Source organism: Terribacillus saccharophilus, from assembly GCF_002272745.1.
Lineage (GTDB): Bacteria > Bacillota > Bacilli > Bacillales > Amphibacillaceae > Terribacillus > Terribacillus saccharophilus_B.
In genome coordinates, this window is sequence record NZ_NPBD01000005.1 from 1 (window position 1) to 57,671 (window position 57,671).

At 40.5% G+C, this 57,671-nt stretch carries 55 protein-coding genes, 2 tRNA genes and 1 riboswitch (1 of these 58 running past the window's edge); of the genes, 4 read left to right on the forward strand and 53 right to left on the reverse strand.

Annotated elements, in window-relative coordinates:
• The 7 genes from CHH58_RS06290 to hemA all read right to left on the reverse strand — a co-directional run.
• Window positions 1–805, reverse strand: an 805-nt coding sequence (locus CHH58_RS06290; protein ID WP_141235090.1) for a hypothetical protein, incomplete at its 3' end; no start/stop codon positions are given.
• A 128-nt stretch (window positions 806–933) separates the two neighbouring features.
• Complete coding sequence (gene hemL, locus CHH58_RS06295) at window positions 934–2,226, reverse strand: glutamate-1-semialdehyde 2,1-aminomutase (protein ID WP_095226698.1); 1,293 nt, start codon at window positions 2,224–2,226, stop codon at window positions 934–936.
• Window positions 2,227–2,241: 15 nt separating this feature from the next.
• The gene (gene hemB, locus CHH58_RS06300) at window positions 2,242–3,225 is read right to left on the reverse strand and encodes a porphobilinogen synthase (RefSeq protein ID WP_095226697.1); all 984 of its coding nucleotides are present in this window, start codon (window positions 3,223–3,225) and stop codon (window positions 2,242–2,244) included.
• Window positions 3,222–4,007 carry a uroporphyrinogen-III synthase gene (locus CHH58_RS06305; protein ID WP_095232917.1) on the reverse strand — a complete coding sequence of 262 codons (786 nt, stop codon included), beginning with the start codon at window positions 4,005–4,007 and terminating at the stop codon, window positions 3,222–3,224. Before CHH58_RS06305 ends, hemB begins: the two co-directional genes overlap by 4 nt.
• Complete coding sequence (gene hemC / locus CHH58_RS06310) at window positions 4,004–4,936, reverse strand: hydroxymethylbilane synthase (protein ID WP_095226695.1); 933 nt, start codon at window positions 4,934–4,936, stop codon at window positions 4,004–4,006. The genes CHH58_RS06305 and hemC overlap by 4 nt, the downstream gene beginning before the upstream one ends.
• 27 nt (window positions 4,937–4,963) lie before the next feature.
• Entirely contained in the window at window positions 4,964–5,788 is an 825-nt protein-coding gene (locus CHH58_RS06315) for a cytochrome C assembly family protein (protein ID WP_095226694.1), read from the reverse strand.
• A 16-nt stretch (window positions 5,789–5,804) separates the two neighbouring features.
• Window positions 5,805–7,160 carry a glutamyl-tRNA reductase gene (hemA, locus tag CHH58_RS06320; protein ID WP_095226693.1) on the reverse strand — a complete coding sequence of 452 codons (1,356 nt, stop codon included), beginning with the start codon at window positions 7,158–7,160 and terminating at the stop codon, window positions 5,805–5,807.
• Window positions 7,161–7,392: 232 nt separating this feature from the next.
• Here hemA and CHH58_RS06325 point away from each other — a divergent pair, with 232 nt between their 5' ends.
• Window positions 7,393–7,875, forward strand: coding sequence for a LiaI-LiaF-like domain-containing protein (locus tag CHH58_RS06325; protein WP_095262203.1), 483 nt, complete (start codon window positions 7,393–7,395; stop codon window positions 7,873–7,875).
• A gap of 31 nt (window positions 7,876–7,906) precedes the next feature.
• Here CHH58_RS06325 and yihA read toward each other — a convergent pair whose 3' ends face one another.
• From yihA to CHH58_RS06440, 23 genes are all read right to left on the reverse strand, one after another.
• A complete protein-coding gene (yihA, locus tag CHH58_RS06330; protein WP_095232919.1) occupies window positions 7,907–8,488 on the reverse strand; it encodes a ribosome biogenesis GTP-binding protein YihA/YsxC in 582 nt (193 codons plus the stop codon).
• Window positions 8,475–10,808, reverse strand: a complete 2,334-nt coding sequence (gene lon / locus CHH58_RS06335; protein ID WP_095226690.1) for an endopeptidase La — start codon at window positions 10,806–10,808, stop codon at window positions 8,475–8,477. Before lon ends, yihA begins: the two co-directional genes overlap by 14 nt.
• A gap of 159 nt (window positions 10,809–10,967) precedes the next feature.
• Window positions 10,968–12,245, reverse strand: coding sequence for an ATP-dependent protease ATP-binding subunit ClpX (gene clpX, locus CHH58_RS06340; RefSeq protein ID WP_038561852.1), 1,278 nt, complete (start codon window positions 12,243–12,245; stop codon window positions 10,968–10,970).
• 401 nt (window positions 12,246–12,646) lie between these two features.
• On the reverse strand, window positions 12,647–13,936 hold the full coding sequence (gene tig, locus CHH58_RS06345; RefSeq protein ID WP_095262204.1) for a trigger factor: 1,290 nt from the start codon (window positions 13,934–13,936) through the stop codon (window positions 12,647–12,649).
• A 144-nt stretch (window positions 13,937–14,080) separates the two neighbouring features.
• Window positions 14,081–15,064 carry a tetratricopeptide repeat protein gene (locus CHH58_RS06350; protein WP_170937543.1) on the reverse strand — a complete coding sequence of 328 codons (984 nt, stop codon included), beginning with the start codon at window positions 15,062–15,064 and terminating at the stop codon, window positions 14,081–14,083.
• Between the two features lie 140 nt (window positions 15,065–15,204).
• Window positions 15,205–15,555: a hypothetical protein gene (locus CHH58_RS06355; protein WP_095226687.1), complete on the reverse strand. Its 351-nt coding sequence runs from the start codon at window positions 15,553–15,555 to the stop codon at window positions 15,205–15,207.
• Window positions 15,556–15,665: 110 nt separating this feature from the next.
• Window positions 15,666–16,847, reverse strand: coding sequence for a hypothetical protein (locus CHH58_RS06360; RefSeq protein ID WP_095262205.1), 1,182 nt, complete (start codon window positions 16,845–16,847; stop codon window positions 15,666–15,668).
• Window positions 16,848–16,919: 72 nt separating this feature from the next.
• Entirely contained in the window at window positions 16,920–17,657 is a 738-nt protein-coding gene (locus tag CHH58_RS06365; RefSeq protein ID WP_095226685.1) for a cyclase family protein, read from the reverse strand.
• Between the two features lie 84 nt (window positions 17,658–17,741).
• Window positions 17,742–17,827, reverse strand: a riboswitch (SAM riboswitch).
• Window positions 17,828–18,007: 180 nt separating this feature from the next.
• Window positions 18,008–18,448 (reverse strand): cell wall hydrolase, encoded by a 441-nt coding sequence (locus CHH58_RS06370; protein ID WP_095220290.1) that lies wholly within the window; start codon window positions 18,446–18,448, stop codon window positions 18,008–18,010.
• 136 nt (window positions 18,449–18,584) lie between these two features.
• Complete coding sequence (locus CHH58_RS06375; protein WP_095262206.1) at window positions 18,585–19,184, reverse strand: SGNH/GDSL hydrolase family protein; 600 nt, start codon at window positions 19,182–19,184, stop codon at window positions 18,585–18,587.
• Window positions 19,185–19,213: 29 nt separating this feature from the next.
• Window positions 19,214–19,966, reverse strand: a complete 753-nt coding sequence (locus tag CHH58_RS06380) for a response regulator transcription factor (protein WP_095226682.1) — start codon at window positions 19,964–19,966, stop codon at window positions 19,214–19,216.
• Window positions 19,941–21,719, reverse strand: a complete 1,779-nt coding sequence (locus CHH58_RS06385; RefSeq protein WP_095262207.1) for a cache domain-containing sensor histidine kinase — start codon at window positions 21,717–21,719, stop codon at window positions 19,941–19,943. Before CHH58_RS06385 ends, CHH58_RS06380 begins: the two co-directional genes overlap by 26 nt.
• A 79-nt stretch (window positions 21,720–21,798) precedes the next feature.
• Window positions 21,799–22,626 carry an amidohydrolase family protein gene (locus CHH58_RS06390; RefSeq protein ID WP_095235259.1) on the reverse strand — a complete coding sequence of 276 codons (828 nt, stop codon included), beginning with the start codon at window positions 22,624–22,626 and terminating at the stop codon, window positions 21,799–21,801.
• A gap of 108 nt (window positions 22,627–22,734) precedes the next feature.
• Window positions 22,735–23,514: an SDR family oxidoreductase gene (locus CHH58_RS06395; RefSeq protein ID WP_249275055.1), complete on the reverse strand. Its 780-nt coding sequence runs from the start codon at window positions 23,512–23,514 to the stop codon at window positions 22,735–22,737.
• A 23-nt stretch (window positions 23,515–23,537) separates the two neighbouring features.
• Entirely contained in the window at window positions 23,538–24,818 is a 1,281-nt protein-coding gene (locus CHH58_RS06400) for a Gfo/Idh/MocA family protein (RefSeq protein ID WP_095262208.1), read from the reverse strand.
• A gap of 25 nt (window positions 24,819–24,843) precedes the next feature.
• Window positions 24,844–25,482: a YesL family protein gene (locus CHH58_RS06405; RefSeq protein WP_095226677.1), complete on the reverse strand. Its 639-nt coding sequence runs from the start codon at window positions 25,480–25,482 to the stop codon at window positions 24,844–24,846.
• Between the two features lie 15 nt (window positions 25,483–25,497).
• Window positions 25,498–26,337 carry a carbohydrate ABC transporter permease gene (locus CHH58_RS06410; RefSeq protein WP_095226676.1) on the reverse strand — a complete coding sequence of 280 codons (840 nt, stop codon included), beginning with the start codon at window positions 26,335–26,337 and terminating at the stop codon, window positions 25,498–25,500.
• Between the two features lies 1 nt (window position 26,338).
• Entirely contained in the window at window positions 26,339–27,232 is an 894-nt protein-coding gene (locus CHH58_RS06415; RefSeq protein WP_095226675.1) for a carbohydrate ABC transporter permease, read from the reverse strand.
• A gap of 75 nt (window positions 27,233–27,307) precedes the next feature.
• Window positions 27,308–28,585, reverse strand: a complete 1,278-nt coding sequence (locus CHH58_RS06420; protein ID WP_095235258.1) for an ABC transporter substrate-binding protein — start codon at window positions 28,583–28,585, stop codon at window positions 27,308–27,310.
• Window positions 28,586–28,863: 278 nt separating this feature from the next.
• Window positions 28,864–30,069 carry an MFS transporter gene (locus tag CHH58_RS06425; RefSeq protein ID WP_095232926.1) on the reverse strand — a complete coding sequence of 402 codons (1,206 nt, stop codon included), beginning with the start codon at window positions 30,067–30,069 and terminating at the stop codon, window positions 28,864–28,866.
• 256 nt (window positions 30,070–30,325) lie between these two features.
• Complete coding sequence (locus CHH58_RS06430; RefSeq protein ID WP_095232927.1) at window positions 30,326–31,222, reverse strand: quinate/shikimate dehydrogenase; 897 nt, start codon at window positions 31,220–31,222, stop codon at window positions 30,326–30,328.
• A 101-nt stretch (window positions 31,223–31,323) separates the two neighbouring features.
• Window positions 31,324–32,076 carry a type I 3-dehydroquinate dehydratase gene (aroD, locus tag CHH58_RS06435; RefSeq protein WP_095226672.1) on the reverse strand — a complete coding sequence of 251 codons (753 nt, stop codon included), beginning with the start codon at window positions 32,074–32,076 and terminating at the stop codon, window positions 31,324–31,326.
• A gap of 80 nt (window positions 32,077–32,156) precedes the next feature.
• On the reverse strand, window positions 32,157–33,350 hold the full coding sequence (locus tag CHH58_RS06440; protein ID WP_095226671.1) for an MFS transporter: 1,194 nt from the start codon (window positions 33,348–33,350) through the stop codon (window positions 32,157–32,159).
• Between the two features lie 1,472 nt (window positions 33,351–34,822).
• Between CHH58_RS06440 and CHH58_RS06445 the strand changes: the two genes are divergently transcribed.
• Entirely contained in the window at window positions 34,823–35,836 is a 1,014-nt protein-coding gene (locus CHH58_RS06445; protein ID WP_095262209.1) for a LacI family DNA-binding transcriptional regulator, read from the forward strand.
• A 598-nt stretch (window positions 35,837–36,434) separates the two neighbouring features.
• Here the strand turns inward: CHH58_RS06445 and CHH58_RS06455 are convergent.
• The 6 genes from CHH58_RS06455 to CHH58_RS06480 all read right to left on the reverse strand — a co-directional run bounded on the left by CHH58_RS06455 (window position 36,435) and on the right by CHH58_RS06480 (window position 41,908).
• Window positions 36,435–37,415 (reverse strand): HNH endonuclease, encoded by a 981-nt coding sequence (locus tag CHH58_RS06455; RefSeq protein ID WP_249275056.1) that lies wholly within the window; start codon window positions 37,413–37,415, stop codon window positions 36,435–36,437.
• Window positions 37,416–37,426: 11 nt separating this feature from the next.
• The gene (locus CHH58_RS06460; protein ID WP_095262246.1) at window positions 37,427–37,744 is read right to left on the reverse strand and encodes a nucleotide pyrophosphohydrolase; all 318 of its coding nucleotides are present in this window, start codon (window positions 37,742–37,744) and stop codon (window positions 37,427–37,429) included.
• Window positions 37,745–37,950: 206 nt separating this feature from the next.
• On the reverse strand, window positions 37,951–38,676 hold the full coding sequence (locus tag CHH58_RS06465) for a hypothetical protein (RefSeq protein ID WP_095262210.1): 726 nt from the start codon (window positions 38,674–38,676) through the stop codon (window positions 37,951–37,953).
• Between the two features lie 117 nt (window positions 38,677–38,793).
• Complete coding sequence (locus tag CHH58_RS06470) at window positions 38,794–39,126, reverse strand: hypothetical protein (RefSeq protein ID WP_095262211.1); 333 nt, start codon at window positions 39,124–39,126, stop codon at window positions 38,794–38,796.
• Window positions 39,127–39,342: 216 nt separating this feature from the next.
• Window positions 39,343–41,073: an ATP-dependent nuclease gene (locus CHH58_RS06475; protein WP_095262212.1), complete on the reverse strand. Its 1,731-nt coding sequence runs from the start codon at window positions 41,071–41,073 to the stop codon at window positions 39,343–39,345.
• 262 nt (window positions 41,074–41,335) lie between these two features.
• Entirely contained in the window at window positions 41,336–41,908 is a 573-nt protein-coding gene (locus CHH58_RS06480; protein WP_095262213.1) for a recombinase family protein, read from the reverse strand.
• A gap of 189 nt (window positions 41,909–42,097) precedes the next feature.
• Between CHH58_RS06480 and CHH58_RS06485 the strand changes: the two genes are divergently transcribed.
• The gene (locus tag CHH58_RS06485) at window positions 42,098–43,282 is read left to right on the forward strand and encodes a hypothetical protein (protein WP_095262214.1); all 1,185 of its coding nucleotides are present in this window, start codon (window positions 42,098–42,100) and stop codon (window positions 43,280–43,282) included.
• An 82-nt stretch (window positions 43,283–43,364) separates the two neighbouring features.
• Here the strand turns inward: CHH58_RS06485 and CHH58_RS06490 are convergent, their stop codons facing one another.
• The 16 genes from CHH58_RS06490 to CHH58_RS06565 all read right to left on the reverse strand — a co-directional run bounded on the left by CHH58_RS06490 (window position 43,365) and on the right by CHH58_RS06565 (window position 56,537).
• Window positions 43,365–44,552 carry a hypothetical protein gene (locus CHH58_RS06490; protein WP_095262215.1) on the reverse strand — a complete coding sequence of 396 codons (1,188 nt, stop codon included), beginning with the start codon at window positions 44,550–44,552 and terminating at the stop codon, window positions 43,365–43,367.
• 738 nt (window positions 44,553–45,290) lie between these two features.
• The gene (locus CHH58_RS06495; RefSeq protein ID WP_095262216.1) at window positions 45,291–45,869 is read right to left on the reverse strand and encodes a hypothetical protein; all 579 of its coding nucleotides are present in this window, start codon (window positions 45,867–45,869) and stop codon (window positions 45,291–45,293) included.
• A gap of 61 nt (window positions 45,870–45,930) precedes the next feature.
• Window positions 45,931–46,479 carry an HNH endonuclease gene (locus CHH58_RS18905; RefSeq protein ID WP_170937545.1) on the reverse strand — a complete coding sequence of 183 codons (549 nt, stop codon included), beginning with the start codon at window positions 46,477–46,479 and terminating at the stop codon, window positions 45,931–45,933.
• Between the two features lie 424 nt (window positions 46,480–46,903).
• Window positions 46,904–47,920 (reverse strand): tyrosine-type recombinase/integrase, encoded by a 1,017-nt coding sequence (locus CHH58_RS06505; RefSeq protein ID WP_095262218.1) that lies wholly within the window; start codon window positions 47,918–47,920, stop codon window positions 46,904–46,906.
• A gap of 128 nt (window positions 47,921–48,048) precedes the next feature.
• Window positions 48,049–48,122: transfer RNA gene (locus CHH58_RS06510), tRNA-Arg, on the reverse strand.
• A gap of 1 nt (window position 48,123) precedes the next feature.
• A tRNA-Gly gene (locus CHH58_RS06515) sits at window positions 48,124–48,197 on the reverse strand.
• A 122-nt stretch (window positions 48,198–48,319) separates the two neighbouring features.
• Window positions 48,320–48,874, reverse strand: a complete 555-nt coding sequence (locus CHH58_RS06520; protein WP_095220273.1) for a DUF420 domain-containing protein — start codon at window positions 48,872–48,874, stop codon at window positions 48,320–48,322.
• A gap of 88 nt (window positions 48,875–48,962) precedes the next feature.
• Window positions 48,963–49,475 (reverse strand): YfcE family phosphodiesterase, encoded by a 513-nt coding sequence (locus CHH58_RS06525; protein ID WP_095262219.1) that lies wholly within the window; start codon window positions 49,473–49,475, stop codon window positions 48,963–48,965.
• A 9-nt stretch (window positions 49,476–49,484) separates the two neighbouring features.
• Window positions 49,485–50,084 carry an XTP/dITP diphosphatase gene (locus CHH58_RS06530; RefSeq protein ID WP_095262220.1) on the reverse strand — a complete coding sequence of 200 codons (600 nt, stop codon included), beginning with the start codon at window positions 50,082–50,084 and terminating at the stop codon, window positions 49,485–49,487.
• A gap of 123 nt (window positions 50,085–50,207) precedes the next feature.
• Window positions 50,208–51,113, reverse strand: coding sequence for an NAD(P)/FAD-dependent oxidoreductase (locus tag CHH58_RS06535; protein ID WP_095226667.1), 906 nt, complete (start codon window positions 51,111–51,113; stop codon window positions 50,208–50,210).
• Window positions 51,114–51,182: 69 nt separating this feature from the next.
• Window positions 51,183–51,584, reverse strand: coding sequence for an RrF2 family transcriptional regulator (locus CHH58_RS06540; RefSeq protein WP_095226666.1), 402 nt, complete (start codon window positions 51,582–51,584; stop codon window positions 51,183–51,185).
• A 344-nt stretch (window positions 51,585–51,928) separates the two neighbouring features.
• Window positions 51,929–53,065 carry a GerMN domain-containing protein gene (locus CHH58_RS06545; RefSeq protein WP_095226665.1) on the reverse strand — a complete coding sequence of 379 codons (1,137 nt, stop codon included), beginning with the start codon at window positions 53,063–53,065 and terminating at the stop codon, window positions 51,929–51,931.
• A gap of 72 nt (window positions 53,066–53,137) precedes the next feature.
• A complete protein-coding gene (gene racE, locus CHH58_RS06550; protein WP_095226664.1) occupies window positions 53,138–53,953 on the reverse strand; it encodes a glutamate racemase in 816 nt (271 codons plus the stop codon).
• Window positions 53,954–53,955: 2 nt separating this feature from the next.
• Complete coding sequence (locus tag CHH58_RS06555; protein WP_095226663.1) at window positions 53,956–54,441, reverse strand: MarR family winged helix-turn-helix transcriptional regulator; 486 nt, start codon at window positions 54,439–54,441, stop codon at window positions 53,956–53,958.
• Between the two features lie 12 nt (window positions 54,442–54,453).
• Window positions 54,454–55,935, reverse strand: a complete 1,482-nt coding sequence (locus tag CHH58_RS06560; protein WP_095226662.1) for a potassium/proton antiporter — start codon at window positions 55,933–55,935, stop codon at window positions 54,454–54,456.
• 155 nt (window positions 55,936–56,090) lie between these two features.
• Entirely contained in the window at window positions 56,091–56,537 is a 447-nt protein-coding gene (locus tag CHH58_RS06565; protein WP_095262221.1) for a hypothetical protein, read from the reverse strand.
• Window positions 56,538–57,065: 528 nt separating this feature from the next.
• Between CHH58_RS06565 and CHH58_RS06570 the strand changes: the two genes are divergently transcribed.
• The gene (locus CHH58_RS06570) at window positions 57,066–57,542 is read left to right on the forward strand and encodes a hypothetical protein (protein ID WP_095262222.1); all 477 of its coding nucleotides are present in this window, start codon (window positions 57,066–57,068) and stop codon (window positions 57,540–57,542) included.
• A 38-nt stretch (window positions 57,543–57,580) separates the two neighbouring features.
• Here CHH58_RS06570 and CHH58_RS06575 read toward each other — a convergent pair whose 3' ends face one another.
• On the reverse strand, window positions 57,581–57,671 hold the 3' end of the coding sequence (locus tag CHH58_RS06575; protein WP_095226659.1) for a hypothetical protein. It continues 260 nt past the right edge of the window; 91 of the gene's 351 nt are visible here — the last part of the coding sequence; its start codon lies beyond the right edge, outside the window — the gene reads right to left on this strand; its stop codon occupies window positions 57,581–57,583.

Here is a 57,671-nt window from a genome sequence, read left to right on the forward strand (position 1 = left end):
TCGCTGCTTCTGCTGTATGCTCTTCTTGAGTAAACTGATAGCTTTGCTCGTCTTGAATGTTTCGATCATCGGCTTCCGTTTCCTCGTGGTTCACTTCTATCTCTTTTTCTGCTGCATACTCATCGTGAGAGAACTGATTGCCTTGCTCCTCGGCATTCTGATCTTCTCTCGCATATGCAGTTGACTCTTCAGGCTTAGCTGCTGGTTCTTCTTTAGCAAATTGATAGCTTTGTTGCTCATACTGCTGATTGTCACGTGCTTGAGCTTCGATTTGATCAGCTATTTCGTCTGTATAAGATTTAGCCTGTTCTGCTTGCTGGATCGGAGGCGGGAAGTAAGGTTGCTGCGGTGCTTGCGGCTGCGCTTGTTTTCTCTCTTCCAACACACCGTATATTGCAACCGTCGCATGTAGTTCAAGAACATTGCTGCCAGGAACTTCATAATCAAAATTATCGATTGTGACATATACGTCATTCAGCTGCTTGATACGATTTTTCGGAACAGATATCTCAACAGGGAAACGATGATAAAATGTATTTGTTCCAGCTTCCTGTTTCTCGATGTTTTCCATTTCCCTTGTACCAGGACTGACTGCGACTGCACTTCCTTCAGCAACCTCCTGAATAGGGTAATATTCACCCGTAAGTTCAATGACACCTCGGACAGAAATTTCATGCTCAAACTCCTGGATACTAATCTCCGGCTCCAATGCGATTCCTATTAAATCCTGCAACTGTGCGTCAGCACGGAAACTTAGTGATTCTTGTATATCAAACATAAAAGGTGTTGTCTCATTTGTAGACAAGTGGAATCCTCCCTCCAAGATTTAAGCGTTCCTCTGTACTAAAACCTATGCTTATGCCCATTCTTATATGTAAGGAAAATCCTTTGTCCCTATGAAAAAAAGCCCAAGCATAAGCTTGGGCTTTGAGTTTAAGATGCTGCTATTTTCTTGAAGGCTTGTCTAGCTGCTTCAATTGTCGCTTCGATATCCTCATCAGTATGAGCAGCTGATAGGAACAGCCCCTCAAATTGGGAAGGCGGCAGGAAGATACCCGCTTCGATCATCTCTCGGTAGTACATGGAGAAGTGATCCAAATTGGATGTCTTTGCCGTATCAAAGTTGATGACAGGAGTATCTGTAAAGAACACACCAACCATCGAGCCAGCACGGTTTACTTGCAATGCTATGCCGAATTCCTCTGCAGCTGCTTTGTAGCCTTCAGCAAGACGGTCAGCGTGAGCATTGATGCGCTCATACGCCGCTTTATCCATTGCTGCCAATGTTTCGAATCCAGCAGTCATAGCAAGCGGATTTCCTGATAACGTGCCTGCTTGATAAATATCACCAGCTGGAGCAACACGATCCATAATCTCCTTACGGCCGCCATAAGCTCCTACAGGAAGACCTCCACCAATGATTTTACCAAGGCAAGTCAAGTCTGGTTCAACGCCGAAGTGACCTTGCGCAGAATGATAGCCAACACGGAAACCTGTCATAACTTCATCAAAAATAAGTAAAGCGCCATGCTGCTTCGTGATGTCACGAAGTCCTTCAAGGAATCCTAGCTGAGGTGGGACTACACCCATATTCCCGCAGACTGGTTCAGCAATAACAGCTGCAATATCGTCACCGTACTGTTCGAAAGCATATTGCACACTTTCGAGATCATTGTACGGTACTGTAATTGTATTACGGGCAATTGTTTCCGGTACACCTGGGCTGTCCGGAAGTCCAAGTGTTGCCACACCAGAACCAGCTTTGATTAGAAGGGAATCACCATGGCCATGATAGCTGCCTACGAATTTCAAGATCTTGTCGCGTCCAGTGAAGCCACGTGCCAAACGAAGGGCACTCATTGTCGCCTCTGTACCGGAGTTGACCATTCGAACGATATCCATAGATGGAATCCGCTCTTTTACCAAAGCTGCCATCTTATTCTCAATCACAGTCGGTGCACCGAAGCTTGTCCCTTTCTCTGTGATCTTCTTCAAACCTTCTACAACACGGTCATCTGCATGCCCTAGAATGAGCGGTCCCCAGCTTAGTACATAATCGATGTACGTATTGCCATCAATATCTGTAATTTTAGAGCCCTTACCGCTATCCATGAAAATAGGATCCATACCTACGGAGCGGAATGCACGAACCGGGGAGTTAACTCCGCCAGGCATATGCTGTTTCGCTTCTTCAAATGCTGCTATCGATTTTTCAAAGCTTTTCATCAGATTTCCTCCTCGTCAGTTGTCTTCCTTCAGCCATCTTGCCACATCTTTTGCAAAGTAAGTCATGATCAAGTCAGCACCAGCACGTTTCATGCCGATCATTTTTTCCATAACAATTGCTTTCTCATCAATCCAGCCATTCAATGCAGCGGCTTTCACCATGCTGTATTCTCCGCTGACATTGTATGCAACGATTGGGGCATTGAATTGATTACGCACATCACGAATGATATCCAAGTAAGCAAGTGCAGGTTTCACGATAAGGAAGTCTGCATTCTCTTCGATATCAGATGTTGCTTCGCGCAGTGCTTCTCTTCTATTTGAAGGATCCATTTGATACGTTTTGCGGTCACCAAATTGCGGAGCACCATCAGCGGCTTCGCGGAATGGACCGTAAAAGGCAGATGCGTATTTGACAGAATAAGCCATAATCGGAATGTTCGTAAAGCCGGCTTCATCCAGCCCCTTACGGATTGCTTGTACATAGCCGTCCATCATGTTAGAAGGGGCAATGATATCAGCTCCTGCTTTCGCTTGGCTCACTGCAGTATCTACTAAATAGCCTAATGATTCATCATTATCGATTATTCCGTCATGCACGATCCCGCAGTGTCCATGAGAAGTATATTCACAAAGGCAAGTATCTGCAATCAATAGAAGCTCAGGGACTTCTTGTTTTGTCTGGCTGATTGCCCTCTGTACGATGCCGTGGTCATGGAAAGCACCAGTTCCGACTTCATCTTTTTCAGCTGGAATACCAAAAAATAGAACCGATTTGATTCCTAATTCGCTTACTTCCTTCATTTCAGCTGATAAATTATCTAAAGACAGCTGGAATACACCTGGCATGGAAGAAACTTCATTACGGACGTTTTCGCCTTCAACAACGAAAACTGGGTAAATCAAGTCATCCACTGTTACTTCTGTTTCTCTTACTAGTGCCCGCATATTTGCTGATGTACGCAAACGGCGGTGGCGTTTAAATTCTGCCATTATCATTCACCTGTCCTTTGTTCATAGTAATGTAATAATGCATCGATCATTGCTTCTGTTGTGTAATGTGCGGGCAGCAGGATATTATGGAAGCCATGCCGCTTGGCAGCTTCCTCTGTTGTCGGTCCAATGACGAGACAAAGTTTATCCAGCTGTTCCTTTTGCATTTCTGCCTCGCTGATAAAAGAATGAAAAGCCTCTATCGACGATGGACTTGTAAACGTCAATACCTCTGGCTGATCCTTTTGTAAGACCTTATTCAGAAGCTCTTGGTTAGATTTCTCTTCTACCGTATCATAGACGACCATTTTCTCGAAATTATAGCCATTCTGTCTCAATCCGTTTGACAATGCTGGCCGGGATAAATTCCCTTGAATCAGCAGTATCCGGTTTGCAGGATCATATGCTTCGCTGAATTCTTCTGCTAAGCGGTCAGCAGTATACGCATCCGGTATTAAATCAGCTCTCCTGCCAAGCACTCTTTCTACTGCCTCTGCCGTCTTCTGCCCAACTGCAGCAATATGGCAATGTTTCCAGTTCTCCAATTCGGAAAACTTACTCACTAATGTACCGAAGTGCTCTACTCCATTAATGCTCGAGAAGAACAGCCAGTCAAAGCGATTGCCTTGCTGGCTAAGCATTTGGTTGTCTTTATCCGTTCTCGTTCGAAACGTTAGTAAAGGCACCATAATAGGACTCGCGCCTGCTTGGGCCAGCTGTTCAGCTAATCGGACAGCCTGCTGCTTCGGGCGCGTTATGAGCACCTTCACGGCCGGCAGCCGGCTCAATTGGATTCCGACTCCTGAATCGCTTTGGTGATAATATCCTGTGCACCTTGTTCCTGCATCTTTTCAGCGGCAAGTTTGCCAACTTCTTGGGGATCAGTTCCTCGTACTTCTTCTTTGAATACTTGTTTTCCGTCAACAGAAGCAATCAAAGCTGTCAGTACAACGTCGTCTTCTTCCATATGAGCAACACCCGCAATCGGCACTTGACAGCTTCCGTTCATTAAATAAAGAAAAGTACGTTCAGCCGCTACCGTCTGCTGCGTATAAGAATCATTGATTTTCGCCAAAAGCTCGATCAATTCCATATCAGTATCGCGGCACTCGATTGCAAGTGCGCCTTGGCCGATAGCTGGAAGGCAAAGATCTGTTTCGAGGAATTCTGTGACGATTTCATCTCCCCAGCCCATGCGCTTCAAGCCAGCTGCAGCAAGAACAATTGCATCAAAATTTTCATTTTCAAGCTTTTTCAAGCGCGTGTCGATATTTCCGCGTATCGGTTTGATCTCGATATCCGGACGAATAGCAAGAATCTGCGATGCACGACGCAGGCTGCTTGTTCCGACAACTGCACCTTCCGGCAATTCTCTTAAGGAAACGTTATTCTTGGAGATCAAGGCATCCCTGTAGTCCTCCCGAACTGGTACGCTGGCAATCGTGAGACCGACAGGAAGCTCGGATGGCATGTCCTTCATACTATGTACGGCCATATCGATTTCCTCGTCATACATAGCTTGCTCGATTTCCTTAACGAACAACCCTTTTCCTCCAACTTTTGAAAGTGTAACGTCCAGGATTTTGTCTCCCTTTGTTTCGATTTTCTTGATTTCGAATTCATATGGCGCACCAGTTAGTTTTAATTGCTCGATAACCCACTTTGTTTGTGTGAGAGCCAGATTGCTTTTTCTTGAACCAACGATAATTTTTCGCATTGCTCTACCTCCTAAGGACTACTTAATTTACCTAGTAAAATGAAATGATGAATACGTGCTAAGCAAGAAGAAATTAATGATGAGGATCAGAAAGGCTGCAATAGTATATATTGCCAGGCCTTTCCCTCTGACACCTCTTGCCAAACGCAAGAACAGATAAACTGCATAGACGGCCAGTACCGTCAGAGAACCGATTGTCTTCCAATCATACCAGTAGAAGACTGCTGTTGTCGTATAAGCCCATACAATCCCCATAACAATCGATAACAATAATAAAGGCGTCCCGATTGTTATAGAAGTGAAGGTATATGTCTCTAGCTTGCCCAAGTCGCCAAGCCTTGTCCACCACCTATACCCTTTTTTCTGCTTCAAAAGCTGGAATTGGAATAAGTACATGAGGGCAAAGACAAAGGACAGGGTGAAAAATCCATACGCCAGAATAGCCAGTGTGATATGTGCGATCAGCACTTCATTCATGAAAGGAATGGTCTGAGACCATTCCCTCTCATAAGCTGAGCTTGCAATATATAATAACATCATAAAAAAGCCGACCACATTCAGGAAGAAGGTGAGAAAATCGACTTTGTAGATGCGGTTGATGAATAAGGATAGTGACACCAGGATCCAAGCATAAAAGTATAACCCTTCATATACGTCCTTTACCGGCAGGCCAGCATGCGCAACCATTTCCTGCAATAAAAAAAGGCTCTGGAAGAACCATACTAAAGTAAGCAAACGGAAGGCGAAAACATTCGCCTTCCGATTCTTTTGTATAAAATCGATAAAATAGCTGAAAATGCTGGCTGCATATAGAAGTAAAATAATTTCGTAAAGATAAGCCGGTACCTGCATCTATAAGCCCTTCTTTTTATCTAGTTGTGGAAGCATTTGGTACAGACTGAAGCTTTTGTGACTCTGTGCGCTCCAGTTTGATAAGATTATTCTGTTTATCCAGCACCGCTTTTTCAATTCCGAAAATCTCTGCGAACTGCTGAATCAATTCTTCACTGTTCTCACGCCCGGCAAGCTCTTTTGCTTGTGTGATCGGCTGCTTGAGAAGCTGATTGATGATACTTTTCGTGTGCTTGTTCAGCACTCGCATATCACGTTCGCTAAGGTCAGGCAGCTTCCGCTCCAAACTCTTCATTGTCTCAGTCTGGATAGATGCTGCTTTACGGCGTAGCTCAGAAATGACTGGTACAACACCTAATGTCTGCAACCATACTTTGAAATCGACGATACCGCCTTCGATCATAATTTCGATCTTCTCAACTGCTTCCTGACGAGCAGCCAAGTTCGCATCAACAACATCCTGTAAATCATCGATATCGTATAGGAAAGTGCTTTCCAACTCATCCACATCAGGATTAATATCACGTGGCACAGCAATATCAACTAAGAATAATGGCTGGCCTTTGCGTTCCTTATGAACAGCTTGAAGCATTTCTTTATCCAATACGTATCCTGGTGCACCAGTAGAACTGATAACAATATCAGCATCATGCAATGCACTGTCCAGTTCATCCCATCCTGCTGCTTTGCCATTGAACAAAGCGGCTAGCTGTTCTGCTTTTTCTTTTGTCCGATTTACTACCGTAACATCTTTGACGCCTGAACCGTGCAGGTTTTTCGCTGCAAGTTCCCCCATTTTACCAGCGCCTAGGATGACGATTCGTTTAGAAGAAATATCACCGAAGATCTTTTTAGACAACTCTACCGCTGCGTAGCTGACAGAGACAGCATTTTCTCCGATTCCTGTCTCTGTATGTGCACGTTTGGCTACCGTAACAGCCTGTTTGAACAATTCATTATAAATCGTTCCAGATGTGTGCAGCTCTTGTGCTTTTTGGAAAGCGCGTTTCAGCTGTCCAAGGATCTGTGTTTCCCCTACTACCATGGAGTCCAGTCCGCTCGCTACCTTGAACAGATGCTCCACAGCTCTTTCATCCTCATGAAATGTAAGATAAGATGCAATCTCGTCTTTTTCGATACCGAACCATTCAGACAAGAATTTCTTTATATAATAGCGGCCAGTATGCATCTGGTCGACCACTGCATAGATCTCCGTACGGTTGCATGTCGAAACAATGACGTTTTCGAGCATGCTTTTCTGGTTGGAGAGTGCTTGCATCGCTAAGCCAAGCTCTTCTTCCTTGAAACTTAGTTTTTCTCTAATTTCAATCGGGGCTGTGCGATAATTGATTCCAGCAACTAACATGTACATTCCCTTTTTCCCCCTTGAAAACATGTCGCTCTTACTAGTATAACACTATGGTATTTCTGTCCTATTTAAAATTGTGAACAGAATCGCAAACAATTGTGTTAGGATAGAGTGTGTGTTTATTTGTGAATGTTTGTGAATGATTTCATAAGTACATATAACAAGTTAACACAGCTAGTCATGATAATCAACGATTTAATCTTATTTAATAATAATTATTATGTGGAGAGATGTTATGACGAAGAAAAATGCTTTTATTGGGTTCCTACTACTGGGGATCGGTGCTTATTTCCTATTACGTCAGTTGCGTGTTCCCTTGTTTGTCGACTTTTATTCGTGGCCGACTTTATTAATTATCATTGGCGCCGCACTACTATTGCATGCTTATCTTGCGAAAGATCATAAAAACTTATTCGCCGGCTATTTTATTCTTGGCTTAGGTATCCATTTCCATGGACTGAAACATTATGGCTTCTGGACCGATAGCTGGGGAGCTTATCCCTTCTTAGCCGGGGCCGCTTTGTTCATTTCGGCACTTAAAACAAAAAAAGGTTATGTATGGGCAATATTGCTGCTTGCTCTTGGTGTTTTTGCCATTGCTGCACCGCAGCGGCCCGCTTGGTTCGGCTGGCTCGACAGGACAGCAGGTTTTATTACTAATTATTGGCCTGTTCTGCTTATCCTGGCCGGAGCTTACCTTTTATTCCGAAAAAAATAACCGTACAAGCTATAGCTTGTACGGTTATTTTTTATAGGAATTTTTTCAATACTCCCCATGCTTCTTCTTTTCCTTCTCCTGTTTCGGAGGAAAATGGAAGGATGATATCTTCTTGTAACAGCTGCAATTTATTAGCAGCACGCTTGATATGCTGGACACGTTTCCCTTTTGGAATCTTATCCAGCTTCGTAGCTACTACTACAACCGGCAATTCATAATGCTTCAAGAACTCATACATCGCGACGTCGTCCTTGGTTGGTTCATGCCGAATATCGACAAGCAACACAACCGCCTTCAAATTCTCACGCTCAGTAAAATATTCCTCGAGCATTACGCCCCAAGCATTACGTTCTTTCTTTGAAACCTTTGCATATCCATAGCCCGGCACATCCACAAAATGAAACCGCTCATTGATCTTATAAAAGTTCAAAGTCTGCGTCTTCCCTGGCTTCTGGGATGTACGGACCAAATTCTTCCGATTGATCATCTTATTGATAAAAGATGATTTCCCTACATTCGAGCGGCCGGCTAAAGCAATCTCCGGCATATGTGTCTCCGGATATTGCTTTTTCGATACCGCGCTAATTACTATTTCTGCTTCAGTTACTTTCATGTTTATCTTCCACCAATGCGTATTTTAATACCTCATCAAGATGGCTGACTTTAATAAACGTCATGTCTTGCTTGATTGTATCCGGTATTTCTTCCAGATCCCGGTCATTATCGGCTGGGAAGAGGATTGTCGTAATACCTGCTCGATGAGCACTCAAACTTTTCTCCTTCAGTCCGCCGATTGGCAAGACCCGCCCACGTAGGGTGATTTCACCTGTCATTCCGACTTCTTTCCGTACCGGTCTGCCAGTAAGTGCACTCGTCAATGCGGTGGCAATCGTAATACCGGCAGATGGGCCATCCTTCGGTGTTGCTCCTTCTGGCACATGGATATGAATATCATAGTGCTCATGGAACGATGGATCAACGCCGAGTTCTTCGGCATTGGAACGGATATAGCTGAATGCGGCCTGAGCTGATTCTTTCATAACATCGCCGAGCTTACCGGTTAGTGTCAGTTTTCCTTTACCTGGAGACAAGGAAACCTCTATTGATAGTGTATCTCCGCCAGCAGTCGTATAAGCAAGACCTGTCGCTGCGCCAACTTGATTCTCCTCTTCCATTAAACCATACCGGAAGCGTGGGCGTCCAAGCAATTCTTCTACTTTCTTCGCGCTTACTGTCACCCGTTTCTTATCTTCGGAAACGATGATGCGTGCAACTTTACGGCAAACAGCTGCCAGCTGGCGCTCCAGACCACGTACACCAGCTTCCCTTGTATAGCGGCGCACGATATGTTCAAGCGCTTCATCCTTTACAAGAATGTTGCCTTTCTTCAGACCATTTTCTTTGATTTGCTTTGGCAGCAAATGTTCCTTGGCAATATGAAGTTTTTCCACTTCCGTATAACCTGCAATGCTGATGATTTCCATCCGATCAAGGAGCGGACCTGGAATTGATCCTAAGTTATTCGCTGTTGCAATGAACATGACATTGGAAAGATCATACGTCTCTTCGATGAAATGGTCACTGAATGAACTGTTCTGTTCCGGATCAAGTACCTCGAGCATAGCGGATGACGGATCTCCTCGGAAGTCATTGGACATCTTATCAATTTCATCGAGCAAAAAAATAGGATTCGTCGTTCCAGCTCGCCGCATGCCCTGCATGATTCGTCCAGGCATCGCTCCAACGTATGTACGTCGATGTCCACGGATTTCCGCTTCATCTCGTACGCCGCCCAAAGATACACGAACAAATTTCCGGTTGATTGCTTTAGCGATACTTGTCGCCAAGGATGTTTTCCCGACCCCAGGAGGTCCAGCAAGACAAAGAATCGGACCTTTCAAGGAATTGGTCAGTTTCTGAACGGCCAAGTATTCCAGTATCCGTTCCTTCACTTTGTCCAGGCCGTAATGATCTTCGTTCAAGGTCTCTTCAGCGTGAGGAATATCCAGTTTGTCTTCTGTTTGTTTCTTCCATGGCAAAGCAATCAGCCACTCCAAATAGTTGCGGATGACAGAGCTTTCCGCTGAGCTCTGCGGTACGCGCTCATAACGGCTCAATTCCTTTTCAGCAACTTCCTTCATGTGATCCGTCATATCAGATGCTTTGATATCTGCCCGGAACTGCTCAATCTCACTGGACTTGCCATCGCGATCACCAAGTTCCTTCTGGATTGCCTTCATTTGCTCTCGCAAATAATATTCCTTTTGGGTTTTCTCAACTGATTGTTTGACTCGAAGGCCGATTTTCTTTTCAAGATCAAGTACTTCCCGCTCATTCGTAATAATCGTAATGATGTGACGCAGACGTTCTTTTACATCTTGCATCTCAAGAATCTCCTGCTTATCATCCAATCGCAGTGAAAGATGAGAGGTAATCATATCAGCCATGCGCCCAGGTTCCGTAATATCCGTCAAAGTCGCAAACGTCTCTTGGCCAATCTTCTTAGAAACCTTTATGTATTGCTCAAACTGTTCCAAAAGCGCACGCATCAGTGCTTCTTCCTCATTTTTCGTACCATGCTCGTCTGGTCTTTCTTCTATTTCAACCATGAACTGCTTGTCATCCTCCAGGAAACGGATGATTTGAGCACGATATAGTCCTTCAACCAATACACGCATCGTACCGTTCGGAAGCTTCATCATCTGATTGACTTTTGCTACCGTACCTATATGGTGGATTTCCTCTTCTGTCGGTTCATCTAAATCTACTTCCTTTTGTGCAGCCAGAAAGATTGTTTCTCCTTCCAGCATCGCGCGTTCCAATGCATGAACGGATTTTTCCCTGCCTACATCCAAATGTAGAACCATCGTCGGAAAAATAAGCAAACCCCTTAAGGGTAAAAGAGGCGTTATCAGTGTCTTCTCTTTTTCCATTGTGACACCTCCAAATGTCTGTCTTCTTCAGTCCTTCTTAAAGTATATACACAACCACAGTACTGTACCCATACTTTGTGAAAATCAAGAAAAAAATCCCTTGCCACCAACTGTAACAAGGGATTTGCTGTACATGATCATCTGCTTGTCAGATAGAGATTATGCACTCTCTTTCGGAGATTGCTGGTTCTCATCTGTTACGGTACCATCATGCAGTACAAACTTCGGACGGCCATTCTCAAGCAGTACTGTATCTTTTGTTATGATGCATTGTTTGATATCATCACGGGATGGAAGTTCATACATAACGTCCAGCATGATACCTTCCATGATGGAGCGCAAGCCCCGTGCACCAGTTTTACGTTCAATTGCCAGCTTAGCAATTTCACGAAGCGCATCTTCTTCGATGACCAATTCTACTTGGTCCATCTGGAAGAGCTTCTGGTATTGTTTCACCAATGCATTTTTAGGTTTTGTCAGGATCTCAACCAAAGCTTCCTCATCAAGCGGCTCTAGGCTGCCGATAACAGGCAGACGGCCAATGAACTCTGGAATCAAACCGAATTTCAATAGATCTTCCGGTAATACTTTGGAAAGATATTCACCTTTATCTAATGTCTCTTTGCCATCATTAGCACCAAAACCGATAACCTTGTTACCAAGGCGGCGTTTAATGATTTGCTCGATTCCGTCGAAAGCACCACCACAGATGAATAGAACGTTTGTTGTATCAATCTGGATGAATTCTTGATGAGGATGCTTACGGCCGCCTTGTGGCGGAACGCTTGCTACCGTACCTTCAAGAATTTTAAGAAGTGCCTGCTGCACACCTTCACCGGAAACATCACGAGTGATGGATGGGTTCTCGGATTTACGCGCTACTTTATCGATTTCATCGATGTAGATGATTCCTTTTTCAGCTTTTTCTACATCGTAGTCAGCAGCTTGAATCAATTTAAGCAAGATGTTTTCTACATCTTCCCCAACGTAACCAGCTTCTGTTAAAGAAGTTGCATCTGCAATTGCGAATGGTACGTTTAGGATACGAGCCAATGTCTGAGCTAGTAATGTCTTACCACTACCAGTCGGTCCGATCATTGCGATATTACTCTTAGACAATTCCACATCATCTGAGCTCTTACCAGAATTGATACGTTTATAGTGGTTGTAAACCGCTACAGCAAGATTCTTTTTCGCTTTATCCTGTCCGATAACGTAATCGCTTAGGATTTCACGGATTTCCTGTGGTTTCGGAATTTCTTTGAATTCAACTTCTTCTTCGTTTCCAAGTTCCTCTTCCACGATTTCTGTGCACAGATCGATGCACTCATCACATATATAGACGCCTGGTCCGGCTACTAATTTACGTACTTGGTCTTGGCTTTTGCCGCAGAAGGAGCATTTAAGTTGTCCTTTTTCTTCATTAAATTTAAACATCATTTCACCCCTCGAATGTAATATCTATATATGATATCTCGAAAGATCAAACACATTCTGGATGCGCCCAGCCTTCCTTTTTCCAATCATATCAGATAAAAGCAGTATTAAAAAGCAAAACACTTTTTCCATCAGTATTAGCCAAATGAACGCAGGTAAACCCTTCTAAGGAAGATTTCTCCCATTTTCAAATTGGTAAATCCTGCATACGCGAAAAAAGAGGTACGTTTTATTATGGAGTTTTTTTTGTAAAAGTCAAACCATATGTATGTAGTATATGTAAACGAAAAAGCCGTTCATGCACGTAATTCCACAGAGAGGCTATTAATACCTTCTGAAAATACGTTTATTTTTTAGAAAAACAAGGCACAGTGACTGCTGCCTTGTTTTTCTGTTATGTCTTATGCAGTTTTGCAGTTGTCTACCAATACATCGATAGCTTTTTGGAACTTCAGATCATCTTTGATAGCGTCTGTGTTGCCGCCAAGCATTTGAGTCAATTGCTCTTTGTCTGTTTGGTACATTTCAGCCATTTTTTCAAGCTCTGTGTTAACGTCTTCGTCAGTAACTTCAACGTTTTCCGCTTGTGCGATCGCTTCAAGAGTCAAGTTCGTTTTCACACGTTTGCCAGCATCTTCTTTCATTTGCTCGCGAAGTGCTGCTTCGTCCTGACCAGAGAACTGAGCGTACATTTCAAGTGTCATACCTTGCATTTGTAGACGCTGTTCGAATTCACGAACCATACGATCTAGTTCTGTATCTACCATTGCGTCTGGAACTTCCACTTTCGCGTTGTCTGTAGCAAGGTTGATCAACTGCTCACGTTTGTTGTTTTCAGCTGCAGTTGTTTTTTCTTCTTGTAGACGGTTTTTCGTTTTTTCACGAAGCGCATCCAAAGATTCAACTTCTTCGTCTACGTCTTTTGCGAATTCATCATCAAGCTCAGGAAGTTCCTTAGCTTTGATTTCGTGAATTTTTACTTTGAAGACTGCTTCTTTACCAGCAAGCTCCGCAGCATGATATTCTTCAGGGAAAGTTACTGTGATATCAGACTCGCTACCGGATTCTTTACCTACTAGCTGTTCTTCGAATCCAGGGATGAAGCTGCCAGAACCGATTTCCAAAGAGTGGTTTTCTGCTTTGCCGCCTTCGAATGCTTCGCCATCAACGAAACCTTCGAAATCGATTACGACTGTGTCGCCTTCTGCTGCAGTTCCTTCTTCTTTAACAACCAATTCAGCTTGTCTGTTGCGAAGTGCGTCGATTTCTTTTTCAACATCTTCGTCTGTTACAGTAGTGTCTTCTGCTTCTACTTCAAGACCTTTGTAGTCGCCAAGCTCAACTTCTGGTTTGATAGCTACAGTAGCTTTGAAGATAAGCTCTTTGCCTTGTTCGATTTGCTCAAGATCTACATCCGGCTGTGCAACAGGCTCGATGCCAGTCTCTTCAACAGCGTTCATGTATGCTCCTGGAAGAACGATATCAATCGCATCCTGATACAAAGATTCTACACCGAAGCGTTGTTCGAAGATTTTACGTGGTACTCTTCCTTTACGGAAACCTGGTACCTGAACTTGTTTAACTACTTTTTGAAATGCTTGGTCAAGAGCTCCGTCCAATTCCTCAGGAGATAGGGTAATTGTTAAGATTCCCTCGTTCTTGCCTTCTGTTCTTTCGAATTTTGCTGACATAATATTCCCTCCAACATCTATCGTTTGTTTCATGTTAATCGTTCTCAATTCTAGCATAATATAAGTTATTAACTAGTACTGGTTTACAACCATCTTATTATAACATATTCATAGTCGCTTTCAACACTAACGATACGAACTCTGTCATTCCTCGGCGACAGTCAGATATTTCGCTTCTAATGTAATGATTTCTTCCATCATGGAAGCAATTCTCTGCGCTTCTTCCTCTGTAACAGCAGGCTGATCGATTTGCAGGTAACTGCTTGCCAGCTTCTGCAGGGCAGCGGCTAAAACAGTACCGTCTTCTTCTGTAGGCACCATTGGGTATCTAACATACATATAACGATGTAAAAGCTTGTACACTAGGTCGTAAAGTGATGGATTCTGCTGCTCAAGAAGATGCAAATGCTGCAGTACCTGTTTCATCCCTTCCGATTTGTCGACTGTTGTCAGGTTCTCGGGGACAACTGTCATAGTTTCTTTCATCTTATGTATTGTGACTGGAAATTCGATTTCTTGCTTCACGAGCCATTCCAGTACGGCTGTCTGTACGACGGGATCAGCTTCCTCGTCTAGAAGGTATGCTTCCATCTTCTGTACATGAGGACTGACATCTAGCGAATGGCATTTCTGGATGAGTTGCCATTGCAAGGAGGCATCCTTACTCTTGCGTGCTTTTTCGAAATTATGTATAAGTTGATCTGCAGTCGTCTGACTCTTATCTTCGGCCATTTTACGACTTACTTTCTGCAGCTGGTCAAACGATGTCTTAAGCGGCGTCGGTATTTTCTCGGTTGCATAGACCTCGTCCAGCAGTTCAACTACTTCGTCGTAGCGTCCGAGCTGGAACAGCAGCGTTAAATGAATATGTAAGTATTGCAGATAATCCTTATCCTTGGCAGCCAGCAGCTGCAAGGACATTTCCTCCGCCTCTTCATGCCTGCCCAGCTCCATTAGACATATTAGGCGCCCAGTCAGAATTTCCGGCTGACGGTAGCCATAATCCAGAAGCTGTTCAAACTTCCCTATTGCATCTGTGTAATTCTTCTCCTGCAGCTCCTGCATCCCTTCCCGTTCCAGCCGCGTCTTCAGACCCGGGAACAGGACAACATTATTCTCTTTATCCATCGGCAACATCCTCATTAGATTTTCAGTTAGAGACCTGGTAACAGCTATACCCTTAAATGTAACAAAGAAAACGCAGATTGCAACTTTTAAATGGCAAAAAGCTGTGAATCCAGGCATTCACAGCCTTATGATACTTTTCCCTACTTTTCCTGGTTATCCTCAGAGTGGGGTCTTCTGAAAGGTACGACATTTTCCAAATGGATAGGTGCATCATCGTCGTCTTCCTCTTCCTCATCAAGAAAATCAATCAATCGCTGCTGCATATCTCCAAGTTCCCAGGTCATGCTGCTTTCACTAGCTTCCAAATCATAGATATTGCGCTTGATCTGAAGGTAAAACTCCTTTAAGGGCTTATCTGTATATTGGCTCAGAAGTCGATCCGATATTGTATACTCTTGCTGCAGTTCCAGATCATAGATGCGAACCATGAAGTATTTCCCGAAAGGAACGGATCCGATAAACCGATAACGTTTCGTCTCATCTAAATACATAGGCCACCTCCAAGAAAAGTGTAGCATGTATCGACAACCATATGCATATTTTCTCCATAATATACAGAAAACTTACATTTAGTTAAACATGCATACTAAAATCGTAGTGACTAACGAGAAAGTGCGGTTTCATTATGGATTAGACTGTTTGCTGTACCTGTTACAAGAATCCCTTTACCAGGAAAGGATTCCACATGGTTACCCCGTAAGCAGGCACAAGTTATGGGTGACTTCTCATCACCTTTCAACCTTATTGCTGAAGCATAATTTCCGCCGCCCAAGATAGCGTTCTGTATGATGAGGACATTCTTGATAGGATTGCTGCGCCCTGTCGGACGGTTCTTGCTGTCTGTGTCATTTCTGCCATCAACATAATTTGGATGAATCGCAATCCCGCCACCGCATGATTCCATCCGATTATTATAAAGAACAACATCCCGCCATGAATAAGCACGTACAGCCCATTGAAGTGTTTCCTTCATTTTATTGTCTGTCACGAAAATGCGTTCATGCCATCTGTCTGCTGTAGCAGAGTGTGATCCAATTGCTCTTCCCCAGCTTCCCTTCGTGTCAGACGGACCGAAACTATTATGATGAATCCAAATATCCTTGCAAGTTGTTTGATCGAAAACAGAACCTCCCCAAGGGAATACTCGGCGGGCTTTGGCTAAATCCAGCTGGATTGCCTCACTGTACGCGCGCTCTCCATTTCTATCATCATAACCGAGAAACTTGCAATGACGCACCTCAATATTACGCATGGCATTGAGCTCAATCGCATGCCCTTCGCCATGTTCCACCAGCTGCAGCTGTTCGATAATAACATTTTCTGCATGCCCCAACACAAAGCTCGTTCCTCCACGGTATGCAGGATAGTTTGCATCCCACGTTCCGCCTCGAATGATCAGGTTGCCATTTCCACGATAGACACGCATTCGATCCCGCCGGCGTAAATTTAACAGCATCGGCCCATGATGTTTTTTTCGGAATATAGCATCGTTACTCGCCTCAAAGAAGGTGTTTGGCTTAAGACGTAACGGTCGCCGCAGCGTGTAAAGTCCTGGTGGAAAGACAATGTATATGCCCTTCTTGCCATCAGCTAGGTTTAGCAGCCGCTGAATACCTTTCGCATCATCATGTCTTCCATCAGCTCTGACTAGCGGGTGATCTGTTGCTACTATTGTATATGCTGACCTTAACTTTTCATTTAAATGATTGCTAGTTCGGCTAATGTCTCGAAGCGTTTCCGCCAGTTCGTTGAATACAGCTGGTAACTTCTGTTCCTTATCCATCCTGCCGCCTCCTATCAATGAGTATTTTACCCATTATCCGAATTGGCAACGACTTAATCATTAACGGCACTTTTACGGCAAGACAGCAAAAGAACGAACAGGAAATCCTGACGCTTTTCCTGCTTTTGGTACGACATTAAAGATGAACGCCCCTTTTACTGGCAGCTGATCCAAGTTCGTCAGCAGCTCTACTTGATAGGAATCCTGTTCCAGCACATAATATTCACCAAGCAGAGCACCATTCTTCTGAAAATCAACCGCTGCATCCGTATCAAACGTCTCATGCCCTACCGCCTTGATATTCCGTTCTTCATAAAGAAATTTTAACCCTTCCAGTGACCAGCCGGGCGAGTGACTGTTTCCTTGTTCATCTTTATTATCCATCTGTTCCTGATTTGGCCAGCGTTTGCTCCAGTCCGTCCGTAAGGCGACGAATGTGCCTGGCTCAATTATGCCATGCTCTGACTCAAACGCAAAAATATCTTCTACAGACAATGAGTAATCATGATTGGCAGCTGCCTCCTTTGATTTATCAATTACAACAAGCGGCAATACCAATTCTTTCAGCTCAAGCTCTTCCAAGTATCGTGTATCACGCACAAAGTGGATCGGCGCATCCAGATGCGTTCCGTATTGCCCCGGGAAAGTAAAACTCTGCGCGAGGAACCCATCATCATGGGAAAATAGCGTTTCGAACTTTGCAGGATTAAAGGCTGAGAAATGTGGAGATTCTGGACCAAAGGTGTGTGTCAAATCAACCCATTTCTTTTGTCTTAATACTTCCAATGCTTTACTCAACTCGTTAGACATAAACAATCACCTCATTAACTAGTTTGGAAAAAACAAAAAACCTCTCCTAAATAAGAAGAGGTTTGCTACTTTTATGTAGTCCGATTCTTATCTATCTGGAATTAGCACAATACTTAGAGTCTGTTGCTGAAGCTTCATAGGGCCAGTCCCTCCGCTTCTCTTGATAAGAGAATATTCTGTTAACTATCACTATATTGTAAACTAAGCTAATGGTCAATGGATCTGCCAATCAAAATTATCATTTGAAAAAAATAAGCATCCAGCCAATATCGGCAAGATGCCTATAAATTGTCGTTTCCAAATACGAATATTAATCTTGTCAGCAAACCCACTACGTCCGCTAGACTTTCTTACCCCATATAAACACTATCACACGTCCCAGCCTGTGGCTCATAAAAGCAATGGTCTTTAAACTGACCTGCAAACGGCTGGCCATACCACGTAGGAGGGCATGGTGCATACGGATTAAAATACCAAAGTGCATACGAAGAAGGTTGTTGTCTCCAAGACTTCAAATTCCTTTCTGCCAATCTTCTTTCCTGTTCACGTGCTCTCTGATAAAAAACATTTCCTTTTTGAACAGCTTCAAATGAATAATTCCCACCCTGGATCTGGAAGATGACGTCATTAATTGATCTTACATCTGCAAAATCCAAACAGTCAGCTACAGCACGATTCACAATGACATTCCCCACAAACAGCATCCCTAGCTGCCCTTCCCCTTCGGCTTCTGCACGCATCATTCTTGCCATTAAATCAATGTCTGAACTATTGTATTGTACTCTTGCCATGTTATCACCCCACATACAGCGTATGAAAATAGCCCGCTTTCATGTCATTGTATTAGAGGAAGACTTGGTCATATGTGTAAAATATATCTATTTATCTGCTTGCTCACAACATTTCTTGCTATCGGAAAAGATTAAATCACTTACGTTCTGCCTTAAAATATGCTTCCATCCATGTATCAGCCATTAGTTTATTACCGGAATCAGTCATATGAACACCGTCTGTTGTCAAATCCTTTTTCTTTGTTTGCAAGAAGGCTGTATGAGTCGGGACGAGAGTAGCATCATACTTTGCGGCCAACTCCCTGACAATGTCTACATACGGAACTAACATCTGATTTCCCTTTGAATCATTATTTTCCTCAATAATAGTCGGCTCCATAAGGAAAATATCCGCACCCGTGTGTTTTGTTTCAGCCAGGAGCTTATCTAAGACTTTTTTGAATTCATCTGGATAAACCTGTTCCATTTGAGGCTGATCGAGCTGCCTCCATACATCGTTGATTCCAATCGAAATAGATACTAAATCAGAATTTAATGAGAGCACATCTTGTTCCCATCTTGCAGCTAAATCGATAACTCGGTTGCCTCCTACTCCCTTATTGACGATTTCTATGTTTTCTCTCTGTGCCAGTTCCTCCTGAATCTTTTTTACATAACCTTCGCCAATATCTTGAGGATCCTCAAATCTTCCACATTCAGTAATGCTGTCTCCGATAAAAACCCATTTTTGACTCATGTATGAACCTCCTTAAAATACCAGCCTGATCACCTGTTTTTTATCCAGTCGGTAGGGCTGCAACCTTTACTTTTCTTAAAGATTTGACTGAAGTATTGCGGGTTATTTCCATACCCTAATTGCTCTGCTAGTTCAAAGACCTTAATATCCTTCTGCTTTCCCATGATTTCTACTGCTTTATCAATCTTGTATCTCAATACATAAGCAGAGAATTTCTCTCCTACTTCTTTCTTAAATAATTTCCCTAAGTAATCTGTATTCATATATAAGATTTCATTGGCTATCCATTGTAATGATAAATCTGGATTCTCGATATTCTCTTTTATGCTATCAATTATTTTATTGACGACTACAGAGTAACTTGTGCATGCTTCTGTGTGTTCGGATATCCTTTTCTCTTTATTCTCTACCTCAAGTTCTTGGACGACTTCTTCTAAAGCTTCATGGATATCGTCTTCGCTTGATGGTTTCAACAAATAATGCTTCACACCAAAACGCATCGCCTTTTGGGCATATTCAAATTCGTTATATCCAGAAAGCAGTATCCATTTAATCAGAGGAGAGACTTTTCTTCCTTGTTCAATCAGTCCCATTCCATCAAGACCTGGCATAGTGATATCAGTAATCACAATATCCGGATCATGTTCTTTGATAAAGTCCAAAGCCTCCAGTCCATTTCTCGCAATACCGTGTAAGATAGTTCCCTGCTGCTCCCATTCTATAATAGAAGAAATTCCTTCCAGAAGCATCGGCTCATCATCTACCAGCAGAACTTTGAACACTATCACTTCCTCCTTCATAAGGAATCGTCAGCATGATTTTCGTTCCCACGTTTGGTTCACTCATCACGTGAAGTCCGTATGCCGGTCCGAACAAGAGTCTTAACCGATTATCTATATTTCTGATGCCTAAGCCCGTACCTTTTGGACGATAATTTCCGCTCGCTAATTTATTAATAAGTTCTTTTTCCATTCCAGGACCGTCATCCGTTACTGAAATAAACGTATTTCCTCCTTCTTGTACAGCTTCAATTCTTATCGTACATACACCGATAATCTCCTGCAGACCGTATCTTATTGCATTTTCAATCAAAGGCTGGAGACTGAATTTAGGTACCTTACAAGAAAGAAGGTAATCAGGAATATCAGCATGAAAGCTTAATCGTTCTTGAAAACGATATGATTGAATCGTAATATAGTGGTTCACAATTTCCAATTCGTCAGCGAGCGGAATAAGGGCTTCTTTCGTTTCCAGCGACGATCGTAAAATAAAGCCAAGTGACGTTGCCATACGTGAAGTCTCCTTATGTTTACCAAGCTTTGCCGACCAATTGATTGATTCCAATGTGTTATATAGAAAATGAGGATTAATTTGTGCTTGTAGTGTTTTGAATTCAGCGTCTTTGATAACGAGCTGTTTCTTATAATTTTCTTCAATCAATGAATGAATCTGTTTCATCATTTTATTGAAGTTTTCATGCATCTGCCCTGCTTCATCCTTTGAGAACACTACGTGACTCTCCACCTTAAAGTCCTCGACCTCCCCTTTTTGCACTCTTTTCATCTTTCTATTCAATGCCTCGATCGGATTGGTGATTCCTTTAATAAAACGTATGCCAAAAAACAGTAAGATCACAAATATCAGAAGATAAATTGTCAATACAGTACTTTTTACTAAGTTAACTGCTTGGAATAATTGGCTGTAGGGAGAAGTTATCATATAAGTCCAGTTTGTATAAGCAGCAGAAGAATACGTCACAAAATATCTGTCAGCATCATAATTCACTAGCTGATATCCATCGTTTCCTTGCACACTGGCCATTAGGAAGGAATCCTTCCTCGTCGTTTCATGCGGGAAGATAATCTCCCCATTAGAATCTGAGATCAACAGCTGCATCTCTTTTTCGTCTAGGCTATTCTCAAAAGAAGAGACAATATCATGCATATCAAATCGAACAACGATCATACCCAATCTCTCGAAAGAAAGATCTGGATACGCATTTACTTCCCGAGCCACGACAAACGATTTGTCCTGCTTATCAGGTGCAAACCATTCAGCGCCTCCATCTTTTTTATTCGTTCCTTGTTTATATTGAAGCAGTCGCTCATTTCCGATTGAGATGACTCTGTTTCCTGCACTATAGCCTCGATCTGTTGTATCATACAGCTGAATTGAATCTATTGAGTCTTCGAAGGCACCTAAGTCAACAAGCCTCTTTTTAATAGTAACTCCAATTAGATATGCCTCGTAATCATCGCCCGTTTCTTTTAAATTGTAGAGATAAGACTGAAGATAAGGATCAGTGGATAATCTATATGAAAACCCTTTCATTTTTTCAATCTCGTTTTCAATCAAAGCAGAGGATACCTTCAATGACTGTGCGGACTGACGATGAATTTCATCATTGTACGCAACAAGGGCATATTGCAAGAGGACTAATCCGCCTATACTAAAAGAAACTAAGATGAGGAAGAGCAAACAAAACAACTTATATTTCATCTTTAGATTAGAAAACAAGCTCTTGAGTTTTCTCATGCTGTCACTCCCCCTCTTGCTTTTAGCTTCCTATCCGTTCTAGTTCTCTACAATTGAAATAATATCCTCTTTATTTCCTTCATAAGCTATCTTCTAATCTATAAAAACGCTTTGCATTATTACAATAGACATCTTCCCTCTCACTCACAGACAACTGACTTGTCACTGTATCCTCAAACAGCTGGATAACCTCTGGGTATGAAGCAGACTTTAAGCATACTGGCCAATCGCTCCCAAACATGACCCGTTTTGGACCAAAAATATCTAAAACGAGTTTTACATAAGGAAAGATGCGCTTAGTTGTCCAGCTGGCACCTACTTTTTCAGGAACAAGACCAGAAACCTTACACACGGTATTAGGGTATTCCGCAATTTTTCGCATATGACTGGCCCATGGTTCCATTTGTCCAGTATCTATTGGCGGTTTCGCTATGTGGTCTATTACACAGTGAATATGAGGCATCTTTTCTAACAGCTCTAGGATTACAGGTAAATGTCTGGGGTTGGCCTGTAAATCAATCGGAATCCTCTCATCCGCTAACTTGTTCAGATTAAGGAGCACGGTATCTTTTAACAGCCACTCTGAAGGCAAATCTTGAATCATCGGCCGGATCCCAACAAGATGAGGATTTTTATACGTAGCCAACGTCTGTATAGCTTGGGGATCGTCCAATTCAACCCAGCCTACAACTCCGATAACTTCTTTTCTCGTTCTAGCTATATGCAATAAAAACTCATTCTCTTCTAAGGTGGGTGAAGCTTGCACAGCGATTGTTTTGTTTATGCTATGTTCATGCAAGATGGGTTCTAAATGTTCAGGTAAATAAGAGTGACTTTTGCTGCCAGGGCTGTGATCAACTTCTTCATACGTTTTGCGCCAGAAATGTTGGTGAGAATCTATGATCATATATCTATTCTCCTTTCATTAGAGAGCTCAGAGAGCTCAGAGACCTCCAAATGTCAGACAAACACCATGACTGAGATCATGGTGTTTGTTCACAAAAAGTCAGATGTCTTATCCGATCAATAAGGACTCTGCTCCATCTATATAGATTTCTGTACCTGTAATATGATTGGATTCATCAGAGGCTAGAAACTTAACAAGATCCGCCACTTCCTCAGGTTTACCTGAGCGGTTATCCAAAGGTTTGCTTCCTTCAGGGAATTCGACTGGTACTTTGATTTCATCAAGATCCGGAGATCGCTTCATCGACTCTTTGAAATTTGTTTCTATTCCGCCTGGACAGATGACATTTACTCGGATATGATACTTTGCCAGCTCCAATGCGGCCATTTTGGCGAAGGCTGCCAGTGCCGCTTTTGAAGTGGAGTAAGCTGAGAATCCGGCTTGGGAAAAGACTCTGTTTCCGCTTACCGAACTTGTAATGATAATGCTCCCGCCTTGCTGCTTTACATGAGGAATAGCTGCTTTCACGAGGAAGAATGTCCCGTTCAAATTGATGCTGAGAACTTGATTCCAATTGTCAACGCTCATCGACTCGATCGACGAAACTTGGCCAACTATTCCGGCATTGGCGAATACCACATCGACCCTGCCCCACTGTTCCATCATTTTTTGTACGGCCGTCTCAACTTGGTCGTATTGTGACATATTACAAGGGATGGTCATTACTTTTAAATTCTTTTCTTCCATCTCCTCTTTGACTTCTTGCAATTTCGTTTCATTCACATCTAGCAGGCAAACCCGGAATCCGGCATCGGCAAGCTTAAGTGCCGCAGCTTTTCCGATTCCAGATGCTCCGCCAGAAATGATGGCCGTCTTCTCCACCAACATATCCTCCATTCAAGCAAACGGTTTTATAGATCTATTAAATCGTCTATGTTGACTGCATATCCTGACTTCAAGGAGTGGTTACCTGCAATGCCTGTCATGATGGACATTGCTCCATCTATGTGAGTAGCTGAACGTTTGTATGGGTCTGGCTTGGGATTACCGAATAAATCTTGCAGCATTGCTGTATCGCCTCCGCCGTGTCCTCCTATTCCATTATCCACCTGTACCTCATAAGGTACGTCGAACATAGGACTTACCAGAATCGATAATTGTTCCAGCTGCCCTTCCTCGGCCTTGCTACCTCCTGAGTTCACATAAGACTTCTCTATAATGCGCGCATCGATTCTTCCTTTCGTTCCATTAAAGGAGACGATAAAACCTTCCCATGGTAAGTAGGCATTCAAGCTGTATGTCAGGATTGCTTTACTTTTATAGTTCACCATCACCCCTAAAGTATCCTCAATACTTATTCCATCTCCAAAAACACTTTGATCCCTTTGATAGCCATCTTCTTTCTCCGCATCCAAGTACATGCGTTTCAAATGTTCATTGCTTTCCAAATCAAGTGCGAACGGATCACTTTTCGCCTGTTCGCTTTGATAAGCCCGCTGATAGAACTTCGTTTCCCCTCTTTGTTCGGCATTTTCTCTCCCGTAGAAAAGCAGATCTCCAGTTGCATACACACGCTGTGGAGTTGTATCCAGCCAGAAGTTCACCAAATCAAAGTGGTGCGTAGACTTATGAACGAGCAAACCGCCGCTATTTCGTTTATCTCGATGCCATCGCCGGAAATAATCAGCACCGTGCGTCGTATCAAGCGCCCATTCAAAATGTACCGAGTTTACTTTTCCGATGACATCCGAGCTTATCAATTCCTTTATTTTTGTGTTATGCGGCGCGTATCGGTAGTTGAATGTCACTCGGACTTCTCTTCCTGTCCGTTCAATAGCATCCAAGATTTCTTGACACTTGTTTTCATCCGTTGTCATTGGTTTTTCCGTGATCACATCACATCCAAGCTCCAATGCCTTGATGATATACGTATGATGCGTTCGATCAATGGTAGTGACAATGACAATATCCGGCTTCTCCTGCTGAATCATCCTTTCAAAATCTGCTGCAGAATAAGCTGGGATAGCGGGATGCTGGTACCTTTCCTCCAACAGCTGATTGGCATAAGCCATCCTTGTTTCGTTTATGTCACAAAAAGCAGCTAGTGTACATGTATCCTTAAAATCCTTCACCATTGCTCCATAATAAAATTCCGCCCGGCCGCCTGTTCCCACAAGTACATACTTTTTCATAGCGCAACCTCCCATTAGTTTGATTTTAGTTCGCCGGGACTGATTTGAATTCCTTATCTAAGAGTTTTGAGGATTTCTTTTCTGTTCTTTCAAATGCTTTAGCAGCTGGCATCATAACGATCAATGCAACAATGCTGAAGCTGAAAAATAACGCCAACCCTTGAAAATACCATAAAATTGAACCTACTCCGATCGTTCCAACGAGCATTACAAAGGTTTGGCTCGGATTTAACATCATAATAAAGAATGAACGCTTCACGATTTGAAATGGCTTCATATCATAATGCACAAGCATTGGGAACGCATATAAACTTGCAGAAAAAGCAATAGATGTGACAATGAGGTACGGAATCGTGAAGTACAGAGCGGCGTTCGCAGCAGAAGTTATGAAGAGGAAGTCAAGATAGAGGATATATCCTAACAGCACGTAGATATATCCCAGCTTGTTGCTGTTCACGAACTCCTTCTTATACGTTTGTAAAAAGGTCTGAAAAATAGGAATGTCCGTTTTTCCTTGCAGCCATTGGTGCATCACATGCAGCAGGGCTGTGGTAGCGGGGAAAACCCCGAAGACCACCAGACCCGGCAGCAAGAAAACAAGCCAGAGAATATTTATATATGCCATTCTCGTGATCCATTCCAGTCCTTTATTAATAGCAGCCATAATAGCTCTTCCTCTCTATCCTTTTAGACCAGTTGTACTTATTCCTTCCACAACATAGCGCTGGAAGATGAAGAAGATAACAAACACTGGTACTAGTGTGACAATCGACATGGCGAACATCGCTCCCCAGTTCGATACTGTTTCATTACTCAAGAACATGTTCAACGCCATTGAGACAGTATATTTTTCAGGACTGTTCAAATAGAGAACTGGTCCAAGCAAGTTGTCCCAAGTCCAATAGAAAGTGAAAATTGCAGTTGTTGCTAAAGCAGGAACAATAAGCGGCAGAATTACTTTATAAAAGATCTGGAATGTATTCGCCCCATCAATTGTCGCTGCCTCATCCAGCTCCCTCGGTATGGTTCGGATGAATTGGACAAGCAAGAAGATGAAGAATGGGTGTCCAAAAAAGGCTGGTACAACTAATGGTTTTAGAGAATTTAGCCAGCCAAGCTCAGAGAAAATAATGTACTGCGGAATCATGACAACTTCGTAAGGCAGCATTAAGGTGACAAGCATGATCATGAACCAAAACCCACGTCCAACGAACTTCAGTCTGGCAAAGCCAAATGCAATCAAGGAACATGAAATCAAGTGACCAAGCAGCATCCAAATAACAAAAACAATTGTATTCTTAATGAACGTACCAAAACCGTATCCACCAAATCCTTCCCACCCTTGCGCGTAATTCAACAACGTAAAGGGATTAGGAATTAGAGAACCAGCGGTAATGAAAATATCGCCGCTTTCCTTAAACGAACTAACGAACAGCCAAATGACCGGGTAAAGCAACAGAACAGCAAAGCCTCCGACTAGAATATGGTAGAGAAAATATTGAGGTCGTTTTTTAGTCATTCTACTTCCCCTCCGACTCATAGTGCACCCAATACTTGGACGTCAAGAAGATGATTCCAGTCAAAATGGCTACAATGAGCAGCATGACCCAAGCCATGGCCGACGCATAACCCATATTGAAGTACTCAAATCCTTGCTTGAACAAGTACAGAGAATAAAGAAGCGTACCATCTAATGGGCCACCTGTCCCTTTGGAAATGATGAAGGCCGGTACGAAGGTCATAAAAGCAGAGATTGTCTGCATGATGATGTTGAACAATAAAACAGGACTCAGCATAGGCAATGTGATGCGGAAGAATTTCTGGATGAAGTTCGCTCCATCCACACTGGCTGCTTCATAAAAGCTTGCCGGAATCGATTTCAATCCAGCCAAGAATATTAGCATCGATGACCCAAACTGCCAGATGGATAGAAAAATAAGCATCCATAGTGCCGCTGTTGGTTCACCAAACCAACGAATCGAATCAATCCCCATACTCTTAAGCGCTATATTCACGATTCCATCATCACCAAAGATATTCCGCCACATGATCGCAACGGCAACACTTCCGCCGATAAGGGAAGGTAAATAATAGAGCGTCCGGTACCAGCCGACAGCTCGTGATCCTACATTCAGCAGCATGGCCACCAGTAAGGCAAAGGCAAGCCGCAACGGGACGCCAGCGAATACGTAGATGATGGTAACTTTCAATGAATTGATATAACGAGGATCTTCCGTGAACATTTTTATATAGTTCTCAAAGCCGATCCATTTTGGGGCATCAAATAAACCGTACTCCGTAAATGAGAAATATAAGGAAGCTAGCATTGGTGTGATCGTAAAGGCTAAAAAGCCGATGATGAATGGTCCAATGAAAAGATATCCCCACAAATTGCTTCTTAGACGTGAGCTCAATGACTTTACTCCTCTCCTTTTGCAGATGTAATCAAAACGACAGCTGCTCAGCTGCCGTCTTGATTATCTTTTCTCCTATTGTCCAAGCATGCCTTCTGCTTGCGTTCTGAAACTTTCAGCAGCTTCTTCAGGAGCAAGCTGACCATAACTGATTTGTTCTGCTAATGTTTCTAATAATTCAATGACCTCTCCGGCACCAGCTGGATCCGGAGCCCCCATTGGAGAACTGTTCGTTTCAGCCCATTCCACATATTCAAAGACTTGCTTCTGTGCTTCAGAAACTTCATCTTTCAATGCTTCTTTTACTTCAGAAGATCCTGGTACACCACGGTCGCCAAGAATCAATTTATTCGCTTCTACATCGTTCATAAAGAAATCCAAGAAGTCAGCAGCAGCTTCTTTTTGCTCGGAGTTTTGTGACACAGAGAAGAACATACCTGGCTTCAAATAAAGTCCATCAGACGTACCAGGTCCTGGCATTGGAGCAATCTCCAGCGGTTTCTCTGCCACCTGCTTTAATCCTACGAACTGATTGGACCATTGGAAAATCCCTATTGCCTCTCCTTTTACAACTGGGTCATCTTCAATACCAGTTATTTGAGCAAGAGCATCTGGCGTTGGAGTTGCTCCTTTTTCCACTTGCTCTGCGATCATACTCCAGTAATCCGCGAATAATTTATCATCGTCATAACCTAAGCCACTGCCATCCTCTGCATATAAGCGAGAGCCTTGGCTGCGAAGGTAATAATCGAAAAATACATCAGGTCTTAGATGTGTATCGAAAAAAGCGCCTTGCGCAACAGCTTTATCAGACATGGTCTTATAATCGTCCCACGTCCAGTCTTCCGGAATTTCACTACCAAGACCTAGTTCTTCCAATAACTCCGGATTGTAATGGAATCCAACCGCATTCACTCCTGTGTTCATTCCATAGATACCGTCATCTATTTTTCCGCCATTTACGTAATCCTCTGTCATATTACTCGTGTCGATTTGTTCCCCTAAAAACGGAGTCAAATCAGCTAATTTATTTCCTTGCGCATATTGAGCAAGATAGGAAACGTCCATTTGTACGATATCCGGCAATTCATTTGCTGCCGCTTGAGGAGAAAGCTTCTGCCAATAATCATCCCAGCTCGCATACTCCGCATCTATCTGTACATTAGGATTTTGTTCCTCATACATCTCAATAACCTTCGTCGTATAATCATTTCGCGGCTGATCGCCCCACCAAGCAATTCGCAGCTTCACCTTACCATCATCTGAACCAGAACTGCTTCCCTCACTGCTACAAGCAGCAAGCAATAAAACCAAAATCATTCCAAAAACCAACAGAAGCGATTTTCTTTTCATGTTCAATCCCCCCAGATCTAATGTAAGCGATTACATTTATGATTTTACCAAAAGGATGGGAATTAGGGATATATAGAAAACAGGGGTAAATGTTTAAAAAAACGTGTAAAACAGTTTCTCATTTTCGATGATATTGTATTCCTTTTTTCCATCCGCATAAAAGTGGATCTCTGAAATAATTATTAGATACTTATTTGTATATTAGACATTAGCATGTAACAACTTTTTAAAACAAAAAAATACTCCGAGCCAATTTAAGCCTCGAAGTATTTTTCCTATCATGCATGTTGATTTCTTACCTGTGGTTTAGTCAGCTTATGATAACGATAGTAAAGAAAAGCTGCGGCTATAATGCCAATAAATGCCACAATGCTATCAAAAATAAATATATGTGCCATATCTCCGTTTTTAGCAATTAATCCAGTTGCTACAGGTAAAACAACGCTTGCTATACTAGAGGCTGTAGAAACAAACCCTGTAACAGTTCCTTTTTTCTTCCAGAAAAACTGCGTCATCATTGAAATAGCCAACTGTAAGATTCCAGCTGTTGAGAATCCAAGGAAAAAACAAGTAATGCTTAAAACAAGTGGAATATGGACGCTAAGAATAACAATGACAGCAATCAAAGTAATTATTGGGTAAAGTAAAATCACTGTCACAGGCTTGACAATTTTTTTCAACAGAATAGTTAATAAGAGAACTGAAATTAGTGAACCAATACTATAATAGCTCAGCAACTGAACCGAATTGGAAGCAGTCATCCCAGCAACTTCTTGCCCATAGCTTGGTAACCAAATTTGTGAAACTGTTAATAATGCGGTTGATGTAAAACCTATGATAATAAGAGCAAGCCCTTCTTTCCAAAATTCAGGTTCGGTTAAAAACTGGCTTACTTGAGAATGGTCATCCTTCTTTGATTGTTCAAGTTGAGTCTTTGGAATAGCAAAAAACAAAAAAATCATATTAACAATGTAAATAACTGCTGGTACTAAAAAAGAAATGCCATAAAAAAGATTATTATCGGATAGAAATAAGATGATAAATGGCAAAAAAGTAGCTCCCAGCGATACAAAACCTTTTATCATGACACTTGCTGAGCTAGCAGATTTCGGAAACATCTCAGTGAGAGCTGGGTATGTACCAGCATCCATAGCAGAGTTCGAAATACCTGCAAATAAAGCTAAGATAATTGCTATCTCATAACTAGGTGAAAATGGGATTCCTACCAAAAAGACGACCATCGCAATTGACGAAACAATAATTAAAGGTTTCCTGCCGTACTTGTCTGACAATGACCCTGCTATGCTGTAAGTTATCAATCTTCCTATACCTATAGCAGCGATCAAATAACTGATACCAGTAGCATCCGTATCCAATTGAGTTGTTAAAGAAGACATGTTTGAAGCTAGGATAATATTTACCATACCTAGTAGGAAGTAATTGATATACATCCCAAATGCCGATATAAAATACTGATACTTCATTAGTTTACCCCCACACAATGTAAAACATCATACAATTGTTCTCCCCATAGAAAATTACAGTGTAAAAAAGTTATCTTATACTCATTAATCCTCAAAAAAACTAAGAAAAACATGGAGTAGTCTCCTGTTTTTCTTAGTCCTGATTCTTCATTCATTTATTTAGATGTGACCTATAGCATTCACATTATAAAACGAAAAAGCAATCTTATTTATTATCTCCACTTTAATTTTATTTACATGTACTTAGCAGCACATATTATTCAAACATAATTTTTTTAATTTCATCTTTTGGCATTTCTTCTCCAGTAAATAGTTTAAATCCTAATGCACCTTGCCCTAACATCATACCCAAACCATTGATGATTATTGCACCAGCTTCTTCTGCCTGAGCCAATAATTTAGATTTTGCTGGATTATAAACAACGTCTGTCACGATTAAATCTTTACGTAATACATCTAAATTATCATCCAGTATACTTAAATGATCTAAAGGTTTCATTCCTAGACTTGTCCCATTTGCAAGTATTGCACTTTCTGCTACTTCACGACGAAATGCCTCTTTATCCTCTAGTGGAAAAATGTTTGCTTTTACATTATAATCCTTCATATCATTGTTGATTTTTTCTACATTCAATTCAGCTTGGTGGAAATATTGATCATTGCGGGCAAAGATACTAATTTCAGAGATTCCAGCAAGCGCCAATTCAACCGCAATTGGTGTTGCCGCACCACCTGATCCTACTAGTGTTACCTTTTTCCCTTGTAAATCGACACCGTGTTCTTTAAGGTTGTTTACATAGCCTTTTCCATCAGTGTTATAACCAATTAATTTTCCATCTCTATTGACGACTGTATTGACAGCACCAATATATTTAGCACTCTCATCTAATTCATCTAGATATTGAATAACTTCCATTTTATTTGGCATCGATACGTTGAAACCAGCCACATCAAGAGCTTTCATCCCTTCTACGGCTTTTTCCAGCGTTTCATTGCCCACTTCAAATGCAAGATATGCGTAATTTAAACCTTTTAATGTATAACCTAAATTATGCATTCTTGGTGACAAACTGTGTCCAATTGGTGTAGCAAGTAATCCAACTAATTTTGTTTTTCCATCAATTTTCTCTAAGTTATTTTCAAAGTTTTCCATATTAAAATCTCCCTTATGATTTTCTATATAAGTTTCATTTATATTGAACAACCTTACTTCACAATAAAATGAGTAAGAATAGCCATACCAACTTAATAGGTTTAACTAATTACTTCCAAAACATTTCTTAATTGGTCAACAGGAATTTGACCTGGCGCAGATGCTTCTATCCCGGCACCAAATGTACAAGCTGAACCAAATACTGAACCAGCTAATCGACTAACAAGGCCTGTACCAGACATAGACATAGTAATAAACGGTCGATCCGCATACATTGTTTTCATTGTATTTGTAGCCTCTAATAATACTAAAACATCCTCCGCACTTTGAGGCATAACAGCGATTTTCGGTATGTCAGCACCAAACTCTTGCATTTTGCGAAGACGATAAATTATTTCTTCTTTGGGTGGGGTCTTATGAAAATCATGATTACACATGATGACATAAACACCATTTTCTTTCGCTAACTTCACTGTTGCTTTGACTTCGGATTCTTCAAAAAACAATTCAACATCAACAAGATCTATCTGCTTCGTCTGAATAGCTGTATGCAGCAATTCAAAATAATAACGATCTGAAATTTCTTTATTACCACCTTCTTTAAAACTTCTAAAAGTGAAAAGAAGAAGTGTATCTGGCAAAACCTTTCTAAGTTTTGTAATCATACCTGAAACAGCTTCTATGCTTTCGACATGCTCATAGCAATCTACACGCCACTCAACAATATCCGGCTTCGATAATTTTACCGTTTCAACTTCTTGAAGTATTTGTTCTTCTTTAGTTGCTACTAACGGAACAATAATTTTTGGAGTACCTTCTCCAATTGTGGTGTTTTTAATTGTAACTGTATTCACTTCGTGATCCTCCTACTAAAATCTTTATCCCTAAATATTTTCAATCAAATTAAATCTAAAACTTTTGCTTTTTAAAGGACTCAACCTTTTCTTGTTAAAAGATTAAATCGATACATCACTACCAATGCCGCCAAAATTTCTACCACAGCAATGGCCACTTCAAGCCAGATAATCGCAGTAATGCTAGTCGTATCTGCCATCACACCGGTTAAAGCGGGTAAAGAAATAACTGCTATACTGCCAGATGTTGAAATAATCCCCGTCATCGTGCCTTTCTTCTGCCAGAATAATTGAGTGATTACCGTAATGGCTAACTGCAGTACTCCAGAAATAGATAAACCGACAAAGAAAGCACTGATGATTGCTACGCTTAATGAATTTACTGATAATAGAACAATCAAAGAAATAACTGTAATAATTGGGTAAACAATCATAATTGTCACAGGGCGAATCTTTTTCAGTGCAACAGCTAGCAAAATAACAGAAACAAAAGCTCCTGTACTATAATAGCTAAGCATTGTTACGGATTCCGTATCAGTCATACCTAATACTTCTTGTCCTAAAGTAGGCAGCCACAATGGCGCGATCATGATTAATCCTAAAGAGGTAAAGCCAATAACGATAAGGGCAAGTCCTTCCACCCAAAATTTTGGCTGAGATAAAAATACGTTTTCCTCAGGTTGTTTCGTACTTCCGTTATCAGATTCTGCATTTTTATGGTTCGGAAATCGTGCAATAAGAATTAAGACCAACGCAATAACTGTTACGATTGCAGGAATATAGAATGAAAATTTATAGCTTATATTATTAGTAGCTAAAAAAGTAATCAGTATAGGAAGCAGGATTGCCCCAACAGAATTAGATGCTTTTGCTAGAACATTCGCTGTTCCTGCAGACTTTGGAAAAGACTCAGTAAGGGCTGGATATGTCCCTGAATCCATCGCTGAGTTTGCAATTCCCATTAAAACGGCCAAAACAAAGGCTATTTGATAATTAGGCGCCATCGGAAATCCGATTAAGAATATGGCCATTAAGATACTTGAAAAAGCAACTAATGGTTTTCTACCTAATTTATCTGATAGATATCCATTTAAAGCGTAAGTAAGAAGCTTCCCAATCCCGAAAGCAGATAAGAGAAGACTGATTCCTGAAGTAGTGGTATTTAATTGTTCTGTTAAACTGCTCATATTCGATGCAAATATGATATTAACCATTCCTAATATGAAAAAGTTAAGATACATTCCACCAGCAGCTGTTATATATGGACTTTTCATAAAAAATCCTCCATCCCCTCTATAAAAAAAATAAAAATTAAATTAATATACTTGTACGTCCCAACCTGTTCATCTATCACAACCTCTCAATAAACACTGATTAGTCAATTCCTTGGATGTGTGTCATCAGCAGTAACCACCGCATATATTTAATAGGGCTTAACTTTGAGAATTTAATTTAATTAGTTCTCCGTACAATCATGCGGTTACTTAACATAGATTGGTATATCGTTCTACTAATAGTGCAAAGTACCTCGTGCATTGGCTTTCTCAATTATGGAGATCATAGTGACAACTACAGCTGTGTCTATACCGCAATCTTCATTTGGTATATCGTTCTACTAATAGTGTAAGGTACCTCACATATTTGGCTTTCGCATTAGATTGGAATCATAGACACAGTGGCAATTACAACTGTGTCTATACCGCATCTTTAATTTGGTATATCGTTCTACTATTAGCGTGAGGTACCTCACATATTTGGCCTTCGCATTAGATTGGGATCATAGCCACAGTGGCAATTACAGCTGTGTCTATACCGCATCTTTAATTTGGTATATCGTTCTACTAATTGTGCAAAGTGCCTTACGCATTGGCTTTTCAATATACGGAGATTATAGTGACAACTACAGCTGTGTCTAAGCCACATATTTTATTCGGTATATCGTTCTACTAATAGGCAAAGTAACTCACGCATTGGCTCCTCTATATATGGAGATCATAGTGACAACTACAGCTGTGTCTATACCGCAATCTTTATTTGGTATATCGTTCTACTAAATTGTACAAGGTAATTCACACATTTGACCTTCACATTAGATTGGGATCAGTGACAACTATTGTAGTCAGAGTAACATGTAAAAAATCTTCCATGTTGAATATCCTTCTACTTATGCTGCAACAAATTCTTTTCTTTTATAACACTTTTTTAAATTATTACTTGAAAAAGATACATATTGGCATTGAAATCGAAAATATGCAGTAATTACGTATACCTCATCATATTGAAAAGTACATTAAAACCTTTTTTGCACCACATCTATTACACTTATTTTTCTATTAATCTGCGCAGAAAATAAACTAAAATAAGTGCGCCTCAGCCATTATACTGCTACACTAAAATTGTGTCAAACCTATGACTTCACTTTATAACACTTGTGATTTTTTTCACAATAAGCTTGACAGGTATCAATCTCATAAATATTGTTTTCAAACTTTCGTTAAAATATAGATTTAGAGGGCATAGCCCATACATAGAAAGAAATACAAGTTACTGCAAAAAATCTTAACCTACCCTGCGATGGAATGACCCGTTATTGTAGGTTATATGAAAAAAAGGTACTATATAGAGAGAAACATTATTGGAGAAATCCTGCGTCTTATCAAAAGGAAAAATAATATGAAATGCATGATTTACGACAATTAGTTTTCTTTTAAGAAATTTAAATTCTATTCAAGATGGTGATTCAATAATGAAACATCCTAAAAAAAAGCGAGTCACATTACAAGAGGTCGCAAAGCATGCTGGAGTATCAACTGCCACCGCTTCCCTTGTCGTTCGTAACAATCCTAGAATATCTGATAAAACGCGAAAAATAGTGATGAATTCAATGAAAGAATTAGGGTATGTATACGACAGAGTCGCTGCAAATCTAAGGTCACAAAGCTCTAATACCGTGGGTGTGATTATCACCGATATTTCAAACAAATTCATTTCTGAATTTTTGGTAGGTGTACACGAAACACTAGAAGAAGTTGGATATACGGTGTTATTAGGAACGTCTTTTGATTCTCTTGCCAAGCAAGACCATCTCCTTTCTACCATGTTGGAACATAGAGTCGGTGGTTTGATTCTCGATCCTGTCTCTGGGAGTAATGCTGAAACAGTTAATCGGTTAAACCAGATGAACACACCAATGGTTCTTGCTGTTAGAGAATTACCGGAAGTAAAAAGTGACTATGTTGGCATAAATTATAGGAAAGGGTCCCTGATGGCTACTAATCACTTAATAGATAAGGGACATAAAAGGATCGCGTTTTTAGGAGGGGTTCGAACTTCCTCGACCTGGATCGAACGTATGGACGGATATCAGTATGCCCATGATAACGCGGGATTGATCATTGACAATAACCTAGTTGTAGACAGTCCTCCTACCCGAGAAGGTGGGTTAGAGGCTGTATTACAAGTTCTTCGTAATCCTGATCCTCCAACAGCTATTTTTTGTTTTAATGACTTAGTTGCCTTCGGAGTGATGCAAGGGTTAAGAAAGGAAGGTTTTAATCCCGGGCAGGACATAGATATTGTAGGATTTGATAATATTCCTGAATCAGATGTCTATCATCCCCCTTTAACTACGGTCTCTTCATTTCCTAGGCTTACAGGTATAGAAGCCGCAAAGCTTTTACATCAGCAAATGTCAAACGATAGCCATGAGCAGCAGCGGTTGATCCTAGAGCCAGAGTTGATTGTTCGAGAATCTGCGTAAAGTGATTAAATGTAAGATGACTGGCTATCTGTTGGGCCATGCTCCCCTGCACCTTCTTTTTAAAAAGTAGTGACAAATTCCAGTTTTGAACTACAGTCTTTTATTGAAGCCATTCAGCAATGTTAATAAAAGGACTTGATTCAAAATAACGCTATTACGTAAAAAAGGCGCTAGAATCCCTTAGATTAGGAATTCTAGCGCCTTTTACTGTTACCTGTACTAAAAACAGAAAATCATTACTTTTATTTTACGTAAAGATACATGTATGAAACGACTAAGTTTGTATATACTCTCGGTTGTTTAACTTATCTGGTTCCAGGATTCTTCAACAATAGAAAAAGCGCTAAAACCTTTATACAAGTTTTTAGCGCTTTTCTCATTAGCGTCCCAAGAGGGATTCGAACCCCCGACCCACAGCTTAGAAGGCTGTTGCTCTATCCAGCTGAGCTACCTTATTTACCGCCCTTTATCAACGTATCAGTGTAACGGTCACTTCTCGAACTTAGACCGTAATCTCTTTTCCATTGTAGCTCAACGGATTGAGTAGAACAACATTTTCAGCTTGGTGAAGCTGAAAACAATTGAACATTTGACTCAATCATCTAACTTTTGACAATGAATGATGTTTAGCATGCCATACAAAATACTTGGCATTTCTCTCATTCCAATTGTCTATTTCTCTTCCAGCAAGATTATGTAAATATACATCTAACCATTCTGTAGTGAGCTTTTGATTCAGGACTACCTTACCATTTTTGACAATGATATAACCTTTCTCAAACAAATCATCACAACCAAACTTACACATTGGCATTACTATGTTCTGATAGTCAAGTTTCTCTTCCTTAGTACATAAAGATCTCTTCTTAATATGGGCTGCTACTAAAAATTGAATAGGATATTCCTTACCACATATTTGACATGTGTGGATGGTTCTGTTACCAAATAGAGCCTTCCTAAGAAATCCCTGCTCAGCTCTGCTTTTGGTTTTACCCTCGATATCAAGCGTGTCTTTATTGAATGCCTCAATAACTTCCTTGTAGTCTCTCTCGGTCACTGGCTGAAAAGCCGTTTCACTTTCCAAGTCAAAATAACTTATAAGGGCGTTACTCTTTTGTTCATCAAGAACAGAGAACCCTTGTACATTGAAATTAGGTGAATATCCCACAATCTCGTTGAACAGGGAGACTGGTATGTCATGCTCTCTGATTTCATCAAGGAAGTACATATACTCCCATGTCTGCCCCTTTGAGTCTCTTCCCCATAGATGCTCTGCAAGTGGAACATTATGTATTTTGTACGTTACAAACCCATATGAGTATAAGACCCTTTTGGCTGAGAAAAATGTTACATCAGCTGGTTCTATTCTATTCCACTTGTTTGCATTAACATTATTTACCCCTGCCGTTACTCCCCATGTTGGAACTAACCCATTAGGATAGAGTTCTTTGATTCTTTCAAATTGATCCTCTGTTACAAATGGTTTTATTCTCAAAATATCTACTGGTCGAATGAGTGTATCAACGTAGTGTTCTCGAGCATCTTTATTGCCTGTTGGTTGAAGAATGACCCTACTCATTATGTACACTCCTATAGATTCGTGTATTTTGTTCTGACGCCATACGCTTTATCAACGGGATACTTCTTTTCATTCTTTTGTATTTTGTTCTTAATGATTTTGTCCACATCAAGTTTCAGATCATTAGCCAATAGTAAGGAATAAATTAATACATCAGCAAGTTCATCCTCAATATTCTCCTTATTCTCTTTAACAGCTTCTTCGCTACTTTTCCATTGAAAATTTTCAAGTAGTTCACTTGCTTCTAGTGAAAGTGAGATAGCTAAGTCTTTAGAGTTGTGAAACTGCTCCCAGTTTCTCTCGTTTCTAAAGTTAAGTACCATTAACATCAAATCATTTATGTTGTCTTTACTCAAATTGATAACTCCTTTGATATGGGTGTAGTAAAAATTCCCTGTATAGGTTTAATATCTCATTTCTTTTTTAGTTAATCAATACAGGGATCACAAAGCTTTCGTCCCCTGACGTATCCATTCTCCAAACATTAAATCGCTCTACACGAAACCCAGATTTACTGGAAATTCATAAAATTATCTCAGTAAGATATATAATACTCTTTGAAATAGTTATGTATCTCAAGAATCTTTTCTCCCTGCACCTTGTAGCGGTCAGTACGAATTATCCCCTCTAGTTCCACTACCATGCTCGCTAAGTCTTTTGGTAGCAATGAGATGTATTTTATTATATATTCGGACAATGCTTTCATAGTCTCTTCCTTCAAATCGGACAAATCTCCTGTGTGGAGATCAGACTCTTCTATAAGCAATTCATTGAGTTTGTAACTGGTATGTTCTTGTAATAACTTTTTGCTATGATAGTCTTCTGAATTGATTTCTTCAAAGACCCCTACTAAAGCAGAATACCAATTAGCTAATTTCACGGTTAACTCTAGGTGTTGCACTCCAATGGTTTGGAATGCCTCTTCCCTCGCTCGTTTCTCTTCAACTTTTTTCTGTGTTTGACTTACAAAGATAGTGATGAAAATTGCAGTGAATGGAATAAGAAGGAAGTCAACAATTAAATTAGGTAAGACGCTATCAAGCCACAACGAACAGCTGGTTCTGCCGATATAAACTTCAGTAAATACAATACTTATAAAAAAAGAAAAAGCAATAATCCACTTGTACTCTTTTGGTATAGAGATGTGCTGAAATTTTCTAACTAAGAAAATAACTAGGTAACCAAGGGCTAAGTACATCAAACAAAATATCATTAATGATCCTAATCTTTCAAATTGAACACATGAAGTAATGTCATCCAAAATAACACCCCCAGAAATTAATAATAAATCTCAGTACCATCACACCAAAAAAGACACTCATTAAGAGTGTCAGATACAGCAGCCCTAAGTTTAGAATTTGATGGAAGCTCCTAACCACTACTGTTCTTGACTTTCCATAATACTTTGTATCTCCTCTTCGCAAAAGGCAATATAGTGTTGAAGGCTATCTAGCTGTTTCTGGGCTTGTTCCAGTTCCAATACATATTGAGATAAGGGCTTTACATTCTGTCTACCATGGTTGCCTGCTAAGTACTCTGATGTGATGTTTTGGATACTCAATGGTATACCTCTGTGGACTGCAAAGAAGAGAAAAGACCTTAATTCCATTGTTCTTCTTAAAGACAATCTACCTTTTGTTATATTCTCTTCCAGCAATTTGATAGTTTCTGCTTTGATCTTATCTGCATCTATCACTTCATCTACTACCATAGTTTCACCCCTTAACCAATGGATATATCTAGGATATCATAGGTATAAAGGTTAGTGTCTAAAGTATTGTAAATTTCTTGGTCGGTTTCAATTAAAACATGACTCATTAACTCACAATAAAATCAATATTTTATTAAATATTAAAAACGAGACAGCGAGTTTATTTGCTCACTGCCTTAACAAAAACAAATATCCCTCAAATGTTTTACATTACTATCATTGTGGAGAAAGTGCTTCATTTTCTTTCTTTGCATCTTCTCTTCTCTTTTCTTCTCTTTCTTCAAGTGTTTTACGGTCTATAAGCTCAGTAAATAATTCATTATATTCTTCTATACTCTTTATTCTGCGAAATCCAGCAGATAATGTAGGCTCTTCATCTCGTTTTATTATTTGATCAAACAACATCTCTATTAAACCTCTGGCGCTATGGAATTCATTATTCGAAGGATCATGTATTACTTCAAAGATTGTTTGTGTTTTGTTTGAGTTTAATACATCTCCAAGACCAATTGCACTTTCAAAGTGTGATACAGAGCAAAAGATCCTAACATTTCTGAGTTCATTAAGTTTGAAAATCTCTTTACAGTTCGTTAATTGGGCTTTTAAAGTGGCAGATGAGTGCTTTGCATGATTGTCTACATCATGCAGAATATCATAATTAGAATTGAATTGGTTCAAGATTTTCATCAATGTTCTAATAGTTGCTTTACCCCTAGCTCGAATAATGTGTAAATTAATGTTTTTCTGTTTTGCAAAATGTTTAAAAGCGATATATTCCGTATCACCTTCAACTATTAGTATTCTATCAGCAAAGAAAAACTCATTAACGTATGAGTCAACATAGTTCAAAATCTTTATGTTTTTAATATCAGACTCGTCAAACTGATCGCTAAGAGACTTATATAACTGTATCGCTGATTTTTCTCCAACTCGAAAAACCTGAATTGAAGTATGTCTCTCAGACAGATCTATAAGTATTGGAGAATGGGTGGATATCATGAGGGGCATTTTTTCACCAATTTTATAGAGAGAACGACTTAATGCTCTAACCGCTTCAGGGTGTAGGAAAGCTTCAGGCTCATCAATCAGCAACAATTTATTATCATTTTCACCCATTAGTTTTTTTTCAATCATGTTTTGAATGAGGTATATTAAACTCATTCTTTGCAAGCCAGTACCCTGGTTTGTTAATGGCATTTCAGTTTGCTTCAAACTATCGATGTGGACACTTGAATTAGTAGACTTTAAAATGTCAGCAGAAGAGAATCCAGTACTTTCTCCACCTAGTACTTTAAGAGATAGATGGTCATTAGAAAATAGAACTCTCAAGTTATCGGAAACTGCACCACTCACTTCTTGAAGAAGTTCATCCGTTTTTACTTTAATCTTTCTTAAAAATTCCGGATAGGAATTTCTAATTTGTGAGTACTCTTCTGCTAGCAGATAAGTCTCCTTATCTTCCACAGGATCACCATCAAAATCTTCTAGCTTTTTCAAATCACTCTTGATTATTTCAGTGTAGATATTTTGAATCAAAGAGTTAATATCATCAGGCAACATAGAAGGGGTAATGTAAAATGGTTTGTTACTTAATATTTCATCTAGTGTATCCTTTAATTCATGATTGTTTTTGATTTCTTTACCCTTTTCATCGTGGAAAGTAGGAGCAGCTTCCGCTTTATATTTTTTCACAATAGTAACTATTTCTTCCTCAAACTCAAATATAGCTTTGAGTACTATAGTGTTATTCTTTTGTGAGAAACAATCGTTTGGGATTGTTTTTGTTCTCGATTCTTTTTGAAAGAAACAGTTAATCGCTTCTAGTATCGTAGATTTTCCCGTATTGTTTCTCCCAGTTAAAATGGCGATTGAATCTTTTGAAAAATCGATGTTAAAAGTATCCTTAAATACCTTATAATTTGTAACACTAAATTTAATCAATCTCATTAAACTACCCCCTTCTTCTTTAGTTAGATTTTACCATATTTAAACTAGTTTCAGTTCTAGTTGTCTCATAATCATGTAAATACTTACAAAAAAAGTATAATCATGAATGGTGGTTGACTCTTACTTATGTTTAATATTCCAATCTTTTCGAATCGAAATCTCTATGACGTGTGGTCTGGGGAGCTTATGTCATAGTCCGGCTATAGAGCCATTGATTATGTGGCAATCACCCCCCATCCTACTTAAAGCAAAAAGAGACACTTCACAGTGTCTCAAATTGCTTTGCTTCTAATTCATCTTTTCTGTTAATTAATGTCCGCTTCTTTATACCAGTCATTGCTTCAACTTCTTTGTATGTATGAGTTTTAAGCAATTCGATAGCATGTATTATTTGTTGCTTTGTGTGCTTTCTTGGTCTACCCTCTTTAAAATCGGGTCGTTGCTTAGCGATCGCTTTACCTTCCTGAGTACGTTCAACGATCATATCACGTTCAAACTCTGCGAATGAACTAAGTATATTGAAAATTAATCTACCCGTTGGAGTGTTCTCCACTAGCCCTATATTGAGGATATGGACTTTCACACCTCTTTCAAATAGCGTCTTTACTGTTTGAATTCCTTCAACAGCTGACCTAGCAAATCTATCTAGTTTTGTCACGACTAATGTATCACCTTCTTGTAATACATTTAGTACCTTGTTAAACTCTGGTCTATCTGTTTTAGTACCCGTGAACTTCTCCTTGTAAATAGACTCGCATCCTTCCGCTTGTAAATGTTGGACTTGAATCTTTAAATCTTGAGTTAAAGTCGAGACCCTTGCGTATCCATATTTCATTGTTATTTCCTCTCTGATGTCCGTCACTTATTACACTAAGTTAATGCACCATTTCAACCCTATTGTAGCAAGGTCTCTTAAATGGTGCAATAACTTTCAAGTTTTTGCACCATTTAACATAAAGAGGATTATCAAGTAATGTTAAAAAGGATATAATTCAGAATAGTACGATGTGCAGTGGAGGATAAAATGGATAGAAATACCCTTTATAATGAGTACGTAATAAACCAGAAACCTATTAGAGACATTATCCGGGAATATGGGATAAGTACTGGTACACTCTATTATCTACTTGATAAGCACGACATTCAAAGGCGGTCTAAGAAAGTACACAAGCCATATAAAGATAGGGATTGGTTAATAAGCGAATACGTAGAAAAAGATAAAACAACAAAAAAGATAGCTGCAGAATGCAATGTCAGCATATCTCTTATTGCTTCTTATCTAAATGCTTTTGATATACCGAGAAAGTACAATAAGCCTGCCATTTATAAAGACAAAGATTGGTTATACGATCAAAAGGTGAAGCAAAATCAATCATGGCAAGAAATTGCTGATGGATTAAACGTGGATAGAAAGATACTAGAGTATTATGCAAAGAAATTCAATATTAAACACACCGTGAAGCGGGAACGCAGAAACAAAGAAAGGGTTTATATTGATATTACTTGTTACCTATGTGGTGCTAAGAGTCAGAAAACAGAGAAGTATATTAAAAGAAGAGCGAAAGAAGGTAAAGATTTTTTCTTCTGTTCACGGGAATGTGCTAATAGGTATCATTCTAATCAGATGCAAGGTAATAACAACCCAAATTTCGAAGGTAAATTCCATGGTAGTTGGGATCACCCATCCTTTTCTCCAGACGAACGGAGGAATCGAACCTTAAAACAGTTTGAAAAGTGGAAAGAAAACGGTTATTTTGAAGAACTTCTAGAAAAAATGCAAGAAGGACATAAAAAGTACTTCAGTACTCCAGAAGGAATACAGAAAAGAAAAGAAAATGGAATCAAGGCGATTTTGCTCCAAAAAGAAGCCGGCTTCAAATCGAGCCTAGAAGACGGGATAGCTAAGCTTCTTGATAAACTTGGGTTAAAATATGAAGAACAAAAAGAAATGTATTTTTGGGTAGTAGACTTTTATTTACCAGATTACAATCTCGTAATTGAAGCTAATGGTGATTATTGGCATGCTAATCCCAAGGAATTCAATAATGGAAATATGACAAAGGATCAGAAACAACGGAGGTTACGGGATGCAAAGCTTAAAGCCTATATTCAAGGTGCTAAAAAACACAACTTCCTTGTAATATGGGAGAATGACTTCCACAAGAATGTAAACAAAGTAATTGATGATATTAGAAAGGTTACTTTATAGGAAAATGTTCTTAATAATATGAAAAGAGTCTCAATAAGAGACTCTCCCATAATAATTATTCATACACTGGCTAGTTAAAAAGTCAATGAGTGAAGTTCTGTATTACCTCTGGGATTTCTAATACAGTATCTTTAATGTTAATTACATTAGGTGTAGTTAGCATCTTCTCGTGATATAACGTTTTTGGTCTAAGGCAGCTATTGCATTTAAAGTAAAATAAGAACCATTTCCATATTGGAGCATACTGCTTCATAACCTTCAAGTGTTTGATTCTATTCGTATCTGAAGAGTTAGTGGTATTCTTTTCTCTTTTCTTTGCCAGCAGAAGTGAATGTTTATTTTGTAAATCCTTGTAAACCTGTGTCGTGTTAAAAGCTTCTTCGTCAGTTAAGCTATATGTGAACCCAAGCTGTCCCTGCTCCTGCAATCTTTCAAGATGTTCGAACATCCCGCTATTTTGATTTTTTATCTTGCAATAGTGAGCAACATAGTAGTATCTCAAGTTCAATTCTTGATCCAATTCTTCGCCAAAACGCTTATTAAAAGCCTTTACTTCTTTCATGTTGGATTTGAATAAGTCTTTTGCTTCTAATCCAAAGAAGCTAAGGAGAGTTCGTCTTATTTCCTCTATGGAACTAATCTCTAGCCTTGATAATTTTCTGTGTGTATTCTTGGTTGTACAGCCCCATGTCTCTGTCTTGTAATCGATCACTTGATTTTTAGACAACTTTTTGAAGACAGAAACAATATTTGATTTAACATGTTTAAGGAAAACATGTAAAAACTCTTCAAGCATATCAATATCCGACTTATCTTTATTGTAGTCCCTATTTATCTTACCAAAATGCTCATGCAGCATATCCAGGTGAATACTTCTGTCTCTGTATAAAGCACCTGTAAGACTGATATCCACTATATCTAATTCTCTAATCCACTTAGTTGCACTCATGGGTTTCACATTACTATTGTGCTGTATTAGATAGTTAACTACTAGCGATTTCAATTCGAACTCTCCAACAAGCTGTCCCTTTCCATTATTAACACGATTATCAACTCTCTTAAGCTTTGTCGGACGCTTTCCACTGCATTCGATAACTCTCTTTGAGCCTCTTCCAGCTAATACCAGTACAGATTCCCACTCAGTCTCAGCAGATTTAGTAAGAAGTTGAAATTCCTTTCCAGAAAGGTTGCCATTCTTTTTGAATGATCTTTTTTGTGCTTCACTACCATACTTTTTAACTAACTGTGCTAGCGTGTATATCTTTGACAAATCAATTCCCTTTTCTTATGGCTAAGTTTTTGCTGTAGTAGCAGCCATATCAATCAACTCCTTCATAAATTCATTCTAAAAAATGATGCTTTGGTGCAGAAATACAATCAACCTTTTACTGATGATTGTCCCTTTTTGAACTGTACCGTATCGACCTATAAACCTAGAGAACTTATTACCCCAATTAGGTACAGTTTTCTATCTCTGATTTATGAGGTTTTAATTAATGATTCATACAGTCTCTTGTTAAAAAAGTTCGACTTCATCTCCGCCTTGTAAAAGGTCAAAATCATTCGCTTCGCTCATAAAAGCATGGGTCAGTCGCAAAGCTCCTTCGTTCCCTTCGGTCACTCGCTACCTAAAGGTAGCGACCCTATGCAATTCTCCTTATCTTGCATTCCTTATACACGGTCAACTTTTGTGGTGTTCCCTATTCCTTTAGTATTCGTATATATGGTATAGCATTTTAGGCACTCGTGAGAAACTCTAGTGAATAATATGTACACGTCTCGAAGTACATCTACAAATACTTGTCCTTTCAGTACTTTTCATGACTTAAAAGCAGCACATATCCTTCTCGTATCGGAATTTTGATACCTTATTTGTGTGATTATAGGAGGGTATAAACTCTTTCGTGTTTAGTTACAATTCAATTCCTGTCCAATTGGAATTAGTTTTTTACTCTTACACTAATTTTAGCATATTTCAATATTGAATACCTGCAAAGCTTAGATTATGTTAGCGTCTTAACTTATTATGTCTTTTTCTGGCTAAACAAGGAAAGCAAGTACAATTTCTTTTACTAGTACATGTAATCACCTTGCTGTGTAGTGCCTCAACTTCTCCATACTTTATAAACCTTCCATGATCATCCCATTCCCTTTGAATCCGTATGAAATCAAATGAAGTTGTTAAAAATTCAAGGACTGAACCAGTTATTTTTAAATTATATCGTTCATTTGCAACATATTTCACTTCTTCTTCCGACCATTTCCAATTAAAATATCTCCAATGAGTAAGCAGTCCTTGGGGAACATTCCTTGGTGGACGAAGATACCATATCAAGAGATACTCCAGCACAAGAAGGTGCTTGTGACTAATTTCTCTGTTTGGAATTAGTACATCCATGGAATGAACATCAGGAGTCAGTTTTTGACCTTCATATGTTATATGGGCTTGTAGCCTCCCCTTCCAATTATCTTTGCAAGATCCAGTGTATTCCTGATAACTATCTCCATTTAAAATGTAAATCCCCGATATACCTTTTAAAGATGTAACGTTAAATCCTGCTGAATGAGTATAAGGTATTCTTGGCAATATAAACTCAGCTCCTTTTCAAAATTACATACTAGCTCTTAGCAACCATTAACTAAAATCACTATTCATTTATACTCTGGTTTCGACTTATGAGAAATTCCTTTAAGGAAAGATTACCTTTCTCATTATTACAACTTTCGCAAGCACAGACACAATTGCTAAAGGTAGTTAAACCACCTTTTGAAACAGGCTTAACATGATCAATAGTGTTTCCACGATTACCACAGTATCTACAAACATATCTATCTCTCAATAGAATCTCTGATTTAAATGTGTCCTTGTCATAGATTAAATGTATTAAGCGTTTATTAACAACTCCAGCAACTTTGTCTTGAACTAAAACAACTGCATCTTGATAAGTAGTTAAATAATACTTGTAGGGGGATGAGTATCCTCTTAAACGAACATAGATGCTAGAGCGCTGCAACTTAGTGATGTCGAAACTAATTTTGTCCCTGATCTTCTCTAAATGTTTACATAAATGGCAATATGATTTTCTTCTCCACTTATCCCGTCCGTTAGAAACAAACTTTGTATAGTACTTCAGCTTACCGCATATAGAACAGTGCTTAAAGATTCGACTGTATGCTCCTCGATTTGTGATTTCCAAATCATTGTTCCTCCTTTCATTTATTCTTTTAGATTATTACTGCGCAATTATACAAGGAATCTCTATAAATGGCAAATAATGTAAAAAACAAAAGTATTGCAAGTTGTAATAAAGCGTATTAATCCTAGAGAGGATTGTTTCTCTCATTTAAAGTTACAAGAACTTGCATTGTCCATAGTCGTTGTTAAAACAATACAAAAAAGGAGTTGAATCCACACGTTCCAACTCGTTAGTAGACACACTTATCCTGTTCCATAGGTATGAAAGTACACCCAACCCTACGATTAATCATAGGTTACAGAAACATTTAGCGTGCCTCCTAAAGAGGCGAAAACATGTAGACACAACTCCTTTTAGGTTTACTAGTTTGGTTGGTTTCAGAAATTGTAGCATGAAACGACTAGGAAAACATCAGGAATAAGTTTCACAAGTACGAGCGAAGATTACTTGCAACCTCATCAACATCTAAGTATAGATACTGGGTAGTAACCGATATATCACTATGTCCCAATGCTTTTGAGATTACTGCTACATTAGCGCCTTTGTCTAACAAAGTCTTCGCAAACCCTCTCCTCAAAGCATGAGGATTAATATTTCTCAAGCCGTACATCTTAGCGTACTTGTTAAGCCGCTTCTGAATGTTATTATGTGTTGAGGAGGATGAAATAGGGTCACCATATTTTGTGATAAACAATAAGCTATTGCTCTTGCGGTAACCTTTTCTAATGATAGTATTTTGCTGGATTAATACCTGTAACAAACGTTTTAACAAGTCATCAAAAGGCAGCTTTATCTGCTGATGATTCTTCATTATACTTCCATCTAAGTTCAGTACACTACTATTGAGATCAATATGCCTTTCTTCAAGTTGAGATAAAGTATTTATCCTCACCCCGGTCTTAAACATTACTAATACTGCTACTGCATCTCTTAGCTGAACGAAATTGCTCAGATCTAATAGAGAGAGCAAAACGTTAACATCATGTTCTGTAGCGCCTTCCTTTACCTTCTGGTCAACTTTGATATTTATGGTCTTCCAAAACTTTTGTTCAATCCAGCGATTATCAAAACAGCGGGAAAGAAAAGCCTTTAAGCATTTCAATCTTATTAATTTGGTTTGATTGCTGACATTCATACTGTCCAACCACTTGTAAATAGTCTCGGCAGTTATATCCTCTATGTATTGTGTACGTGTTACATTTTGAAAATGCTCTACATGTCGAACGTAATCATCTATAGTACGACTTCTATTACCGCTCACCTTCATTTGCCTTGTTACTGTGGCTAGAGCCTTACAGATGAGTATTGATTCCGTTATATGTTCAGCATAATGACTTACGTTACCTTTTGTATTAGGTGGTGCTGAGTTAGAACTCGGCTTCTGCTCTAGCAATCCTCTTACATCAATTTCCACATCAAACAAACCTTTTCTTTTGGTCATACAAAAAAACCTCCTATATCGTTAGTAAGTCGATATACGGTGTAATTTCTTACGTGACCGTTATACTGACCGTTTCACTAAACGATATAAGAGGCTGGTTTGACGGCTTTTACAGCCGATTACATTAGCGTCCCAAGAGGGATTCGAACCCCCGACCCACAGCTTAGAAGGCTGTTGCTCTATCCAGCTGAGCTATTGGGACATGGAGCGGGTGAAGGGAATCGAACCCTCGACATCAGCTTGGAAGGCTGAGGTTTTACCACTAAACTACACCCGCATGTTGCTTTTATGTATGCTGCCCTCTCTTAAGGACAAGATTTATTCTACATGATAAACAATAGATAGTCAACAGTTTTTTTGAAATTAAGAAATTGCTCCGGTTTCCCGGAGCAATACTCCTTAATAATACGGACGGATCATCAAGTAGACGATGACGCCTGTAAGGCTGACATAAAGCCATAATGGCATTGTCCAGCGGGCAATCTTTCGGTGTCTTGGCACGTCCATATTCCAAGCACGTGTAATCGATGCAAGGGCTAGCGGTACGATGACTGCTGCCAGTACGATGTGCGTGATCAAGATAAAGAAATAGATTGGACGGATGATGCCTTCGCCTCCGAATGATGAATCTCCTGCCAGATAGTGATAAGCTACATAAGAAATCAAGAACAATGTAGTTGTGACAAAGGCTGAATAGATGAACCGCTTATGCCAGATAATATTCTTCTTCATGATGAAGATCAATGCCAACAGCAGGAAGACAAACGTAAAGCTGTTGAAGATAGCGTTCAGCATCGGCAGGATGTGTACGTCGAATAGATCGAAGCCTTCGACAGGCGGTAAGCCGCTCAATACGACAACCAATCCATCAATGATGATGGTCAGCCAAATAACAAGCGGACGATAATTGCGTTTTTTATGATTTGGTTTGTAACCGAAATCGGCTTCATTCATACAAAATCACCTCAATTCATTCAAACACTAGTATAACGTAAGTGTGAGGTGATTCGGCAATAGAAACGTTACAATTTTTTGTCCGAGCTTACTTGAATGTGACGGATTTCTCCAGTTCCGGTACTTCTTCGCCACCTAACGTATAGTATCGAACCGTGGCAATTCTATCTTCGTAGGACAGAATACAATAAGTCGGATATGGCGACTGCTTTGGCAAGTGAATGCTGCCTGGATTGATATACAGTCTGCCGTCGATGACGTCCGCTCTCGCTACATGTGAATGGCCGTAGCAAACAATCTTTGCATCTCTTTCTGCTGCCAGCTTTTCTAAAGGACGGAGACTTGATTTCACTCCATATAGATGACCATGCGTGATAAGGATTGGCAGCTCAGATGCTGTCAGCTCCTCCACTTCTGGATAAGCTCCGTCATAATCACAGTTTCCAGCGACCCGATAATAGCCTTCCATCTCCGGTGCATCAAAAGGCAGCTCCGAATCGCCACAGTGAATATATGCCGCAACTTCGTCTTCATGTCGCTGCTTCAGCATGTATACTTCATTTGTTAATCCGTGACTGTCGCTCGTTATCAGTATCTTCATCCTCTAACCTCACTTCGCTTGGTCATTCAACCATTTTTCCAAATGAACCATTGCCTGTTTCCGATGGCTAATTTGATTCTTCTCCTCCGGCTTGAGCTCCGCCATTGTTTTATCATAGCCTTCCGGCTGAAAGACAGGATCGTAGCCAAAGCCATGTTCGCCGCTCGGTGCTTCCGTGATTGTACCTTCGACATGCCCTCTCGCATAAAATGTTTCTTTACCAGGCTGAGAAACTGCTAATACACAAACAAATCTAGCTGTGCGCTCCTCTTTCGGTACATCTTTCAGCTCTTCCAGCACTTTATCCATATTTGCTTGATCACTTTTTTCTTCTCCAGCGTAACGCGCCGAATAAACGCCTGGACGACCTTGGAGTGCATCAATTTCCAAACCAGAATCATCAGCAAGCACAGGAACTTGCAGGTGACCTACCATTGTTTCTGCCTTCAGCGCGGCGTTTTCCTCAAACGTTGTACCTGTTTCTTCAATATCATCGAATTGCTGTGATAATTCATCGAGTCCGTAAGCTGTAATATCGTATTCTCCGAAAAAGGCTTTAAATTCCTTCAGTTTTCCTGCGTTTTTTGTTGCGATGATGATTTTATTCATTGTAATCACTCCATTCAAATCTTATGTATGTTTATTACCCTAGATAGTACCCAAATATTAATATGTATAGAAAAAAGCGAGCTTCTATTAAAGTATAGCTCGCCTCTTAACGTTTTTCAAAGATCAGCTGAAACGGGACTCAACAAAGTGCATATTCATATTCACCGCCACTCTTGCGCCGTCAGCAGCTGCCAGCAAAAGCGAAGAAGGTGCTTGATTTACATATTCACCTGCGGCATAGATATGCGACACGCTTGTTTGTCCGAATTCGTTCACCATCAGTCTGCCTTGTTCATCAAACGAGCATCCCAAATCGGCGGTCAGCCTGTCTTTTCGGACGAATTGCGGGACAACAAAACCACCTGCCCTTTTTATTCGATTACCATTTTCAAAGGCAACTTCTTTTAGGATCCCATTCTCTCCGATAAGATTCACTATCTTTGCCTCCTCGATTATTACACCATGCTTTTCGAACAAAGAAAAAGTATTCTGTTCAAGTTCATATCCATTTGATGCAATGACAAGATCCCCTGTCCAGTTCAGCAGCAATTTTCCCAAATGGCGAATACCTGCCTCTGTTTCAGCAAACAGAATCAGTGGCTCATCTTTTCGTTCATACCCGTCGCAATATGGGCAGGAGAAAATGCTCTTTCCATAAAATGAAGCAATGGAAGGGATTTCCGGGAAGGATTCACGGATACCTGTCGCCAGTAAGACCTTTTTTACTAAGTAAGAACTGTCATGTGTTTCTATCTCAAAACTAGCTGCGTCCTTTTGCTTGATATGATTCACTTCAGCTGAAACAAATGTGACATTCGGATATTTTGCCAGATCACGTCTGGCTTCTTCCCTGAATTGAGCCGGGGTGATACCATCTCTCGTTAAGAATCCATGTGATTCTTGTGTCACCCGGTTTCGGTTTGTGTCATTATCGAAAATAATTACATTCTTTCTGGCTCTCACAAGTTGAAGAGCTGCACTCATCCCTGCCGCACCGCCGCCAACTATACCGCAATCCCATTTTTCCATTGTCTACACTCCTTCAAAGATTTAAAAGACTTATAATGTCTATGATTACCCGAAAGAAAAAACAGCTTTTTATTCGCTGCTTTTACCCTCTAGCAAAGAAGCTATAGTTGTCTGACGAAGCTCCTGCTCCATCTGCTCTTCTGCTTTTTCCATCACTCGCTTCACGATACAGGCTGGCTCGTCGTGCAAGCTACATTCAAAAATCGAGGCTTTCCCTTCTATCGCTTGAATAATATCAAAGAAAGAGAGCTGCTGCCATCCATTTCTGAGCTTATATCCGCCATTTGCTCCCGAAGAAGATGTAATAAGGCCTTCTTTCACCAGCTTGGTGAGAATCTTAGACAAATAAGTCGGTGAAACCTGCTGATGATCGGCAAGCTGCTGAACTCCGATCGGCTGCTGTTTCGCTCCTTCTTTGGCTAAATAGAGCATCGTATGCAGAGCGTAATTCGTCGCTTTGGTGAATTTCATTTCCCGCACTCCAATCATAGACTTTACGTATCTATGATAGCTGCTTAAACTTTACCTGTCAACAATAACTGCTTATAAATGTCCCGATCACGGTAAACGCCAATGTGCTATTTTCGAAGATTAAACGATATTTCCCTGTTGCCAGGAGGATAGTATTCTTTCCCAGCCAGCTTCTTGAAATAATTGCTCCACTTTTTCTGACGGAACATCCTTTATTCTTTCTCGAATAATTAGCTCATTAAATTATGTATACATAAAATCCCCTCCACCTTAACTGACCTCAACAAAAAGCTTCCTTTTCCCTGCACGAAAAAAGCCCGATCAAATGACCGGGCTTTCTACAATTATAATTTTTCAGCTGGAACGTACTGTTCTCTTGAGACAGGCTCAGCGTAAGCTTCACCGTGCTCGTTGAACACTTCTTCCACACCTTCTACTTTAACGGAGACTGCATCAACATCCTCAAGCTCTGTCAAGCTCATAACAAGAGTTTCCATAAGCTGATCTGTAATCGCGGCTTCATCCACGTTGCTCAATACTTCTGTGTTGAATTCCAGGTTAAGGACGCCATCTTTCAATGTTGGCTCAGAAGCGAGTGCAGAGCCTGTATTGAAAACGTTGGACAGATTGCTATCCATGGCTGGTCCGTCAATCAAAGCATTGACGATCTCTTCGTAGTCGTTTTCTGCATTGCTGTTCATCCGCTCTGTCACTGGCACTTCATAAGGTGTGCCATCTACTGCTTCTGCCGGGAAATAGAGCGTGACAGACTGGCTGTTCACAGTAGTGATGCCATTATCCATCAAGTTAATGCCATCAGCCCGGGAATAGCTTTTCCCGATAGGCGTACCATCAACCGGCATTTTCGCCAGTTCTTGTCCTTCTACGCGGATAGCCACATTTTTTACATTTTCAAACTGTGTCAATGTGTACGTGATGGATTCAAGAATCTTCTTCTCACTGGCTGCTTCGTATTCATTGAATTCCTTCGAGAAGTCGACAATCAATGTGCCGTCTTCCTGTGCATCAATTCCATTGATTGTTGTTCCTGCGGGCAATACTGCCTGGAATCCGTTAGGAAGCATGTCCGTCACCGGACCGTCCTTCACGAGGTATTCCAATGTTTCTTTGGCTACTTCATTTGTCTGCGGCAGTTCGAATGTCATCGGTACTACCATTCCATTGGCATCCATCAGGAACAACTGACGTTTTGCGGTAGCGGATTCGCCTTCTTTAGCACCCTCTTCTGGCTGTTCTTCCTCACCTTCTGCTGGAGCATCTCCTTCAGCCGGTGTTTCTCCTTCGGCTGGTGCTTCTGCTGCGCCAGGCTCAAGCGCGTTTTCCTCCAGCTCGTCCACATAAGTTGTATCCTGCGGCACGTCCACTTCATCGACAGCCTGTTCTCCTTTCAAGGAGCATCCGGCCAATAAAATGGAAAGGCCTATTACGCTAGTGAAAAGACCTGCAATCTTTTTATTCATACGCACTTCTTCCCCCTTGATGGTTTGTACTATCATGTATACGAGCCATCAAAGGTTTTAGACCATATTTATTCAAATAGATTGTTTGCTGCCGAGCTGGATCCTTCCGACTTCATTAACTGGCCGCTGCAGCCACATATTCGCGATCTTCATAAAGAGATGCGTATCTCCTGATGCATAGAATTGATGATTAACAGGACGATCTCCTTCATAGAGCTTTCTTTTGAAACCAAGAATTGCACTTACCTCACGAGCTGTCTCGTCACCAGAACTGATCACTTCCACTGATTCACCGATCACTTCTTCGATGACGGGTTTGATGATCGGATAATGTGTGCACCCCAGAATGAGTGTGTCCATCTCTTTCCAATCCTTCAATGATGTCAGTGCATCTTGGACGACCTGGCGAGCCAATGATCCTGAGACAACACCTTTTTCCACCATAGGAACGAATGTTGGACATGCAAGTCCTTCTATTTCAAGTTCACTATTGATATTTTTCAGCGCTTTACGGTACGCATGGCTGCGGATCGTGCCTTCTGTACCGAGTACACCGATATGATTTGTTTTAGTCGTTTTGATTGCTGCACGAGCGCCTGGCTCGATAACACCGACAACCGGTATATCAAGCTTTTGCTTCAGCTCCTCCAATGTAAAAGCTGTCGCTGTATTGCAGGCGATCACGAGCATCTTGATGTTCTTTTCCAGGAGGAAATTCACCATATCCCATGTAAATTCCACCACTTCTTCTTCCGGTCTTGGACCGTATGGACAGCGGAGTGTATCCCCGACATAGATGAGGTTTTCCTTTGGCAGCTGACGCATCAGCTCCCTTGCAACGGTCAAGCCGCCTACTCCTGAATCAATGACACCAATCGGATAATCCACGTTTATCTCCTCTTTTTCTTCTCTGTTTTAGCCTCTAGCTGTTCGTAATCATTCATTTTACCGTGTAACTTATGTAAGAGCAACTGCAGCTGGTCTGCCTCTTGCAGAGAAAAAGTTTCCAGCAGCTCTTGTAGATATGCTTGACGCTTTTTGATCACTTCCGAGATGATCAGCTCTCCCTTTTTTAGGATATGCACCCGTACGATACGCCGATCCTTCTCGTCACGCACTCGTTTCACAAGCTCATTCTTCTCCAGCCTGTCAACGATATCGGTCGTCGTACTAATAGCAAGCCTGATTGTTTGGGAAAGGTCGCCAGTTGTCATATCTCCTTTGTCCGCCAGCCATTGCAGCGCGACGAACTGCGGTGCCGTAATCGGATACTGCAGGAGGATCTCCCGTCCTTTTTGCTTGATAATTGCAGCAATGTGTCGCAGCTCCTTCTCAATCGCTGCAATTCTTTCAGCTGTCAGTGTGTCGTGCACCATTCATTCCTCCTGCTATTCTTCCGTTAGTTTGTTCCTGCGCAAATATTTTGCAAGTTGTTTTTTAAATTGTAAGGAAACCATGATATACAGTGTGTCCCCTGCTTTGATGACTGTCTGCCCATTCGGCGAAATAATCTCACCACTCCGGAGTATGGCATTGATCAAAGTCGTCTCAGGGAAGCTGAGATCCTCCAGTCGTTTGCCGGTTATCTCATTCAGATCCGTTGGTTTATATTCTACCATCTCGAGATTGTTCCGTCCTATACTGATCAATTCAAGCGTTTCAATTTCATTCGTAGTCGGCGGTTGCACCAATTTAAGTTTCGCCGCAAGCGCCGTGACCGTCGAGCCTTGCAGAACAGTTGATAGAAGCACGACGAAGAAAACAGCATTAAAGATGAGCTGGCTATTTTCAATACCAGCAATGAGCGGGAATAATGCCAGCACAATCGGTACGGCACCTTTCAGACCCGCCCAAGAAATGAACAGCTTCTCTTTTGCTGTATACTTGAATCGGATCAGTGACAGGAACGTCGCCAGCGGTCGCGCAAGAAAGATTAATACGATCGACAGTAAGAATCCTTTAATCATAAGGTCCGGTTTAAATAATTGATCAGGGAAAACGAACAATCCCAGCAAGACGAACATACATATCTGCATCAGCCAGCCGAAGCCCTCATTGAAACGGATGATCGAACGGCGGTACGTAATTTCTGCATTTCCGATATACAGTGCGCTGACATATACAGCCAATAATCCAGAAGCATGGATAACAGATGTCAATCCGTAGCTTACTAAAGCGAATGCGAGCGCGAACAGCGGATAAAGACCGCTTGTATCGAGATTGATCCGATTGATTGCTCTTACAGCTATGAATCCAATCAGCAGCCCCATCGCCGCTCCTGCTCCCATTTCCCATATAAAGCTGCCGATCAAAGAAAGAACGCCGGAGCCGTGGCCGCTAATTAATTCGATACAAGTGATCGTCAAGAACATAGCCATCGGATCATTCGTACCAGACTCAGCTTCTAATGTCGCAGCAAGCTTTTCTTTAACATTCTGCCCTTTCAAAACAGAGAACACGGCAGCAGCATCCGTCGAACCAACAATCGATCCGATCAGAACAGATTCCAGCCACGTCAAATCGAAGATATAATGAGCAGCAACAGCGACGATTGCCGCTGTCAGCAGTACCCCTATCGTTGCCATCGTGATCGCCGGAGCAAGTGCCGGCTTCATCGAATGCCAATTCGCATGAAGACCGCCTTCAAACAAAATGACAATCAGCGCGAAGATACCGATTGCTTCCGCTAAATGAGCATTATCAAAATAAACAAGACCAAATCCATCGCTTCCGACAATCATTCCAACCGCGATAAACAAGACAAGTGCCGGGACACCCAGCCTCGTCGAAAACTTCGTCACCACTACACTCACAATAAGCAGCAGCGCGAAGAGAAAAATGAATTGATTCGTTACCATATAATCGTGCATGTACATCCCCCTACAAGGTGTCGATCGATATCTGACTTTTCTATCCTATCCTTAATGATACCGTTAAAAACGCTGTACTGCATGTAATTCGCCCTCGCCGGGGCTAAACAGATAAAAAAAAGCCGACTCATTGGAGTCGGCTTTCTGTTAGCTATTCACTTAAATAAAGAACTGAATGTATAGGATCGAAACAGCTCAGAGAAAGAGGAAACAGGTAATTCATGATAAGGTATGGCTTTGCACCCATTGATGCTGACCATTATGCACTTCTGCACATCATCGAATCGGCTGACAACCGTATTCCCCTTCTTCATCGCCCACTTTTCAAAATCCGCCGGCGGAGAGCTTCCCAGATGTGTTGCTTGGAATTGTGCAATGCTGCATTCCACTCCGCTATAGTATGATGCTACTTCCGTGAGCGTTAAGTGATGCTTCTCAGCAACCGGCATCATCACAATCTCATCATCTTCATCAGCCATATAATATTCCCCTGCTTCGGTAACACGCACAAAAGCTTTACGAACATCCTGGTAAATCTGCTGCTGCAAACTCGGCAGCGACGCAATGACTGGAGCGACAGACGGACTTTTCACAATTTCCATGGAAAACCCTCCTTTTCTGTACAGATTCGACAGATTAGGAGGGATACCTGCATTAATTGATTGTATTACATCTATTATTCCGAAATTTATAGAGATATCTTTACTTCAACTGACTTTTAAACCGTGATTTGTGAAATATAAGCTCTTATTACTATCGATAAGCCTAAAAGTTAAAATAGGAATCCCTAATTCTTTTGTCACATTTACACTACTTGAATACACAACTGACGCCTTATACCCCCACAACCTCAATTATACTAGGATAAAAGATACTGAAGTGGAAGAAAGATACAATTAATATTAGATAGTCTAAGCGGAGGAGAGAAACAAAATTTAAAAAATTATTTAGTAGCCTTTTAATGGCCGGACTTATTTTCTTATTAGCCGCTTGCGGCAGCGATAATGCATCAGTAAAGAGACCGAACAGCAGGAACAAAAGAAGAAAGCAGTTCTGATACAAGCAAACTAACAACTGAACAGAAAAAGGAAATATATAATCATACAGAGGATGAATTTGGAGATTATTTCTTGATAGGAGCTTATACGGAGGAAGGACAAGACGGTGACTACTCCTTCTTATCTGCTTCATTCGATAATTTTTCTGTACGTACAATCCCTACTTTAGTTGAAATCGACTTAAATGAAGAAGCAAAAGAAATGGAACAATTCTCTGGAAAAGATACTGTTCGAGCTATCGTATTAGAAATAGAATCAGAAAACGACAATGATTATAATTTCTCATACGAAGGAAAAGCGACTGCGGTGACGGATACAGGTGAAGAGCTTACAGGATTTACAAGTCCTGATAGCACATTAGCTAAGGAATACACGGAAGAAGATTATGGTGAATATGGTTACATCTATTTCCTTCTAGACGACACAAGTGCCGAACCAAAAGAATTAGAAGTGACATTTGAAGTTCCCACAAGAGGTAGTGAACCTATTAGAGAACCCCAGACAGTGAAACAATTTAACTATATACCCGGACAAGATATGGAAATCTAACATTACGAAAAACGTGCAGCGTGAAGCTGCACGTTTTTCTATTCTCCTCCGCCGCCTCCGCCATCTGAACCTCCACCACCATCATAGGAAGGGCTGCTCGGACCGGAATCGTAAGACTGGGAACTTAAA

Coding starts and splice junctions, on each gene's coding strand:
- hemL (WP_095226698.1), bottom strand. CDS start 2,226: ATGAAAAGCTTTGAAAAATCGATAGCAGCATTTGAAGAAGCGAAACAG.
- hemB (WP_095226697.1), bottom strand. CDS start 3,225: ATGATAATGGCAGAATTTAAACGCCACCGCCGTTTGCGTACATCAGCA.
- hemC (WP_095226695.1), bottom strand. CDS start 4,936: ATGCGAAAAATTATCGTTGGTTCAAGAAAAAGCAATCTGGCTCTCACA.
- CHH58_RS06315 (WP_095226694.1), bottom strand. CDS start 5,788: ATGCAGGTACCGGCTTATCTTTACGAAATTATTTTACTTCTATATGCA.
- hemA (WP_095226693.1), bottom strand. CDS start 7,160: ATGTACATGTTAGTTGCTGGAATCAATTATCGCACAGCCCCGATTGAA.
- CHH58_RS06325 (WP_095262203.1), top strand. CDS start 7,393: ATGACGAAGAAAAATGCTTTTATTGGGTTCCTACTACTGGGGATCGGT.
- yihA (WP_095232919.1), bottom strand. CDS start 8,488: ATGAAAGTAACTGAAGCAGAAATAGTAATTAGCGCGGTATCGAAAAAG.
- lon (WP_095226690.1), bottom strand. CDS start 10,808: ATGGAAAAAGAGAAGACACTGATAACGCCTCTTTTACCCTTAAGGGGT.
- clpX (WP_038561852.1), bottom strand. CDS start 12,245: ATGTTTAAATTTAATGAAGAAAAAGGACAACTTAAATGCTCCTTCTGC.
- tig (WP_095262204.1), bottom strand. CDS start 13,936: ATGTCAGCAAAATTCGAAAGAACAGAAGGCAAGAACGAGGGAATCTTA.
- CHH58_RS06350 (WP_170937543.1), bottom strand. CDS start 15,064: ATGGATAAAGAGAATAATGTTGTCCTGTTCCCGGGTCTGAAGACGCGG.
- CHH58_RS06355 (WP_095226687.1), bottom strand. CDS start 15,555: ATGTATTTAGATGAGACGAAACGTTATCGGTTTATCGGATCCGTTCCT.
- CHH58_RS06360 (WP_095262205.1), bottom strand. CDS start 16,847: ATGGATAAGGAACAGAAGTTACCAGCTGTATTCAACGAACTGGCGGAA.
- CHH58_RS06365 (WP_095226685.1), bottom strand. CDS start 17,657: ATGTCTAACGAGTTGAGTAAAGCATTGGAAGTATTAAGACAAAAGAAA.
- CHH58_RS06370 (WP_095220290.1), bottom strand. CDS start 18,448: ATGGCAAGAGTACAATACAATAGTTCAGACATTGATTTAATGGCAAGA.
- CHH58_RS06375 (WP_095262206.1), bottom strand. CDS start 19,184: ATGAGTCAAAAATGGGTTTTTATCGGAGACAGCATTACTGAATGTGGA.
- CHH58_RS06385 (WP_095262207.1), bottom strand. CDS start 21,719: ATGAGAAAACTCAAGAGCTTGTTTTCTAATCTAAAGATGAAATATAAG.
- CHH58_RS06390 (WP_095235259.1), bottom strand. CDS start 22,626: ATGATCATAGATTCTCACCAACATTTCTGGCGCAAAACGTATGAAGAA.
- CHH58_RS06395 (WP_249275055.1), bottom strand. CDS start 23,514: ATGTTGGTGGAGAAGACGGCCATCATTTCTGGCGGAGCATCTGGAATC.
- CHH58_RS06400 (WP_095262208.1), bottom strand. CDS start 24,818: ATGAAAAAGTATGTACTTGTGGGAACAGGCGGCCGGGCGGAATTTTAT.
- CHH58_RS06405 (WP_095226677.1), bottom strand. CDS start 25,482: ATGGCTGCTATTAATAAAGGACTGGAATGGATCACGAGAATGGCATAT.
- CHH58_RS06410 (WP_095226676.1), bottom strand. CDS start 26,337: ATGACTAAAAAACGACCTCAATATTTTCTCTACCATATTCTAGTCGGA.
- CHH58_RS06420 (WP_095235258.1), bottom strand. CDS start 28,585: ATGAAAAGAAAATCGCTTCTGTTGGTTTTTGGAATGATTTTGGTTTTA.
- CHH58_RS06425 (WP_095232926.1), bottom strand. CDS start 30,069: ATGAAGTATCAGTATTTTATATCGGCATTTGGGATGTATATCAATTAC.
- CHH58_RS06430 (WP_095232927.1), bottom strand. CDS start 31,222: ATGGAAAACTTTGAAAATAACTTAGAGAAAATTGATGGAAAAACAAAA.
- CHH58_RS06440 (WP_095226671.1), bottom strand. CDS start 33,350: ATGAAAAGTCCATATATAACAGCTGCTGGTGGAATGTATCTTAACTTT.
- CHH58_RS06445 (WP_095262209.1), top strand. CDS start 34,823: ATGAAACATCCTAAAAAAAAGCGAGTCACATTACAAGAGGTCGCAAAG.
- CHH58_RS06455 (WP_249275056.1), bottom strand. CDS start 37,415: ATGAGTAGGGTCATTCTTCAACCAACAGGCAATAAAGATGCTCGAGAA.
- CHH58_RS06460 (WP_095262246.1), bottom strand. CDS start 37,744: ATGTTAATGGTACTTAACTTTAGAAACGAGAGAAACTGGGAGCAGTTT.
- CHH58_RS06470 (WP_095262211.1), bottom strand. CDS start 39,126: ATGGTAGTAGATGAAGTGATAGATGCAGATAAGATCAAAGCAGAAACT.
- CHH58_RS06475 (WP_095262212.1), bottom strand. CDS start 41,073: ATGAGATTGATTAAATTTAGTGTTACAAATTATAAGGTATTTAAGGAT.
- CHH58_RS06480 (WP_095262213.1), bottom strand. CDS start 41,908: ATGAAATATGGATACGCAAGGGTCTCGACTTTAACTCAAGATTTAAAG.
- CHH58_RS06485 (WP_095262214.1), top strand. CDS start 42,098: ATGGATAGAAATACCCTTTATAATGAGTACGTAATAAACCAGAAACCT.
- CHH58_RS06505 (WP_095262218.1), bottom strand. CDS start 47,920: ATGACCAAAAGAAAAGGTTTGTTTGATGTGGAAATTGATGTAAGAGGA.
- CHH58_RS06520 (WP_095220273.1), bottom strand. CDS start 48,874: ATGAATGAAGCCGATTTCGGTTACAAACCAAATCATAAAAAACGCAAT.
- CHH58_RS06525 (WP_095262219.1), bottom strand. CDS start 49,475: ATGAAGATACTGATAACGAGCGACAGTCACGGATTAACAAATGAAGTA.
- CHH58_RS06530 (WP_095262220.1), bottom strand. CDS start 50,084: ATGAATAAAATCATCATCGCAACAAAAAACGCAGGAAAACTGAAGGAA.
- CHH58_RS06535 (WP_095226667.1), bottom strand. CDS start 51,113: ATGGAAAAATGGGATTGCGGTATAGTTGGCGGCGGTGCGGCAGGGATG.
- CHH58_RS06540 (WP_095226666.1), bottom strand. CDS start 51,584: ATGAAATTCACCAAAGCGACGAATTACGCTCTGCATACGATGCTCTAT.
- CHH58_RS06545 (WP_095226665.1), bottom strand. CDS start 53,065: ATGAATAAAAAGATTGCAGGTCTTTTCACTAGCGTAATAGGCCTTTCC.
- CHH58_RS06555 (WP_095226663.1), bottom strand. CDS start 54,441: ATGGTGCACGACACACTGACAGCTGAAAGAATTGCAGCGATTGAGAAG.
- CHH58_RS06560 (WP_095226662.1), bottom strand. CDS start 55,935: ATGCACGATTATATGGTAACGAATCAATTCATTTTTCTCTTCGCGCTG.
- CHH58_RS06565 (WP_095262221.1), bottom strand. CDS start 56,537: ATGGAAATTGTGAAAAGTCCGTCTGTCGCTCCAGTCATTGCGTCGCTG.